Raw genomic sequence first — 56625 nt, forward strand, 5'->3', positions numbered from 1 at the left:
ATGCAATACTATTGACCACGAGCGTGACCGACACCAAACAAACATTCATCCAATCTGACAAGTGAGAACGCATGCTTGTGGCCATACCCGATATTGAAAATACGGTTAAGCCCCAAATGACCAGTAGTAGGCCGTTAAATACAATTAAAAAATCACGGTCAGAAAAAGGGCTTTTACCTTGTAACAGTGTCGCTAAAAGATAGCCACTGATGGTGATGAAAAATAGCGGGGAAAATACATTCGACAAAATACTCGCTAACTTACTTTCGCGGTTTAATACATAGTCATAAAGATAGGTACCTACCACGGGGGATGCGACCATTCCAAACACCACAACATATTCCAAGTACCAAGACTCGATTGAAAGTTCGATCAGTTGAAAGAGGGCAAATGTGACTGCTGTCAGGATCATGCCACCTATCAATATCAATACTGTATATATGGCAAGTTCGCCAAGATAGCGGATGAATAGTAGCCGTGCCGGTGAGGAGCGCCAAGCGCGGTTCATAAATGCCAGAGCGAGTAATGAAATCAATAACAGTGGCATATGAATTAAGGACATAGTGATAGAAGCCGAATGGGAATTATCTGGCAATAGCCAGAGGAATAGCGTGCAACAGCCAAACCCTATTAATACATTCCTCGTTATTGCGGAGAGTTCATTACGTTGTTTGGCTAACGTAAAAAAATACCCCGCGATAGCAGCAAATGTGATTAACGCTGTGAAGCGGCTATAGAACCACTCTTCATTGATAGAGGTGAAATTGGGAAGCTTCATTAATCCGCCAGCGAGTAGCGAAATAGCAATAACAAAGTACAAAAGGCGATTAGTGTAGTTGACCCGATTCAGTAGACACCAAAGTCAAACAAGACGGAGGTGTTTATGCCAGCCTATAAGAACGCAAAGAAGACGAAGCAATACACGACAGAATTTAAGGCGACAGCAGTCAAACTGACTCACTACAAAGGCGCTACAGTGAAAGGAGTCGCTGAGTCATTAGGTATCCATCCTTTCATGCTGTCTCGCTGGAGAAAGGAGTACCGAGAAGGGAAAATCATGTCCGATCGTCGTAAAAAACTATTCAAGAAACCCGCTTCAGTCAGTGAAAACGAAAAGATAGCTGCGCTTGAGAAAGAGAACGCGCAGCTGAAGCTGGAGAACGATCTGCTAAAAAAGTGGCAACGGTTCGAAGCGGAAGAAAACCGACGAGGTTCAGATTCATAGAGGCCTACCGTCATCGGTTTCCTATTGCACTGATGTGCCGTTTTCTCAATGTTTCACGAGCAGGCTACTATGCCTGGAAGCAACGCGAAGTCAGTCATCATTACTTGGTTGACCGCGTGTTGGAGCATCGCATTAAACAGCTCTTTGAGGCCAATCGTGGCGTTTACGGAAGCCCTCGAATACATGCCGCGCTTAAGCGTGAAGGCATTGCTACCAGTCGTAAGCGAGTGGCTCGCTTAATGAGGGAGAATGGACTGAGAGCACGTTGTGTCAGGGTTTATCGGCGTATCGCAGGTTTGCATCGCTTCTTTCTTCGACACCCGAACAGACGCAGAGAGTTGCCAAAGCCGATGAAGAGCAATGAACACTGGGCGGCGGATCTGACTTATGTCAGGCAGGGGCAACGATGGCTTTACCTTGCTGTGGTTATCGACCTTTACTCCAGGCGAGTGGTCGGTTGGTCACTTGGGGCCGAGAAATCTGCCGCGTTGACGCTGTCATCATTGCGTATGGCGATACGTAACCGACGGCCAGAAGCGGGGTTAATATTCCACACAGACCGAGGCTCTGAATACGGTGCGGCTGAAATTCAACACGAGTTGAAAAAGCATGGCATGAAGCCAAGCATGAACAGGCCAAGACACTGCACCGACAATGCTGAAATGGAATCATTCTTCCATTCACTCAAAGGTGAGTTGATTCAAGGCGTACAGTTTAAAAGTGAATGCGATTTACGTGACAAAGTCGCTGGCTATATCCAGCATTTTTATAACAGAATAAGATTGCACTCGAGCTTAAATTACATGAGTCCAATCGAATACGAAGCTGTGGCGCGGTAGATGAGAAGGGTGTCTATTTTATCGGGTGAACATCATTAGTGGAGGTTGGCTTGGGTGCGTTTTGGTAGCTCAAACGTGCTTGCCACACCTGCAAGGTTTCGGAAGCTGGCTGAACAACTAATGCAGCAGCGAGTTGTTGGGCAAACTGTTTTGGAGATGAATGATACAGCGCTTCAAGTGCTTCTGGCGTTTTCAGTTTATTGATGACTTCGTTGTTATCCATAACAACCTCTTCGTGGAAATATGGCTGCAGTGATGCTAACAAATAGGGCTGATAATATCTTGATATGGTTTTTAATTATCAACGATTAAAGCAGAATGCTGTAAAAGCAAAGCGAATGACAAGAAGTTCATTGTCATAGGTAATCGGCACCAACAACAGATTGTTGGTGCCGACAAGCATCACTACTCTAGCTAAATGACTACACAGAACAGGCCGGACAGATCGGATCGCCGCCAGCACCTGTCATATAGCCGCCTGCACAGCTGACGGATTGACAGGCGATACAGTGAGCAGCGCCAATTTTACTGAGGTCTAAACCTAGCAGTTGCGCTTCTGCCAGTTCCGGCGTGGCGTCTCCAGATAACGTAGGATCAGCGGCGAGTTCTGCCAGCGTTTGATAGTGATCACCTAGGCCAAACAGGGCTGCCAGTATTTGTACAAAGCGATATTCCGGGATCGCCTGATAGTTATCTATGCCAACCACATCACCACTTGACGTAACAAAATCTAGTTTGCCGAGCGAGCTATAATCCCAGTTTTGGGTGGAGTGCAGGGCTGCGCATATTTTGGGGAAGTAATGACAAAACGCTTTTCCTAGTTTCGTATCGCCAATCCCCTTGAACAGGTCGACAAATTCTTGTGTCGGCGGCAAAAACGGTACTAGGTCTAAGTAGTTTTCAAGCCGAGTGACAGGCAGAGCCATGGGATAGTGGGTAACAAAATTGGTATCTCCGGGATGGGGAGATGCGAAGGTGACGACTTGGGTGGCGATGATATTCTCACCTAACATTAATCGTGCCGCACCTAGTGAAGCCAACGGCCCGCCTTTGCTGTGTCCGGTAACGTAAATGGGTGCTGAAGGGTATTTTTGTTGCAGTAATTCCACTGCGGTAACGACATCCTCCCATAGGGTATTTAGCGCGGCCCAAAAACCTGAGTGCACTTTACCGGGCAATGGTGGGGCGGAGACTGGGGCAGAATCCACAATGTCTTGCCACCAATCCTCTAGGCTGGCGACTGTCCATGCCGGCGGTAAGGTGCCCCGGAAGGCGATGATAATCCCATCCTGATTAATTCCAACCAAGCAGGCGTTGATCTTTGGCCCTGATCCCCCGCCGGATTTTGTTGCTGAAATTGCGGTGGGTGGTGCGGTCCAATTTACTGCTGGATCGTAAATGGCTGGCGCGATATAGCTGCCAGTTTTACTACTGATACCGTAAGCACAATTACAGGCGCAAGCGAGTCGAGAGAAAAGCGTTGGGGCAGTGTTAGCCGTAGGTGATGACATCCGTTTGTCCTTATTAATCCTTGTGTGTGAACTATAGGCTTAAGACAAGGTAGGACATTTTACAAATAGCCATTGGCTATAAGCGCCGTGTTTCCTATTAGCTAAGGAAACTAAAACCGACAGCATTGGCTGTCGGTTGGGAGGGTGTTACTGCGCTGAAATGATATTTAACGTGATCAACAATCCGAAAATAACCAAAAACCAAAGCAAGGCACCGAGGAACAACCAAAGACAATTAAAAACAGTGAGGGTGCGATTTGAATTTGCGGCGGGGTCATTGCAAGCGATATTTGCCTTGAGCTGGCCTTGTAGCAGTGCCCAGCAGATAATAGGGATAAATGCCAAGCTTGAATATGCCAATAGTGGCGCAACAATCTCATTGCTTGCCAATTTGTCTAAAAGCCGACCAAGTATGGTCAATACCACAAAAACGGTAGCCGCAAAGCTTAGCGACTTACGGGCTGGATGGTTACCTTGTTGGTACTTATCGTCAATAACGCCAAACAGGGCATGGGTGAAGAAGATGGCGAATATAGCCCGAGGGATTGGCCAGATGTTGTCGTTATTGTGTTTTTTAAACAGACTCCAATGCTTATAAAACCAGTAGATAGAGTAAAAACCTAGGGTACCAATAAAAAGGATGACAAACTTTAACGGTGATACGACGTAGAACTCTTGGGACACTTCCGTGTTTGTATTGGAGATCTCTGGTGCTGCATTGAGAACCTCTTCCATCTCAATTTCCTCATTTTGATTTTTGTCTGTGTATCTGCCGAAAGTTGGTGACGTTAAAAACCGACAGCATTGGCTGTCGGTTTGACGTGTGTGGCAAACAGGTTATTTGATCAAACGGATCGCAAAGGGGACACGGAATGGCTTGCCACTCGATGCCGCGATAGCTCCCATGATACAAAATACTAAATGACAAATACCCACGACTGGCATCAGTAAAGCGCCGATCACGACAATCACCAAAATGGCTGATAACAGGTAACCGATTGCAGCAGTAATTGACCAGTTCAACGCTTCTTTTGCCTGATCCTGCAGGTACGGATCATCTTTCTTGATGAGGTAAAAAATAAGGCCCGGAATAAAGCCAAAAAAGATCGTACCGATCCATGTCAGTAGCGCCATGTTTTTAGTGTCTTGAGAGATCTCTGCCTCTACTTCTGTTATTTCGTCACTCATTTGATTTCCTTTCTTGTATTCCCGATGGTGGCTTGCATTGTATTTCGCAATCAGCACCACTGATTTGTCATTGCTACCTGCTTTACTCTAAAGCCTGTTTGAAATCATATCTATAACCTTATTAGTTGTGAGTTCAAACATTTGCACGCCAATGTCAGAAAAAACAGCTTTCTGGCTACAGATTAAACGTGGCAATAAAAGGTGCGTGATCTGATTCGGGATACTTGCTGTCATAAGAGAATGGCAAACTCTCGTCATGCAGGTTTTCGTTGTGTATCTCTGCGCTGATAAAGCAGGTTAACAACGACTGTGAAATGAGCATATGGTCGAGTAGATTTTTCTGGCCGTGGTGTAGATGGCTAAACTTTGTTGAATCGGCGATATTTCTGCTGCAAGAGATCAACACGCGATCCCGAAGATTTAGGTTGTTGGTATTTTCCACTGCGCCGGTCATCGCCTCGATCGGCACTTCGCCAGGCGCGGCGTTAAAATCACCGCATACTACTATTTTTGCGTCAGGATCGGCATCGAATATCTGGTCTACCAAAATACGCGTTTCAAGCGCTTGTCCCACGCGTTTTATTGATGACAGGAAATAGCCCTCAGCCCATCCTGCCGCGCTATGCCAGCTAAAGCCGTTCTTTTGACCTGCAACTTTGGATGCCAGTCTAGACTTTAAATGCAGGTTAATCATGTGAAGTTTAGAGCCATCGGGCAATAGCAATTTGGCATGAAGAATAGGGCGTTCCCAGCTCAGATCTTTCGCTTCCATTTCTGGTGGGTTAGCGGTGACTTTCCGATACGACAGCTTGGCAATGTGGTCATTGCGATATTGATACTCGGCCTCAATTTCAAATTTAGAAAGGATCACTAAATTGCGTTTGTCGTAGGGCGTGTTTTGGGTTTTGGTAAATGCTCGATGATAGTGTTCGTATTGGGTGCCTGCCAACACGGTATCAAGCGCAGATAAAACTCGGCTTGGATTATGACTGGTATGAGCGGAGGTTTCCTGACCATGAACTTCCTGTAGACAAATAATATCTGCGTTGATGCGCTCGAAAGCAGCTTTAAGAATTGGCACGCGTTGATTCAGACTGGGATTGGTTTCGTCTGCTGGCGTATCTAAATTTTCAACATTAAAGGTTGCGATCCGCATGACGGCATCCTTGTGTATTAGTGCCGATGATTACTCAAACTATAGATCCCTCGTCTGCCTTTTGGTTGACTTGTATGCTTTGCATAGTCAAATTAAGGCGGAAGAGGTGCACCTGCAAGCCAGTTTTGACGCTGATTACCTGCAGTACAAAGCGCGTGTGCGTAGATCGATTTAGCTCCTGTTTAAGAAAGTGGTTATTTAACGTTGAAGGACTAACGCATGGAAGTCATTGTTCCGGAACTCCCTGAAAGCACTACGTCCGCAAAGGTTAGTGCGTTGAATGTCCGTTGCGGAGATTCGGTTGGCTCCGATCAAATACTCGCAGAGATAGAAACCGACAAAGTTATATTGGAAATCGTCGCTCCAGCAGCTGCAGTGGTAGCAGGGATAAATGTGTCCGCGGGTGACTTTGTCGAATCTAAGCAGCTTTTATTGGTGCTTTCTGATGTGGTTGAACATGGATCCGTTGATCTGCTAGAGGCAGATTCAGTGGATGTGCGTCAGGGCATCTCAGTAAAGCTCGAGCAAGAATACCAGCAAAAGAGCGATTCAAAAGGTAACCGGCAAGGCCACGGTTTGGGTATGATGCTGTTGGGTACCATGGTTATTGGTGCCATGTTAATTATTATTGGGCTGCAATAATCTTGTGGCTAATTCTAAGTGGAAAATGAATCAATTGAGTGACGGATGTTAAGTAGAAAGTTAGTCACCGCAGGTGTCATCATTGGGGGCCTGGCCGCAGCCTTGGTCATGTTTATCGCATGGCAATACAGCCCTCAGTGTGAGTTTGATTGTGAGGGCAACGTCGATTGGCGCAACCTGTTGATGCTGGGCGGCGTGAGCTTTTTGCAGGTATTTGTGTTTGTTGTCTGTTTGGTACTTTTTATTCGGGCGATTAAACGCTTGTAACGTGCTTGTCCTCTCTTTGAGTCAATCATCAGTTTCGCTAAGCCCTTAGATTAGGTGGGATTACACGGGGTTTAGTCGATGAACTAGAGTGTCGGTTTTGCTAGATAGCGACGTGTAGTGGGGATGGGTGGTAGCGAGAACGAGCTGAACGCCATCGCCTCGATTGGCAGCGGTGCTTTGTTCCCGTATGGCGTTCAAGTTGTCAGCCATGGCATGTTGAATAGCTATTGATAGAGCGTTCTGTCCACCAAGCGGCGTCAAAAACGAGTGAAGGCCGCTATAGCGACCCTCACTCAGGGTTTAGTTGGCAACTAAACCAATTCACTTTCCAACTGTGCTAACCAGGTGGCCACACGATCAGCGGTCAGATCGCTTTGATTGTCATTATCGAGTACGAGACCGACAAAACGACCATCTTCATCAACCGCTTGTGATTCATTAAAGGTGTAGCCATCTGTCGGCCAACTACCGATGACTTCTGCACCACATTCATCGACGGCGTCGTAAAGCTCACCCAGGGCATCAACGAATTCGTCTGGGTAATTCACTTGATCGCCTAATCCATAAAGGGCGACTTTTTTTCCTTCCAGATCCAGCTCGTCGAAGTTGGGCATAAACTCTTCCCAGCTTTCTGTCTGACACTCTGACGACAATCCGGGCAGTTGCCCTTCACCTAGGGTGGGAGTGCCGAGGATCAAAACATCGTAGCTGAGCAGGGTATCTGCATCGATACGGTTAATATTGAGTGGTTTATCGGCCACCTCTGCGCCCAAACTGTTGAATATCTGCTTGGCGACTTTGCGTGTATTGCCGGTGTCGGTTCCGAAGAAAATGCCTACTTTTGCCATGGTCTGAGCTCCTTAAATACCTGCCAAAAGGCAGCAAAAACATATCTAACTATGACATTGCAATAAGGTTGCCATGCTCGTTGTGACTATAACTTATTGAATTTATTGGTAGAGTGGCTGATGTTGGTACGGCTGATGTGGCATTGTCATACGACATTGTCGGAAACAAGACAGTGGTAGTGTGGGAACAAACATTTTGCCAAGGCACGCTTTGGCAAAGTTGCTGCGCGATCTGAGATGACGACGGCAAAAAAAGGGGCGCTTTGACGCGCCCCGACGGCTCAAACTATGACGGTGTAGATTGGATTATTCGTCATCATCATCGTCTTCCGGTGGAAGCCAAGTGGTGGGGCGATATATCTCCACTCTGTCACCTTCCACCAGTCGTGTCTCTAGCGTGGCTAGCTTGCCGAAAATACCGACTTTCTGTTGGTCTAGCTGGATCTCGGGAAACAGCTCCTGCAGGCCAGAGCGGTTAATCGCGCTGATCACGGTCGCATATTCAGGCAGATCTAGATCCATCCACACCTGTTGTTCAGGCAGAGCGTAAGCGATACTGATACGCATCATTAACCTCCTTCTACGGCAGTGACGAGTTTATTCTTGGCTGCTTTTCTCGCCGCGATATGTTGTTCGAGTAAACGTTTCGCGGACAACATGCCACCTAAGATCAAGAAGCCGCCGGGGGGCAGGATCAGCAGCAGGATGCCACGATAATCGGGGATAATTACCATCTCTAGAAACGCAAAATGTTTTCCAAGCAGCAAACTGGCGTTGGCAAACAAGGTGCCGGCGCCAAATAGCTCTCGAATGCCACCCATCAATACCAGTACCCAGGTAAACCCCAGTCCCATCGCCAGCCCGTCAGCTGCCGCGGGTAGTATGGCATTACGACTGGCAAACGACTCGACGCGGCCAAGAATGGCGCAGTTGGTAACGATTAATGGAATAAACAGCCCTAACACTTTATGTAATGGGTGAAGCCAGGCATTGAGCAGTAGATCTGTAATGGTAACCAGCGTTGCGATCATCAGAATATTGACCGGAATACGCACCGCACGGCTGATCAAGGGGTTAAACAGTGAGGCCAGTACGTTGGCTGCAACCATCACCACCAGTGAGGCCAAGCCTAGCCCCAAACCATTGGTTGCACTGGTTGTCACCGCCAGCAAAGGACACAAAGCCAAACTTTGTCCCAAAACCACATTATTGTTCCAGAAGCCGTCGGCAAAGATTTTACGGTAATCACTCATGGCGTTTCCTCCGTTGGGGAGAGATCTTGCTTGAGGGGGAGATCTTTAAGTGCGCGATGAACGCCGTTAACGATCGCTCTTGGGGTTATGGTGGCTCCACTGAATTGGTCGAATTCGCCGCCGTCTTTGCGAACGGCCCATTGCTCGTCACCTGTATTGCCAAGTGAATGGCCGTCAAAAGCGAGTATCCAGTCACTTTTGGCCAGTTCGATTTTGTCCCCTAGGCCAGGCGTTTCAGCATGGGACAGCACTCTTACGCCAAGGATCTCGCCCTGAGGATCGGTACCGATCAGCAGTGAGATGGCACCGGCATACCCCATCGATTCTGTTTTTAGTACATAGCCTGTGACTTGGCCTTGTGCATTCATTGCGGTGAACATGGCGTAGTCGTGGCCTTCGGTACTGAAATGCTGTTCTGATTTAAGGATGTCGTTTTGATATCTTTCTAAAGGCATTACTTGCGCCAACCCTGCTAACTGATCTTCCTCTGCGCGCATGGCGATTGCCGGCGCGGTCAGCAGGTTTGTCAGCAGCAGGCATAGTGTGGCCGTGCCCGTAGCACCGGCGAGCAGTGCCGTTTGATAGCTGAGTGTGTCACGCATTTTTTCGATACAAGGCAACATAGGTCCTCCTAGACACTCAAGCGGCTGCGGGTACCAAAGATCTTCGGCCGCAGGTAGTGGTCGATGATTGGTGTGGTGGCATTCATGATAAGTACGGCAAAGGCGACGCCTTCCGGGTAACTACCAAAGCAGCGGATTAACCAGATCAACAGGCCGCAACCTATGCCAAATACCCATTGCCCTTTAGGACTAGCGGGAGAAGTGACCATGTCGGTGGCGATAAAGAAGGCCGCCAGCATGGCGCCTCCAGAGCAAATATGGGTGAGGGCAGACGCATATTCGCTGGGGTTAACCAGATGGGCGATAGCGGCGGGAACTGCCAGACCAAGTATTAACGCTGTAGGCAGAGGCCAACTGATGACACGGCGCCATAACAAAAATAGCCCACCGCAAGCCAATAATACTGCGCTGGTTTCTCCCAAACTACCGGCATGATTACCTAGCAGCAGTGCCTTCGCTGAAACCCCAATGTTGCTGTGTGCAGCCAAGGGGGTGGCGGCGCTGACACCATCAATACCGTTACCAAGCCAGCTGTCGGTGAACGCCAGTCCTTCAGGAGTCATCAGTGGAGCCGCTGTTTGATTCCATGACGTGAGTTCGACAGGGAAACAGATCAGTAGCATTACCCGCGCCAGCATTGCAGGGTTGAACAGGTTTTGCCCCAGTCCACCGTAGATCTGCTTGCCTACCATAATGGCGAACAGAGAGCCGCTGAGCGCGACCCACCAAGGTGTTGATGGCGGCAAGCTCATCGCTAGCAGCCATCCAGTGAGCATGGCTGAGCCGTCGACGGCACTGTGCCAAGGTTTGTTTTGTGGAAGCAGGCACACTGCTTCACAGATCACTGCGCTAACGCAGCAAACTAACCACACCTGAAATGCTGGCAAACCGAACAGATAGAATCCGTAAAGCGTAGCGGGCGTGAGCGCGAACAGCACCAGAAACATCAGCTTGGTGGTGCTTTGGTTGCTGTGACTATGGGGACCGGAAACCGCTGCAAATTGCACCATTATGATTCTCCTGTGGTTTTACTGGCTCTGGGGGCACGTTTGCGCCGTGGAGATTTGGCTGCTTTTGCTGCCTTCGCTGCTTTTTTCTCTGCCGCCTCTTTCGCTAGCCGCAGTTGGCGCGCCTCGGTTAATTGCCGTGCTTGGCCAGATTTGTTGGTCATGGCGCGTTGCGCATTGAGTGCACCGCGGGCGTGTTGGAAATACTGCACCAATGGGATATTCGATGGGCAAACATAGCTACACGCTCCGCAGAGCAGGCAGTGATCTAAGCCAAACTCCTTGGCCCCCTCAAAGTCTGATACGCGGCTATGGGCGGACATCTGAAATGGCATTAGCCCCATCGGGCAGGCATTGACGCAGCGGCCACAGCGCACACACTCGTGGCTTTGCTTAGGGCGGACTTCCTCTTCGGATAGCGCCAGTAAGCCGCCAATGCTTTTATCGATAGGAACAAATGGCGATGGCAGCGCTTGCCCCATCATTGGCCCCCCGGCAACCAGACGTGCGGCTTCCATTTTTAAGCCACCACAAGCAGCTAATACTTGTGATACCAATGCGCCAATTGGCACAACAATATTGGCTGGCTGTTCGACGGCTCCTCCTGAAACAGTGATCACCCGTTCAATGAGTGGTCGTTGATAGCGCACGGCGTGGAATACGGCTCGCGCGGTGGCGACGTTATGCACCAGCACACCGATGCTGGTACTGAGCTGTCCGGCGGGTACTGCTTTGCCTGTGACCGCTTTTATCAGATGGCGTTCTGAACCCATGGGGTAGAGGCTAGGTACTGACTTAATGCTGACCTGTTCTGCTTCGCTACAGGCGCTGGTGAGCGCCGCTAATGCCGCGGGTTTATTGTCCTCAATGGCGATGATGGCCTGCTTGCAGCCAATGGCTTTCACCATCAGCTCTACGCCGGTAACAATTTCAGGCGCGTATTCGCGCATTAGACGATCATCACAGGTTAGATAGGGCTCGCATTCACCGCCGTTAATGACTAGCGTGTGAACCCCATTCTGTGCTGCGAGGCGGAGCTTGATACCGGTCGGGAACCCTGCGCCACCGAGCCCAACCACACCGGCCGCTAGCACCCGTCGAATAATGGTTTCAGGTGATAGTTCAAATGGATTGCATGGCTCATGGGGGATCCCCCAGCGCGGATCGTCATTGGCATCAATCACCAAGGTTGCGCCTTTCAGCCCCGAGGGGTGGGCGGTGACATGGGGTTTAATTTCCCGTACTACGCCATTGACTGGGGAGTGCAGGGGAACACTCATATCACTGGCACCCTTGGCTACTAACTGGCCTTTGTAAACGGTTTCCCCTTCATTGACGATGGTATGCAGCATGGAGCCATTGCGCTGTTGTAGCCCGAGAAACACCTGCTTTGGGTGGGGCATCGTGGTAATCGATGAGTGCTGCGACAGCTCTTTATAGCCAGTGGGATGAATACCACCACTAAAGGGTTTGCGACTCAGGGAAAAACCTAGCTTATCGAATGAGAACATGGGCCACTCCTAGGCAACGTTGGGTTTCGGCCATTGCCATGTGTGGATGGCGGGGGTCACTGGTTGCATGGTTAAGCAATCCTGTGGACAGGCTTTTTCGCACAGGCGACAACCGGTGCAGACCTGGCTAATGACGGTGTGCATCTGTTTGCTAGCGCCGACGATGGCGTCAAAGGGACAGGCTTTGAAACAACGGGTACAGCCAGAGCACTGACTTTCATCTATGTAGGCTACCCACTGGGTGTCATCGCCTTTTGCGGTGAGGTCTACGCCTAGTAGTTTGGCAATACTGGCCGCCAGGCTATTGCCTCCGGGGGGGCAGCAGTCAGGTCCTAGCGCACCAGCGACCATGGCCTCTGCGGCCTGACGACATCCAGGCTCGCCGCACTGGCCGCATTGACCTCCAGGTAATAACGCTTCGAGGTCATCTACACGGGAATCACTTTCTACTTTAAATGCCCGTGATGCCCAACCCAACAGAGCACCCAGCAGGGCGCCAAGGGCAATGAAACAGCTAACAGATATGATCAATGTAAAAAGGCTCATGGTTAACTCCTTTAAGCTGTTGTTAGCTTGCCTTTACCATGCCGGCGAAGCCCATAAAGGCCATCGACAGCAGACCTGCAGTAATAAAAGCGATAGGTGCCCCTTCGAATACTGCGGGTACTTTCGCTAATTTCAGTCGCTGCCTGAGTCCAGCAAACAGCACAATCACCAGAGTGAAACCGAGGGCAGAGCCAAGCCCATAGACCAGAGTTTCGGTAAACGACATCTGCTCCTGAACGACTAGTAGTGCCACGCCAAGTACGGCGCAGTTGGTGGTAATTAGGGGAAGGAAGATCCCTAGGGACTGGTAAAGCGCGGGACTCATCTTCTGTATATACAACTCGGTGAACTGCACCACTGCTGCGATCACCAGAATAAATGCCAGGATCCGCATCACGCCTAAATCGAGGGGCTGCAACAGGGTGCGTTCAATCACCCAGGCTGATATTGCAGCGAGGCAGAGAACAAACGTGGTGGCCAATCCCATCCCTAGCGCGCTGTCGATTTTGTTGGATACCCCCATAAAAGGGCAGAGGCCGAGAAACTTAGCTAGCACCACATTGTTGACCAGTGCTGTACCGACCAGCAGTAGGAAATAGTCGCTCATAGCAGGGCTCCTGTTTAGATGAAGAAAACACAGAGATACCCAAAACCGGATTAGGGGGAACGTTGGGTACCACCTACTGCGTTCGTTGAAACCAATCGCTTGGCCTACTGACAGCTCCTTATCCCCTCTGCATGGGCTGTGCCATTGCAGAGGCGTGCATCATCAAAGTGCGTTTTTCCCTTTGCTGGTGCGGTGTTAACTGGGGATATGAATAGAACGGCCCATCGATAGGCGTACTAAATGCGACAAACCTTAAGGTTAATTTGTGTGGGTTTGTCACAAATCAAACAAAGGCTTTTTTAGCTAAGCCCTTGCATACCTTGGCACCGAGATGGGAACGGTGATTGCAGTTAGGGATAACCATGAGCGATGTCGGTGACCTCGCACTTATGTGTGGTGGAGGAAAGGATGAGTAAACAGCAAGAAAGTGCGGTGATAGATATGACTCCGTTTTTTAATGGCGAAGTGGGCAGCGAAACAGCCGTAAGCCAATTCATTCAAACCGTAGAACAGGCGCCGATGGCGATTTCCATCACCGATACGGATGCCAATATTCTTTACGTAAATCCCTGGTTTTGTCAGACCACTGGCTATGGATTGCAGGAGGTCAAAGGGTTAAACCATTCCATTCTCAGTTACCGCACAACCCCAGCAGAGGTTTATCAAGGGTTGTGGAATCAATTAAAGAAAGGGCGCAGCTGGCAGGGACGGTTAATTAATCGGCGCAAAAATGGTGAACGCTATTTGGCCGATGTGATCGTAACGCCCTTGACCGATGGTGAAGGTGAAACTACCCACTTTCTGGGGATCCACCGGGATGTCACCGAAACCCACGAATTGACCACCAAGCTGATCAATCAAAAAACCTTGGTTGAGGCTGTGCTCAATGCCGCGCCAGTGGCCATTGCCCTACTTGATGAAAACCAACAGGTTGTGCTCGATAACTTAAGTTACAAAGCGTTGGCAGCCGATTTTCAACAAGAGCCGGCGAAACAGATCATCGCCAAATTGAAAGAGGAACTGGGTGAAAATGCCACCGAGCAGCTGCGTACAAGGCGCTTTGTTGAAGGACACAGCCTGAGCCTGGAGTTAAAGCAGTCACGGGGCGAGCGCTGGTTCTACTGCAAGTTGTCGGGGTTCTCTGCGGCAGACAGTGGCGTGGATGATTACTTTGCGCCCACCGCCAGCGATTATCTGGTGTTGACCATCAGCGAACACACCAAAGAGAAGCGGCATCAGGAGCAGCAACGGGTGTCAGAACTGCAGAGGATGACGGCTGAGTCGGAAATGATGCATGTAATGCAGGAGACGTTACACGCTGCTATCCACCAGATGCAGGGGCCGATCAATATGATTGAGGCGGCAGTCACCGTGCTTACTGGCCGTTCCGGTAAATGTCCGGGGTTAGAAGCGATGGAGATGGCGCTCAAATCTGGCGCGGATGCCGTTGACCAGCTGCGTGATGCATTGCCGGATAGACCACAAGAGGCGCAGCAGCCGGTAAATATTAATCAGCTGGTACATGATGTGGCGGCGTTGAGTACCCAGCGACTGTTAAAAACTTCGATTCCGATGCAGCTCAAGTTGACCGCTACGCTGCCTTCAATTAATGGCCAACCGAGCCGGTTACGTGTGGCGATTAAGCAGCTGCTGGACAATGCCATCGACGCTATCGAGTTTGGTAAGCCGCAAAGCCGGGAGATCGAAATCCAAACCTATATGGACGATGAGTCCGTGGTGGTGCTGATTGATGATAGTGGTCCGGGTGTGCCACAAGCCAACAAAATCAAAGCGTTTCAACCCTTTTATAGTACCAAACCTGTTGCTTCAAACGGCGCCCGTGGCGTGGGTTTGAGCATAGTACAACAGGTGATGAATGAGCATTGTGGCTCCACGTTACTGCAGCGCAGTCCTTTAGGGGGCTGCCGAGCCGTTATCAGTTTACCGCGACGTGAAAGAGACAGGAGTTAGCCATGGATACGCTATTAACTCGACCGGAAAAAATTGCGGAAAAGCATCTTTCTGCGCTGTACAAAGTTAGCAGCCTATTAGGCAATAGCCTCGACTATACGCAGACGGTAAGTCAGGTATTGCAGGTGCTTCACGATGACGCGCTGTTAAGCCATGGCATGTTGGCGTTACTGGACAGCGAAAGGGAAATGCTGGTGATCGACGCTTTGCATTCACCGGAACAAGACGCCAATCAACAGACTGGCACAGTGCGATATCGCGCTGGTGAAGGGATCATTGGTAGTGTCGTGAGTCAGGGGCAACCGATTGTGCTGGCCAGGGTATCTGATGATCTGCGATTTGCCGATAAGCTAGCACTGTATGCGCTTGATAAACCGTTTATTGCTGTGCCGTTGAAGCAGCGTGACGGCACGGTACATGGGGTATTAGCCGCGCAGCCAGAACTCGCCAGTACCGAATTGTTGGAGCATTTCACACGACTGGTAGAGATGATCGCCACGCTGATCGGTAAAAATGTGCTATTGGCAAAAAATGTCGCCGAGCAGAATGACAACCTGGTCGCTGAGCGTGATCGTTTGCGGCGCAAAGTGCGCGGCAATTACAGCTTCGACAATATGGTTGGCCATACCCGTTCAATGCGCAAGATATTTGAGCAGGTGCGCCTGGTATCGAAATGGGACAGTACCGTATTGGTGCGGGGTGAGTCAGGCACAGGTAAGGAGTTGATCGCTAATGCCATTCATTATAACTCGCCACGAGCAAACGGGCCTTTCGTTAAGTTGAACTGCGCTGCACTGCCAGACAACCTGTTGGAATCGGAACTGTTTGGTCATGAGAAGGGGGCGTTTACCGGGGCGGTAAAGCAGCGTAAAGGTCGATTTGAGATGGCCGATGGCGGCACCCTGTTTCTTGATGAAGTGGGGGAGATATCAGCAGCGTTTCAGGCCAAGCTTTTGCGGATCCTGCAGGAGGGAGAGTTTGAACGGGTTGGCGGTACGCAAACGTTAAAGGTTGATGTGCGTATTGTTGCGGCAACTAACCGTAATCTTGAAGATGAGGTGCGTGCCGAACGATTCCGGGAAGATCTTTATTATCGACTCAACGTGATGCCTATCTACCCGCCACCGCTACGGGAGCGTATTGAAGATCTGCCGGAGTTGACCAAGTTTCTTATTGAAAAACTGTCCAAGGTACAAAACCGTGAGCTGTCGGTGACCGATGGCGCGATCCGTACCATGATGGGATATCACTGGCCAGGTAATGTCCGTGAGCTGGAAAATATGCTGGAACGGGCGTCCATCATGAGTGAAGAGGGCAGTATCGATCAGGATTTGATCATGCTTGGCGGCGTTGATGCGCCGATGAAACTCTCTTCTTCTGCGCCTAACTTGACTGCCACTTTAGCTAAAACGGACCTGGAAGATCCTGAAATAGATGAACGTGAGCGGGTGGTTGCTGCATTGGAGCAGGCGGGTTGGGTGCAAGCGAAAGCCGCGCGCTTGCTGGATATGACTCCAAGACAGATCGCTTACCGAATACAAACGATGAATATCAGAATGCGACAACTCTAATGTCAGGTACCTCACAAATGTGATGTTTGTGAGGTACATCACTCTCGAGTCATTTCTTAACTTATTGAAAAATAACTATTAACGTGTTGGCGGGTCCTTTGCATTAGCTTATGTAAGTGAATTGACTGAAACGGATGGGTGACCTAGTCACCAGGATGTATGTGGAGGACTCAGATGGGCGAGCTGCTAGCAACTCAACAAGCGAAGATTGAAACGCACCCTTGTTATTCAAAACAGGCACACCAGTACGCGCGTATTCACCTCCCGGTAGCGCCCGCCTGTAACATTCAATGTAATTACTGTAATCGTAAGTTTGATTGCAGTAATGAGTCTCGTCCGGGCGTTGTCTCAAAACTGATGTCACCAGCGGAAGCGGTGGCTCGCTATCAAAAAGTGAAGATGCGGATCCCAGAAACCCGTGTCGTTGGGATCGCTGGGCCTGGTGATCCGTTGGCTAATCCAAAGTCGACCATAGCTACCTTGAAAGCGGTGGCAGCGCTAAAACATGAGCTGCACCTGTGTGTCTCAACCAATGGCTTAAATCTGCTTGATCACGTTGATGACCTAAAGGCGGTGGGTGTAGACCACCTAACCATCACTATTAACTGTATCGACGCTGATATAGGCAGCAAGATCTATCCCTGGGTCTATTTTAACCATAAACGTTTACGTGGTCGTGTTGCGGCACAAACGCTGATTGACCGTCAGCTGGCTGGTTTAAAGGCGGCGGCGGACCTCGGCATGTTGGTGAAGATCAACACCGTACTGATCCCGGGGATCAATGATCATCACGTTGCGGCAGTCGCGCAAGAGGTGAAACGACTAGGCGCTATGTTGCATAACGTTATGCCGCTGATCGCAGAAGCGGAACACGGTACTTACTTTGGTTTAATGGGGCAGCGAAGCCCGACTGAATCTGAGATTGCCGCGGCTCGTGAAGCGGCGGGGCAGTCGATGGAGCAGATGAGCCATTGTCAGCAGTGCCGCGCTGATGCCGTAGGTAAGCTGGGGCAAGATTGTCATGCGGACCTTGATGATGACGGGTCTAGCGCGTGTGGCACTAGCGCTTTGCCGGCGGCAGAGCGATATATTGCCGTGGCCAGCCAGAGCGGCGTGCTGATTGATCAGCATTTCGGCCATGCTACGCATTTTCAAGTCTATCAACTGACTCAGGCGGGCATCGTCAGGCAGCCAGATCGCGATGTCGATCAATACTGTTTGGGTAGCACCGAGTGTGATGATGAATCCCTTAACCAACAGCAGCGTATGTCCACTTTGATCAGTAGCCTTGAGGGGTGTGATCAGGTGTTGTGCTCCCGTATTGGAATGGGGCCTTGGCAATCTTTAGAGCAGCATGGTGTCACCCCATCTACCGATTATGCAATGCAGGCTATTGATGAGGTGTTGGCAATTGAATGGCAACGGTTCTGTGAAAATTCAACACAGGGGACGGTGAGCAGTGAGATTGGGGAGGTGTGCTAATGGCTTTCGAAATCACTGCAAGTTGTATCGGCTGCAATGCGTGTAAGCTGGTTTGCCCACAAAAAGCGATAACGGTAGGGCCTAAGCAGTACTCAATTTTACCGCATCGTTGTAATGAATGTGTCGGGCACCACGCTGATCCGCAATGCGCCAGTATCTGTCCGGTTGAAACGGCCATCGTTAATGCTGAGGGACGAGCGCTGAATCCGCCCGGTAGCCTAACTGGGTTGCCTGATGAACGTAAAGTCGTCGCCTTGTCAAAAAGGAGAGCGCGCTTATGACCGCCAATACGATAGCTTTCTCATTCTCTTGGGGTAGCCTGCTTTCCCAACACCACCAAGCGCAGGTAAAAGACGATAAGAATTGGGCGTGGGCACAAGCTAATGCCTGGTCGCAAGCGAACCGCGATTTTATCAATCAAATTATTAAGGCGCAGCTAACGGGAAAGAGTGGCCTACCGTATGGCTTAGGTATGGCGATGGCTGCTTATCGGGACGTATTAAGAACCCAAGTCGATAAGCGCCTATTGGCGTTAGACCAAAGGTGGCGAGAAAACGAATGGCCTATGCTGCGGGCGCGGTCTGAGCTGCTTAATTCGTTGCACAATTCGCGCCTAGAAGAGCGGAATCAGTTGGCTCAATTACTGCTGGCACATGCCGATGAAGCGATCCCTGGTGCGGAGGTGATCGCCTTGGTTGTGGCTAGCGCTTGTCTTGATAAGGCGCATCTATGGCGAGCATTAGGAATGACTAGCCGAGAACAGCTACGTTATCTGCTAGAGCATAACTTCCCGCAATTGGCAGCAAATAACACCGAAGATATGCGTTGGAAGAAGTACTTCTACCGTTGTCTATGCCAGGGGGAAGGAGATTATGTGTGTCGCGCGCCTAGCTGTGGCGAATGTCAAAGTTATAACGAGTGCTTCGGACCCGAATTGTAATGGCGTAATTTTTCTCTGTGTTGGTTATTTCAGGGGGCGTAGATGCGCATATTGTTGATATTTTTGTGGTTAATTAATGGCTCCGTTGTTGCTGAAACCATCGTTATTCGGGTAGCCGTGGCTGCCAACTTTAATGCCACCTTGCAGCAAGTTGTGGCTAATTATGAAACTGAAACCGGAACTAAGATAGAGATCAGTGTTGCCTCCAGTGGTGTGCTCTATCAACAGATCGTCCACGGTGCACCTTTCGACCTCTTTTTGTCTGCCGATACTGTACGACCTGCCGCTTTATATGAGCAGCAACTTGCCTTGGGCAAGCCATTCACCTACGTACGTGGCGCTTTGGCGTTCTGGTGCCCAACGTGCGAAAAACTGAGCTTGGATACCGTTGCCAGTTGGCGCGCGCGGGTGGCAATGGCAAACCCCAATACAGCCCCTTATGGTGCTGCAGCTGCAGAAGTTGTGCGACATCTGCACTGGTCGTCAACGATACCTCCCGCCGTTGGCAATAGTGTCTCTCAAGCCTATCAATTTATCGCAACAGGTAATGTCGCCGGCGGTTTCGTTGCTTATTCACAGGTGATTGATCAGCCGAGTCAGGCGATAAAGCTACCGGTTGAGTGGTACACGCCAATTGTGCAACAAGGGGTGGTATTAAAGCGCAGTCAATATCCTGAGCAGACCAATGCATTTGTTAATTATCTACTAAGTCAGGGGCAGCGAGAGGTGCTAAAAATGGGCTATTTGGCTACGGACGTTGTGCTATGAGCGCGGCGGACTGGCAAGCGGTCATATTAACCCTGAAGCTGGCATTACTGACGACGGTGACCTTGATGCTAATCGGCCCTATGTTGGCCTGGTGGCTGGCGCGCAAACGTTCATTTATCGCCAGTTGTGTTGAGGCGGTAGTGGCCCTGCCACTGGTGTTGCCGCCGACCGTATTAGGTTTCTATCTGTTATGGGCGTTTTCGCCGGTTAACGGTTTCGGTGCGCTGTGGTTGCAGTGGTTTGGCAGCCCGTTGGTGTTCAGCTTTACCGGATTGTGGTTCGCTTCCATCATCTATTCATTGCCGTTTGTTGTGCAGCCGCTGCAGGCGGCTTTTAGCAATTTAGGTAAGGACTATTTAGAAGCGGCGGCCACCATGGGGATGGGTGGGACAGAGCGATTTTTTCGTATTGTTGTACCCTTGACTCTGCCCAGTTTTGTGATTGCGGCCGTGCTGGGTTTTGCCCATACCGTGGGTGAGTTTGGTGTGGTGTTGATGATTGGCGGCAATATTGCGGGTGAAACCCGCGTGTTATCGATCGCGCTGTTCGATCATGTCGAGATGTTGGATTTTAATGCCGCTCATCGTTTGGCTGGGCTATTGCTGATATTTAGTATCGCCGTATTGGTACTGGTTTATGGCTTGATGAAACGGCGTCAGCAGAGGTTATTACCATGCAGTTGAATATGGCGGTAAGTCTGCAACGTGGTGACTGGCATAGTGCTTATCACCTTAATACTGAACTGTCGGGTATTACTGGGCTGGTGGGCGCGTCAGGGGCAGGGAAAACGACCTTACTGCGGCTGCTTGCTGGATTAGAGTCAACAGCGAAAGGCTGCATCTCCCTCGCTGATAGGGTGTTGCTTAGTGCCGAAGAGCAGTTAGCGAGTGAACAGCGTCACATCGGCTTTGTGTTTCAGGACAGTCGTCTGTTTCCTCATCTAACGGTCGGCGGTAATCTGCAGCTGGCAGCTAAACGGGGTTGCCTAACCCCAGAGCAAGAGTTTGATCTGCTTGGTGAGTTGGGAATACTGAATTGGACAGACAAATACCCACGACAACTTTCAGGAGGGCAGCAGCAGCGGGTTGCTCTTGCCCGTGGCCTGTTGCAAACACCTAAGTTACTGTTACTCGATGAACCTATGTCTGCGCTCGATGTGGCAACCCGTCGTCAGCTATTACCTTTACTTCGCCGCATCGCCTGTGAGTGGTCTTTGCCGATGCTGTATGTCAGCCATTCCACTGAAGAGATCTGCGCCGCTTGTGATCAAGTGGTGATGATCGACCACGGCAAGGTGGTAGCGAAAGGGGATCCACTCGTTCTGTTTTCTACGCCAGAATATAGTCGTTACCTTGATAAGCAGCATCAAGGGGCAGTGCTATTTGCCACGGCAAAATCCTACGATCCTCACGATCAACTGATGCGATTGCGTTTACATGATGATGGACCTGCCGCGTATTGGCTGACGGCTCCGCTGCCTGAGGAGGTATTGGGTGAGACGGTCACTCTCCGTATTCCCGCCAATGAAGTTGTGTTGGCATTGCGGCCACTAGCGCAATCGAGTATTCAGAACTGTGTGCCGGTGACCGTGCTGGAGATCTCGGAGCAGGGGGGAGCAGAAGCACTCGTGAAGGTTTGCCTTGGGGCGACACCGTCGGCGCAGTCATTGCTTATCTCGTTGTCCAGACGCGCATTGCGCCAACTAAAGCTGGTGGCGGGGCTCTCTCTATACGCCCATATCAAAGCGGTTAACCTGATTAAGATTGATTAACGCGGTTTTACCATTCCATTTCGATAGCCGCACTGATTAGACCTCTGCTGGAAATATGAGCAGAGCCTGTTAAGCTTGGCCAAAAAAACAATAATAAAAAGGCGAGCTATCATGTCTAAATCTTTGAAGCAGTGGCTAAATGAATACGGCGTGAGCCATAAAAACCCAACCAATAAGGCGATTCACTGGGTCGCTGTGCCTACCATCTATTTTACTGTGTTAGCAATGTTATGGTCGATCCCTGTACCTTGGGATGGCGCTCTGTTGCCTTGGTTGAACTGGGGCTCATTAGCGATGTTGCCAGTGTTTGTGTTCTATTGGCGATTATCCCTATCCCTCGCGATCGGCATGCTAGTGATGACGTTATTGATGTGCGCAGCGTTGTTGGGTTATCAGACGTGGGTGGAGTTTCCCCTGTTTTATAGTGCCGCGATCGTTTTTGTGATCGCTTGGATCTTTCAATTTATTGGTCACGAAATTGAAGGTAAGAAACCCTCGTTTTTTAAGGATCTACAGTTTTTGTTGATAGGTCCGCTTTGGGTGATGCATTTCCTTTACCGTCGCTGGCATTGGCCAGTGTAGATGGCAGGCAGGTAGGTAGCACTCGCCCTTGGTGATGATAGTTGTAGAAGGGCGAGTGAATCAGTTAACTAGTTAATGTTGTTTTGCCGCTTCTGCCAGCAGATCGACACCAAACTCTTTCAATATCGATGTCAGTGAAATCAGCGGCAGGCCAACCAAAGTATTGGGATCTTTGCCACTGAGAGAGTCAAACAGGGTGATCCCCAGCGCTTCACTTTTAAAGCTGCCAGCACAGTTGTAGGGCTTTTCTACCCGAAGGTAGTTCTCTATCTCAGCGATGCTGAGGTGGCGAAATCTAACCACAAAGGGCTCTACTATCGAGATACAGACGCCGGTGGCTGATTCGTAGACCGCTAACCCGGTGTAAAAAGTCACCTCTTTACCGCTGGCTTGTTGCAGTTGTTTCACTGCATTCTCATGAGTGCCAGGTTTGCCAAGGATCTGATTATCGATCACAGCCACTTGGTCTGAGCCGATAATTAATGCATCGTCAAACAGTGACGATACCGCCGCTGCTTTCTCTTCAGCGAGGCGTTCGACCAGTGCTGTCGGGGCTTCCCCATCCTGAGCTGATTCGTCAATATCTGGCGATGCGCAGGTGAAAGGGACGGATAATTTCTCTAATATCGCTTTTCTAAAAGGGGAAGTTGAGCCGAGTACTAAGGTTTTCATAGTTTCTTTTTTACGCTGATCACTGTTACCGCCTAGTATACGCCCGATTATTCTTCTACTTAAAACCTCATTTTCCTTTGACTCTGGGGTATTAGGTCATTATCATTCGCGCCCTATGCGAAAGGTGAAGTTACCCGTACGTCTAGATCCCATACGAAATTCGCAAAAGCGAACCTCGTATGATGGAGAAATAGACGCAGTACGTTTTAGTCGGCTCAGTGAAATGGCTCCGTTGTTGGCGCCGGTTTCTGTGGCGCTTAAATGCGGGATAGACGCGCAAGGCCTGGCAGTAGTGGATGCGTCCATTAAAGCTAGCCTGACACTCACATGTCAGCGTTGTAACGAAACCTTTGAACAGGAGTTTGAAGTTCATTCGCAGTTTTGCCCGATAACGGCGAAAGTGAATGTGGATGAACTGCCTGATGCTTATGAGCCAGTTGAACTTGATGAAAATGGTGAAGTTGAACTGCACACTCTGGTTGAAGATGAACTGATGTTAGCTGTACCGATTGTGCCTATGCATGACGATGCGGATTGTCCTCAGTCTTCGAAAACCATGGTGTTTGGTGAAATAGAGCCTGCTGATGAGCGTCCAAACCCCTTCGCTATACTGAATTCGTTAAAAAGTGATTAACTGAGGAGTAGGGCAGATGGCCGTACAAAAAGTTCGTAAATCTCGTTCCAAGCGTAACATGCGTCGTGCCCACGACAGCCTGACTGGACCAACTTTGTCTGTAGATGCGACTTCAGGTGAAACTCACCGTCGTCATCACGTGACAGCTGACGGTTTCTACCGTGGTCAAAAGGTTGTCGGTTAATACCGAAGGCCTATTTTGTCACATCTAACCCTAGCGTTAGATGCCATGGGGGGCGACCATGGCCCCTCTATTACAGTGCCTGCAGCTTTGCAGGCATTGCATTCTCACCCCCATCTTAAGATCCAGTTGTTCGGCCTCGAACAAGAACTCACGCCCTTATTAGATAAGTCATTACCCGCAACTCTCACTGATCGTATCTCTATTCATCATGCTGATGACGTTGTTAGCATGGGTGATAAACCGTCATTCGCGCTGCGTAATCGGCGGCAGTCTTCTATGCGTCTGGCGCTAAACGCGGTGGCTGATGGTCACGCTGATGCTTGCGTTAGCGCGGGAAATACCGGCGCGTTGATGTCGATGGCCAAATTTGTCTTAAAGACTCTGCCTGGTATTGAGCGTCCCGCATTGATTGCTGCTTTGCCAACCGAAGTTGGCAAGCGGGTACATATGCTCGATTTGGGCGCGAACATTAATTGCGATAGTGAAACACTGTTTCAATTTGCTTTGATGGGGCATGTATTAGCGCAACAAGTTGAACAAATTGAACGCCCTAAAATCGCTTTGCTGAATATCGGTGAAGAGGAAACCAAGGGTAATGATCAGATTAAACAGACAGCACAATTACTGTTAGACAGTGACGATATCCATTTTGTTGGCTATATAGAAGGCCGGGACATTTTTACTGGTAACGTCGATGTTGTGGTTTGTGACGGTTTTGTCGGTAATGTTTGTTTAAAAACCTGTGAAGGGTTAAGCCAGTTCATCATCAAAGAGTTTAAGCGTCGCTTCAAACCTAAAGGTTGGCTAAAATTTCTGCTACCTTTTGTTTTACCGACGCTTTCTCGGATGTTAAAAGGGATGAACCCCGACCAGTACAATGGCGCAAGTCTGTTAGGATTGCGCGGCATCGTGGTCAAGAGCCACGGTAACGCCGATCTTAAGGCGTTTCAGCACGCGATAGATGAAGCAATCGTGGAAATGGAACGTCAGGTGCCTAAGCGCATCAAAGATCAACTCGAAGCCGCTCTGCTGGATAAACATTGTTAATATGATGTACAGCAAAATTTCTGGAACAGGCAGTCACCTGCCTGAGCTTGTTCGTACCAATGCCGATCTTGAAGAGATGGTAGATACCACTCATCAATGGATCGTTGAACGAACAGGTATTATCGAACGTCGTATCGCCGGCCCTGATGAAACTGTCGCAACCATGGGTGCAGAAGCAGCCAAAAATGCGCTTGAAGCTGCAGGGTTAACGGCTGATCAACTCGATATGATTATCTGCGCAACGACAAGTGCAGAACACGCCTTCCCGTCGGCCGCATGTGAAATACAGCGGATCCTAAACGCGCCACCTATGCCTGCATTTGATGTGGCGGCGGCCTGTGCTGGATTTAGCTATGTATTGAGCGTGGCAGATCAATTTATCCGCACAGGCCAAGCAAAGAATATCTTGGTGATTGGTGCTGATGTCCTTAGCCGCATGACCGACCCGGAAGATCGCGGAACCATCATCTTATTCGGTGACGGTGCGGGGGCTGCGGTTCTGACTGCTAGTGAAGAGCCGGGTATCTTGTCTACTCACATCAACGCCGATGGCCGTTATGGAGATTTGCTGAAAGTCCGCAATATGCGGCCTGGGCAAAAGGAGCATGATTGGCTATTCATGAAGGGCAATGAGGTGTTTAAAGTAGCCGTCACTAAGCTAAGTGAAGTGGTTGAACAAACACTCAAAGCCAATAACCTGGATAAGCAGGAGTTAGATTGGTTGGTTCCTCACCAAGCCAACCTGCGAATTATTCAGGCAACAGCCAAAAAATTGAAGATGTCGATGGATCAGGTGGTGGTTAATCTACACAACACCGGGAATACATCTGCGGCATCTGTACCTGTCGCGCTCGATGAAGCCATCAGAGATGGTCGGATTAAGCGCGGCGAACTTCTGCTATTGGAAGCCTTTGGCGGTGGTTTTGCCTGGGGCGCGGCACTGGTTCGTTATTAAACCCATTATTCATTGATGTGAATGGTAGTTAGGTGAAAAGATTATGAGCAATAAGTTTGCATTTGTATTTCCTGGTCAGGGTTCTCAAACCGTTGGCATGTTGGCTGATCTGGCGAACAATGAGGTCGTTCAGGCCACGTTCGCTGAAGCATCAGCTGTACTGGGATATGACTTGTGGAAGCTGGTATCTGAAGGCCCGGTAGAAGACTTGAACCAAACTGACCGCACGCAGCCAGCGTTGTTGGCTAGTTCTGTCGCGCTATTCCGCCTTTGGCAGAGCCAAGGTGGTGAAATGCCGAGTGTGATGGCCGGTCACAGCTTGGGCGAATACTCCGCTTTGGTTTGTGCGGGAGTGTTGTCTTTCGTCGATGCGATTAAGTTGGTTGAGCAACGGGGCAAGTTCATGCAGCAGGCGGTACCTGCGGGTGAAGGTGCTATGTCTGCCATCATCGGCCTGAGCGATGAAGAGATTATCTCTGCTTGTGAGAAAGCCGCTGAGAATGAAGTGGTGTCGGCAGTGAACTTTAACTCCCCTGGTCAGGTTGTAATTGCAGGCTCCGCTGCAGCTGTGGCACGTGCAAATGAACTTTGTAAAGAAGCTGGTGCCAAACGAGCGTTACCGCTTCCGGTTAGCGTTCCTTCGCACTGTGCATTGATGAAGCCCGCAGCGGAACAGCTGGCAACATCGTTGGATTCCGTAGAGCTTGCAACACCTGTTGTACCGGTTGTTAATAATGTTGATGTGGCTCAGGCCACTGACGCCGCTGAAATTCGTGATGCGTTGGTTAGGCAGTTACATAAGCCTGTGCGTTGGACTGAATCCGTGCAATCAATGGTCGCCGGTGGTGTGACTGAATTCGTTGAAGTAGGACCGGGTAAGGTACTTTCAGGCTTGATTAAGCGTATTGACCGTTCTGCAACTTGTGTTGCTGTCAATGACTTTGCCAGCCTTGAAAACGCGCTGACCAAATAATTTGAGGAATTAAAAAACATGTCATTGAACTTGAGCCTGGAAGGTAAAGTTGCTTTGGTCACCGGCGCTAGCCGTGGCATCGGTAAATCAATTGCCCTGAAACTGGTAGAGCAGGGGGCTTTTGTTATCGGTACAGCAACCAGTGAAAATGGCGCCAACGCCATTGCTGAATATCTTGGTGAACATGGTGCAGGCAAGGTACTAAATGTCACTGAGCAGGCGTCGGTTGACACATTGTTTGCCGATATCAAAGAATCTCATGGTGGTGTTGATCTGTTAATTAACAACGCTGGCATCACCAAAGATAATCTGTTCATGCGAATGAAAGAAGATGAGTGGGAGTCAGTGATCGATACTAACCTGACCTCACTGTTTCGCCTGAGTAAGGCAGTCATTCGTACCATGATGAAGAAACGTGGCGGTCGTATCGTCAATATCGGATCTGTGGTTGGTACTATGGGCAACGCTGGCCAGGTGAATTACTCGGCAGCAAAAGCGGGTTTGATCGGTTTTACTAAATCTTTGGCTCGGGAAGTTGCCAGTCGCGGAATCACCGTGAATGCGATCGCGCCCGGATTTATTGAAACTGATATGACACATGCTCTTGACGAAGGTCAGCGCGGCGCTATTTTGTCTCAGGTACCAATGGAACGTCTTGGAAGCCCAGAAGAAATTGCCTCAGCGGTGGTCTTTTTGGCATCTGATATGGCTGGCTATATTACGGGCGAAACGCTGCACGTAAATGGCGGCATGTATATGGTTTAACCAAAGAACACATTTTGTTCTGCAATTTTCATAAATAACGCTAAAATCGTGGTTTGACCACTTTGAGTTCTTTAGCCAATAGCTTGAATCTTTTGGCCTATCGAATACACTAGGCAAAAATTCGCGAAAGCGTTATTTGTTCATAAAGGAAAATATAGAAAATGAGCACTCTTGAAGAACGCGTAAAAAAAATCATCATCGAGCAACTGGGTGTTAAAGAAGAAGAAGTGAAAAACGAAGCTTCTTTTGTTGATGACCTCGGTGCAGACTCGCTGGATACAGTTGAGTTGGTGATGGCTCTTGAAGAGGAATTTGATACTGAGATTCCTGACGAAGAAGCTGAAAAGATCACAACTGTTCAATCAGCTATCGATTACGTCCAGTCTCACCAGGACTAATCAAAAAGATTTCAGGAAGGCGGCGCTTAAGCCGCCTTTGTTTTTTGTAGGGTTAACTCCTTATGGAGGCAGAACGTGTCTAAACGTCGTGTAGTAATCACTGGCATGGGGATGCTTTCCCCTGTTGGTAACAGCGTTGAAGAGTCCTGGCAGGCTCTGGTAGCGGGTAAAAGCGGTATCGGTCCTGTTGAGGGGTTTGATGTTGAAGCTTTTTCCACGCGCTTTGCTGGGCAGGTAAAAGACTTCAATGTTGAAGACTATATGTCGAAGAAAGATGCTCGCAAGATGGATCTGTTCATTCAATATGGTATTGCCGCTGGTATTCAGGCAATTGAAGATGCCAAATTGGAGATTACAGACGAAAACGCAGCGCGTGTAGGCGCAGCGATTGGTTCGGGTATTGGTGGGCTAGGTCTCATCGAAAAGAGCCATGAAGCTCTGCTGGCTGGCGGTCCTCGCAAGATTTCACCTTTCTTTGTACCTTCGACCATTATCAACATGGTAGCTGGACACCTTTCAATCAAATACGGTTTGAAAGGCCCGAATATTTCTATTGTCACCGCCTGTACCTCAGGTGTGCACAATATCGGCCATGCTGCACGTATGATCTGCTACGGTGATGCTGACGCCATGCTGGCTGGTGGTGCTGAGGCCGCTTGTACGCCACTTGGCTTGGGTGGTTTTGCCGCTGCGAAGGCGCTTTCAACTAGAAATGATGAACCACAGCAAGCAAGCCGCCCGTGGGACAAAGATCGTGATGGTTTTGTGCTCGGAGATGGTGCTGGCATGATCGTACTTGAAGAGTATGAATCAGCGAAGGCTCGCGGAGCGAAGATGTACGCAGAAGTGGTTGGTTTTGGTATGAGCGGCGATGCTTATCACATGACTTCACCACCAGCAGACGGCAGCGGTGCCGCAGCGGCAATGGTAAATGCGCTGAATGATTCTGGTATTGATTACGACAAAGTCGGTTATATCAATGCTCATGGTACATCAACACCAGCAGGTGATATTGCTGAAACAGCTGCGGTTAAGTCAGTCTTTGGTGAACATGCCTATGACCTGAAGGTCAGTTCAACTAAGTCGATGACAGGCCACTTGCTAGGCGCTGCGGGTGCGATTGAAACCATCATCACAGCACTGGTATTGGAGAAGGGGATTATTCCTCCCACCATTAACCTTGATAACCCCGCCGAAGGTTGTGATCTGAATTATTGTGCGCATACCGCCCAAGAAACGGACGCAGAATATGCACTAAGCAATTCATTCGGTTTTGGTGGTACCAACGGATCCGTGCTTTTGAAGAAAATCTAAGTTACGGAAACTGTTGCTGAATAAAAAAGCCTGATACCTTATGGCATCAGGCTTTTTTATTATCTGTGATAACACTTTTGCACCTCATTAATGGCGTAGCCTCATCTCAAATTGATGTTAACGATCGCGGCCTTCAGTATGGCGATGGTTTCTTTACCACTATGTTGGTTACCGACGGCCATGCTCAATGGTGGGATCACCACTTGGCGCGATTGCAAACCAGTGCGCAGCGTTTATATATTTCCGGTATTGATTGGCATCGCTTAGAACGTGACGTTTTTGCGACCGCATCAGCACAGCCATCATCGGTGATTAAGGTGGTTATTACGCGAGGCAGCGGTGGCCGTGGTTATAGCCCGCAAGGATGTAACCTGCCCTCTGTGATTGTCAGCCAGTTCGCTGTCCCTGCACATGTAGATGCATGGCAGCAGAATGGAATAAGTTTAGGTGTCGCAAAATTTAAGCTGGGTGTTAGTCCAGCGCTGGCTGGTTTGAAAACACTTAACCGCCTTGAGCAAGTATTAGGTAGGCAAGAGGTGTTGGCGTTAGGCGTTGATGATGCCGTATTTTGCAATGTTAACGGCGATGTAATAGAGACAAATGCTGCCAATATATTTTGGCGTAAAGATGAGCTTGTATATACATGCGATCTTTGCGGTTCCGGGGTTGCAGGGGTGATGAGCCAAGTTGTGTTGGACACGCTTAGCGCAGAAAATATCCCGTTCAATGTCGTCAAAGGTACGTTAGATGCATTGCGTTCTGCAGATGAAATTTGGATAACGAACAGCGTACAACAAGTTGTTCCTGTCAGACTATTTGATGGCCGAGTGATGCAAGATTTTGCCTTTAGCCGAAGGCTGCAAGCGATCATCATGGAAGGAAATAGATGAGTTTTTGGAAACGTTTTAGTGTGTTTGTCATTGGCTTAGCCATGCTGGGTATTGTCGCCGTGGCAATAGTCTTTGCTCGTGTTGATAGCTATTTAAATCAACCGCTTTTTGTCAATGAACCGGTCATTTATGCTGTTGCTAGCGGCAGTCATTACCGTAAAGTATTGGATGAGTGGCAGCAGCAAGGTTGGATCCGCGGAGCCTGGCAAAGCCGGCTGGTTGGTCGTGTCTATCCTGAACTTGTAGCGATCAAGGTCGGTACCTTTCAAATTCAGCCCAATGCTACGCTCAGGGAAAGTTTGGCTTTACTCAGTGGCGGTGCTGAATTTCAGTATCAATTGACCTTTGTAGAAGGTGAACGTTTTCGTGATTGGCGACTGAAGCTACTGGAAGCCCCAGGCTTAAAACGCACACTGGGTGAGTTAAGTGATGCGCAAGTGAAAGAGGCGTTAGCCATTGAGTCGCCATCTGTCGAAGGATGGCTCTATCCTGATACCTATTTTTATACTCAGGGCAGCACTGATCTGGAACTGTTGCAGCGCGCCCACGATGCAATGAAAGCCCAACTTGAGTTCGCTTGGCAGCAGCGAGATCCTGATATCCCGCTAAAAAGTGAGTATGAGGTGTTAATTATGGCCTCGATCATTGAAAAGGAGACCGGCGTTGATGACGAACGCCCTCGGATATCCTCCGTATTCGAAAATCGCCTTAGGTTAGGCATGCGCTTACAAACGGATCCGACCGTTATATACGGCTTAGGGGACAGCTATCAAGGGGATATTAAACGGGTTCATTTGCGTCAAAAGACCGCATATAACACCTATGTGATCCCTGCTTTACCGCCTACGCCTATTGCGATGCCGGGAGTTAACTCGCTGATGGCAGCCGTGAAACCGGAAAAATCGGATTACCTCTATTTTGTCGCCAGCGGTGGCGGGCGTCACTATTTCTCCCGTACCTTGAAAGAGCATAATCAAGCGGTCAGAAAATATATTCTTGGAAAATGATAATGAGTGAAGTAACAGTCCCGGGTAAATTTATTGTTATCGAAGGGCTCGAAGGTGCCGGCAAGAGCACAGCTGTCACTGCGGTGACGGAGTTTCTGGCTTCCCACGGCGTGCGCGATATCTTAACAACGAGAGAGCCAGGTGGTACGCCGTTGGCGGAGCAACTACGTAATATCGTGAAATCTCCGACCCTGGATGAACCGGTCGCTCCGGAAACTGAGTTGCTCTTGATGTATGCCAGTCGCGCACAGTTGGTCAAAACGGTTATTGAACCCGCGTTAGCCGCTGGGAAATGGGTATTGGGCGATCGCCATGACTTGTCGAGTCGCGCGTATCAAGGCGGTGGTCGCGGGATTGACGATGGTCAGATCCAGGCAATAAAACATGCAGTGCTTGGTGACTTTAAACCGGACTTAACGCTCTACATGGATATAGATCCTGAAGTAGGCTTAGCTAGGGCTCGAGGGCGGGGCGAATTAGATCGTATTGAGCTGGAAGCGCTCGACTTTTTCGTGAGAACACGAGAGCGCTACTTGACCCTGGCCAAGCAAGACCCAAGTATTAGAACCGTTGACGCTGGGGTTGCCATACCGCAAGTGACGCAACAAATAAATGATCTGCTCGCCGAAGAGGTTTTACCGTGGCTCAGCAAGTGCTAAGTGCATTGCAGATGCCTTGGCTGCGGTCAGCCTACGGTACGTTAGCTCAAAGTGTTGCAGCCAATCGTTTACCTGCGGCGGTGCTGTTGACTGGCGTTGCCGGTATTGGCAAGCGAACCTTAGCCGATGATCTCGCTTCTCTGCTTATCTGTGTTCAACCCCAACCAACAGAGTTGGGGCATCTTCGCGCCTGTGGCCAGTGTAAAAGCTGCCAATTGAAAGACGCAGGAAACCATCCTGATTACCTTTTTCTTACCGCCAATGACAAGGGCACGATCACTGTTGATGCGATTCGGGAACTGACGCGAGTGACCGCTCAAGCCACTCACCAGTCGGGTCGGCGAGTCATTGTGATTGTTGGCGCAGAAGCAATGAACAGTAACGCCGCGAATGCGTTGTTGAAGACCCTTGAAGAGCCGCCCGCCGGTACGTTTATCATAATGACTACGGCAGTTTCGAGCCGGTTATTGCCGACCATTATTAGTCGTTGCCAACATTACCCGCTATCGGCATCACCCGAGCAGGCAACCGATTGGCTACAACAACACCAGCTCAATGTTGATTTCAATGTATTGACGTTATTGCAAAATGCGCCGTTGGCGTTGCAAAACTTCATTCAATCGGAGGAATACTCTCAGTTGCAGGCTTTTTCTGCTTTGTACGCTAGGTGGCAGCAGGGCGAGAAAGGCGCCTTAAATGAGTTGAAAGAACTGATCGCTCAGGCGCCTGTCGAACGTATTAACTGGTTAATCAACTGGGTTAGCGCCGAAGCGAAACAAGCACCTTCGCCACTGGCATCGCAGTTGTCCCAGTTTTACCGCAATTTGCTGAACAGTCGTGTCGTGTTGTCACAATCTGGTATCAATCAAGTGTTACAGGTGGAAAAAGTGATCAGCTATGGAGTATTAGTCAATCGTGAATAATCTATCTCGGCCGCGATGGCGTTGGATAACACGCACGTTTTTCATGCTGCTTGTTATCGGAACGCTGACAGCCTGTAGCACTAAAATGGTTTATAACTATTTGGACTGGATAGTGCCTTGGACGATTGACGACTATATAACGCTGGATAGCGAGCAAGAGGCATTCGTTGACCGCTCTCTCGCTCAGGTATTGAGTTGGCACCGGCAAGAGCAGCTGCCTCTGTATGCGGCAGATCTTGAGTCGCTCCGTTCTGCACTAAAATCTGAACTCACCATCGATGAGGTCGTTGGCTTCACTAAGAAGGCGCGGGCGCACTGGTATCAACTGATAGAAGTGATGTTTCCCCCCTTGGTTGAGTTTGGCCAGAGCTTAAGTGACGAACAGGCCAGACAGTTAGTTGCAACTGTGCGCGAAGAGCTAGACGAAATAAAGGCCGAACATGATGAGCAGACCCTCGAGGAACGTCAGCAAGAGTGGCGTGAGGGGATGGAAGAGGGACTGGAAGATTGGCTAGGGTCATTAACTGACGGCCAAATCCTGCGAATTAAAGAGTGGAGTGAGACCCGAACGAGCAGTTTTGATCTCTGGATCGCATATCGCTACCGTTGGGTGGATGAGCTTGAACAAACGTTAGCGAAGCGCAATCAGCCAGCGCAGTTTCAGCAGAGTGCTGAACATCTTTTGTTACAGCTCGATGAGATCCGAGGGGGCGAGTATCTTGCCGCTATCGAAAAGAACCGGCGTTTTTACGCGCAGATGATCGTTGATATCTCCACATCAATGACAAAACAACAACAGACACACTTAGATGACAAACTTAGTGAGCTAATTAATGATTTAACTGAGTTGCATCGGGAGGAATAGTAATGTCGCAAGGTTTGCCTATGGGGCCTGTGATGATTGACTTGGAAGGAACAGTGTTGAGCGCGGAAGAGAAAGCGCTCTTACTTCATCCCGCCGTTGGTGGATTGATTTTCTTTAGTCGTAACTTCCAAAGCCGAGAACAGATCACCAGGTTAGTGGCCGAGATCCGTAGCGTTCGACCAGAACTGCTGATCGCCGTTGATCATGAAGGAGGCCGAGTACAGCGCTTTCGCGACGGATTTACCCATATTCCAGCAATGGCAAAAATCTTTGCAGCGTGTGATGGTGATATGGCAACGGCGTCATCCTGGGCTACGCATTTTGGCTGGTTGATGGCCTCAGAGTTATTGGCGGTTGATATCGATATTAGTTTTGCACCTGTGCTTGATTTGAATGGCATCAGTGAAGTGATTGGTGATCGCGCTTTCCATAGTCAACCTGCACAAGTGGCTTCGCTGGCATCGGCGTTTATTGACGGTATGCATCAAGCGGGTATGAAAAGCACCGGTAAGCACTTTCCTGGTCATGGTTCGGTGGCTGCAGATAGCCATGTGGCAGTGCCGGTTGATGAGCGCCCAAGTGCGATGATCCGCGACTATGATATGACCGTGTTTAGTCGCTTATCTGCGGATCACAAGCTAGATGCGATTATGCCAGCCCATGTGATATATCCGGATCTTGATGCACTGCCAGCAGGCTTTTCACCTTATTGGTTGCAAACAGTGCTGCGCGGCGAACTCGATTTTGACGGTGTTATTTTCTCTGACGACCTGACGATGGAAGGCGCCAGTGTTATGGGCGACTATCATGAGCGTACCGCAGCGGCTTTAGCTGCTGGTTGTGATATGTTGTTGGTTTGCAATGATCGAAAAGCTGCAGTTGAGGTGTTAGATTCGGTGCAGAAATTGGCACCATCTTACTCCCCACGTCTGCAGAAGATGCGTAAGTCTGCGGCGCCAAGCTGGGCAAATTTGACCGCGTCACCGCGATGGCAGCAGGTACAGGCGATCATTTCGGAAAATTTTGCTTAACTTATCTTTTGACTCAGCGCATTCGTAGATTCGATTTATTCGCCTATATTCAGAAAGCTGGCGCAAAATTGGGAGCAGAAAATGATTATTTACCTACATGGATTTGATTCGACAAGTCCTGGCAATCACGAGAAAGTGCTACAGCTTAAATTTATTGACCCTGATGTACGCGCCGTGACGTATAGCACCATGCATCCAAAGCACGATATGAGCCATCTACTGAAAGAGGTGATGCGGGATGTCCGAGAAGCGGGGGATCCTAATCCGCTGATTTGTGGTGTGGGATTAGGCGGTTACTGGTCTGAGCGGATCGGTTTTCTGGCGGGAATAAAATCGGTGATCATTAATCCCAACCTTCAACCCGAGGTAACGATGGAAGGGAAGATCGATCGGCCGGAAGAATACAAAGATATAGCCGGTAAATGTGTGTCTGAGTTTCGCAATAAGAATAAGGGACGTACGTTAGTCGTATTGTCTCGAAATGATGAGGTGCATGACAACACGGTTAGCCATGATGCCTTGGCGCCATATTACGATGTGATTTGGGACGAAGAGCAGAGTCATAAGTTCAAAAAGCTCTCGCCCCATCTGCAACAGATTAAAGCATTTAAGGAATCGAGCGAATAGCTTAAACTATGTGACAGCTAGCATGTTTTGCGGGCCATTTGGCCCGCTTTTGTTTTTTTAGGAGCGCCGAATGAGCGAAATTAAGATTGTTGTCGTTGGTGGTGGTGCCGGTGGTTTGGAGTTGGCAACTAAGCTGGGACGTCGTCTTGGTAAAAAGGGCAGAGCGGAGATCACCCTGGTTGACAGAAAACGTACCCATATCTGGAAGCCGTTATTGCACGAAGTGGCTGCAGGTTCGTTAGATGATGGTGTTGATGCGCTTAGTTACCGTGCTCATGCCCGCAATCATCATTTTCAATTTCAGCTGGGTGCTTTATCGAGAATAGAACGGGACAGTAAGCAAATTGTTCTTGCGCCGATGAATGACGAGAAGGGCGAAGAGCTCATGGCTGAACGCACGCTCGATTACGATTACTTGGTGATCTCTCTAGGTAGTGTGTCCAATGACTTTAATACCCAAGGTGTTAGAGACAATTGTATCTTCCTTGACTCGCCTGAACAGGCTAGGCGTTTTCACCGTGAGCTACTCAATGCGTTTTTGAAAGTGGGTGGCGGCAAGAATGAAACCCTCGATATCGCCATTGTAGGCGCAGGCGCTACAGGCGTAGAACTGTCTGCAGAGTTACATAAAGCGGCGGAAGAAGCCGCGCTGTACGGTGTTAAAGATGCCGGACGCGATAAGTTGAATGTCACTTTGGTTGAAGCTGGGCCTCGCATCTTGCCTGCACTACCTGAGCGAATTAGTGGTGCTGCACACAAAGAATTATTAGATCTGGGTGTTGCAGTAAAAACCGCCACCATGGTGACGGAAGCTACCAGTTCGGGTTTGAAAACCAAAGATGGTGATGAGATCCCTGCACAGTTGATGGTATGGGCTGCAGGTATTAAAGCGCCAGACTTTCTCGCAGAAATTGGCGGCTTAGAAACCAATCGTATTAATCAGCTGGTGGTTAAGTCGACGTTGCAAACAACTAACGATGATTCAATTTATGCATTGGGTGATTGCGCGAGTTGTATTCAGGAAGACGGAAAGCCTGTCCCTCCACGTGCTCAGGCCGCGCATCAGATGGCCTCTCACGTGTATAAGAATTTGCTCGCGCAGTTAGAGGGGAAGCCGCTGACAGCGTATGAGTATAAAGATCATGGTTCGCTTGTTTCATTAAGCAAGTACACCACGGTGGGAAGTCTGATGGGCAACCTGACGAGAGGATCAATGCGAGTTGAAGGGCGCGTAGCGCGGTTCGTTTATATCTCTTTGTATCGTATGCACCAGTTTGCACTGCATGGCTGGTTTAAGACGTTATTGCTACTACTGGTTGGTCAAATCAACCGTGCGTTACGTCCAACGTTGAAATTACATTAATGAGTAAATACGCGTCTTCAGTATTGATCAACGTACTCTATCTCGGGCTCGGCCTGTTGTTCTCGTTCAGCGCTCAGGCATTTAAACCTGAGCCCCCTGAACGAGTACCAGGCCTTGGTGTTGCCGTGCCTGATTCGGATATCGACAATAAGCTGAAGCATTATTGTCGTCCTATCGCGGCGTGGAGCAGGCCTGCATACATGTTGTGCCTAGAAGCGGGGGTGTCAGTCAATCTCGCGATCCGTGAGTATCATGCAGCGGAGTGTTCGGCACAGGATACTCGTGGGATATGTGAACAGGCGCGTGGGCTTTATCAGCGCAATTTTCGGCTTTGGGATGGCTCAGTAGACAATGTTGGTCGTGCGCAGGCACAGCTGGGCGCGGCAGGGCGGAAAAAGGTCGCAGCTTCTGCTGGTGTTGCCCAGTGTAAAAATCGTTATCAGCAAGCGATCGATAGTCACCGAACAAAACTTGATCAAATACTGCTTTGGCTGGAACAAAGGAAGCAGGTTACGAGTGGACTTTCGGCGGAAAGCTTACTGCTGTTGGAGCGCAATGCCAGCGAGAAGTTAAGCCTTAGTGGTTTTAAGCCGCCGGTCTCTTCTCCTACCTGCCAGCAAGCGATGAAAGGCTCCCATGCCAAGCTCGTGCAAGAACAAAGTGAAATACGTAAACAGTTAAGTGCTAAACAAGTCTCATGGCGAACTGAAGCAGAGCGCTTATTGGCCGTTCGTGCTTGCGAACAGCCGACGAAAAGGCGAATTCTGGCTTTACAGCAGCAATACCTGCAATCGCATCAGTCTGAATCAACAGCGATAGGGCTGGCACTGTTGCAGCCATCGGGGTTCGTGTTTGCTAAAGGCAACAGATTCCGCTTTGACCGCCATATTGCTGATCTCGCCAAGTTGGCAGTTGCTGATCCGAACACCTTAGTTGGTGACGACGAGGTGCTGCTGGTTCAGCAAAACTGTTCCGTGAGCAGTGAGTTGCAGTTGCAGCGTATGGCGCAAACCCAGCGCCAGCAGTGGTTCCTGTTGCAGCGTGACCTCTGGGTTGTAGATTACCTAGCGGCTGGTAAGCGCTTGCCCAAATTGACACCTTCTAACACAAAGGTTTGGTTGTTTAGCGGGCTTGGGTTGCTGTTTATTACGATCGTAGGTGTCTGCATCTATCCGCTTACTATTGCGCGCATCAAGGCCATCATGAGGAAGCGTAAGTCCGAGTGATCGCAACAAGCCATGCTATGACGTTTTTGGCGTTATGGGATGCTCTGTGACTTCATAAAGCTCTATGGGGAGCCCGTCAGGATCAGCGAAAAAGGTATAGCGCTTGCCGGTATATTCGTCGATTCGGATCGGCTCACTCTTTATGTCGTGATCACTTAGGTATGCCACCATCTCATTCATTGAGCTGACTGCAAATGCAAGGTGGCGTAAACCTTGTGCTTCGGGATAGCTTGGTCTCTCTGGTGCATCAGGAAAAGAGAATAGCTCGATCTGCGTACCATCTGGCAGGCCCAAGTCCAATTTGTATGAACGGCGCTCTGCACGATAGTTTTCTGCGATGATCTTTAAACCAAGTACTTCACAATAGAAATGTTTCGAGCGTGGGTAATCGGAGCAGATGATCGCTATATGATGAACGCCTTTAAGCATTTGCATTTCTCACTACTCTGATTGGCGAAAAAAAAGCGCCAGATTGTCTCCTGGCGCTTTTAAAACAGAACTAACTGAACCTCTAGTTAACTCGCCGGTTGCGTGTCACTTGCTGGGGCTGCTACTTCTGTAGATGTTGTTGCGTCTACCGCTGCACTTGTATCTACTTCTGTTGGCGTTGGCGGTTCACGATAGTCGTGGGGGCGTATCTGTACCAAAATCCCCACCAAAGGATGGTCAAAATAGTGCAATTCGCCACTACGTAATCGACGACTTTGGCTTAGGCGATACCTATAAAGGTAGCCCTCTGTGGGCTTTGTTGTTACCAGCGTGCCGCCAGCTTCAGGATCTTCCTGTTGGGTTAAAGGTAGAGTTTCTGCTGCCAAACTTTGCTCAAGGTTGTCGATGGCGAGTATCGGCTCAGGTGTCGCTAGCGGATCTGTCATTTCGAGGTTGTCAGCACTGCCATAGGTTGATGATGGATCCTCAATCAGCAACGGTAGTTCACGTTCACCGGCAATGCGGTAGTCGAAATCGGCATCGATATAGAGGTAGTGTTCCAGATAGACGCGGAACAGCCCGTCTAGTTGCCACAATGGCATGATTGGTGTGTCAGCAGATTCGACTTCCACTTGCGCAGCCATCGCTGCCGCTAGTTCCGTTTCTTGGGCAGCCAGCATCTCTGTAATGTTGGCTTGTACTTCTTCAGTGGTTAATGGCTGTGGCGCTGCAGGGGCATCGGCGTTAGCACCCGGTGCTGGGTTTTCCGATGCTGCGTTGTCACTGATAATGCACTCACCATCGATAGTCACTGTCCCCACGGGACAGGGTGCTTGATTGCTTGTTGCTAGTTCAGGCTTATGGCGCAATGTACCATCAGCTAGAAATTGGTCAGTAAAGTCCTTACCAGCAAATAGATGCCATTTTGCGCTCTGCTTGCGTGGCACCATGGCTTGACGCCAACCGGTATGTAACATCATTTTGAATTCTGGTCGCCGTTCAATAACTTTACGCTGGGCGACTAATTGCAGCGATTGGTCATCAATCAGGTAGGGGCTGACATCAAAGTCTGGTAGCGCTGGGGCAACGACAATCTCGGGAACGTCTGTTTTAGCGTATGTAGCCGGTGCGGCATCCTCTAGCTCACTCGGTGGACAGGGCTGCGGGATCTGTTCGCTGTCGCTTAAAGGCGCCTTTGTTTCGCCTGCTACTTCTGGCGTACCTGCTTCAAGGCTGTCTGGTGTTGCTGCAGCGCCGTCCATAACGGGATCTGTTGTCAGCTGATCCGCTGGGATGCAGTAGCTGTCGTCGACAGGTGCGACTTCCTCTGCGGGGAAAAGCAGTGCAGACAGCAGATCTGGTGCATTCTGAGTGTCGAGTTTATTGGCTTCTGAAGGCCAATGTTCATTAACGCTGTCGGCAGGCACGTTGCGGCTAAATAGGATCACTTCCACCTCGAACCAACGGGGTTCTTCCTCTTCGGCAACGACGCTGGCGGAGAAAAGTGGCCCTGCCATTAATACGGCTGGTGCTAATGCCAGCGTCAGGATCCGGTTTCGCTTCATCGAGCTCTGTCCTTTTTATGTTTTAAATCGCTGTGATTGCTGAATTCTGCCAGCATTTGCTCTACCAATACCAGTCGTTGTTCGCTGGTTTGTGAAGGTATGATAAATCTAAACTTGTCGGCACCTTCCAGCCTATATTGCGCAGGCTGTGTTTGGATGAGACGAATGATAAACGTTGGGTCGACACATGTCTTGCTAGCAAACTCAACAACACCGCCTTTTGCATGGGCGTCGATACGTTTAATGCCGAGTTTTTCCGCCAGCAAGCGCAGTTCACTAATCTTGAATAGATTCTTGGCTGGCGTTGGCAGTAGGCCAAAACGATCGATCAGTTCGACCTGCAATTCATCTAGGGATTGTTGATCTCTGCAACCGGCGATGCGCTTGTAAAATGACAGGCGCAGATTTACCTCAAAAATGTAATCATCTGGCAGCAGAGCTGGGATCTTCAGTTCAATTTCAGTTTGTTTACCAAGATCATCTTCGAGGTTGATCGGTTCGCCGTTCTGCAGTGCATCAACGGCGTGCTCCAACATCTCCATATATAAACTGAAACCTATGGCCGTTATTTGCCCACTCTGATCTTCACCGAGCAGTTCGCCAGCGCCGCGGATCTCGAGGTCGTGGGTCGCTAACGCAAAACCAGCACCGAGATCTTCAAGCTCCGCAATTGCTTCTAAGCGTTTCTGCGCATCTTTTGTCAATCGTTTCGGCGGTGGTGTGAGTAAATAGGCATAGGCTTGGTGATGAGAACGCCCGACACGACCTCTAAGCTGGTGCAGCTGAGCTAAGCCCAGCTTATCAGCCCGATCCATGATGATGGTATTCGCACTTGCTACGTCAATCCCCGTTTCTATGATGGTGGTACAAAGCAAGATGTTATAGCGCTGATGGTAGAAATCAGTCATTACCTGTTCGAGTTCACGCTCCCGCATCTGGCCATGGGCAACGGAGATGCGCGCTTCTGGCAACAGTTCGGTTAGCTCTTCCATAGTGCGTTCGATGGTGTCGACGCTGTTGTGAAGGAAGTAGACTTGGCCGCCGCGGAGTAGTTCGCGCATGACGGCTTCTCGGATCAGGTGGTTGTCCCGTTGCCGAACAAAGGTTTTCACTGCTAGTCGCCTGGCTGGCGGGGTGGCGATGATAGACAGATCTCGCATGCCACCTAGTGCCATATTTAATGTCCGCGGGATCGGTGTGGCTGTTAATGTGAGGATATCAACGTCTGCACGCAGGGCCTTGATCTTCTCCTTTTGGCGAACGCCAAACCGGTGTTCTTCATCGACAATTAGCAAGCCTAAATCGTTAAATGGGATCTGTTGCTGCAGCAGCTTATGCGTCCCGATCACTATATCAACTTTACCTTCGCCCAGTTGGTCTAGCACTTGTTGGGTTTGCTTCGCTGTGCGGAAGCGGGAAAGTACTTCGATGCTAACAGCATGGCCAGCAAATCGATCGCGGAAGTTGTCGTAATGCTGTTGGGCGAGCAGCGTGGTTGGTACCAGAACGGCGACCTGTTTGCCATTGCTAACAGCGACATAAGCGGCGCGCATCGCTACCTCTGTCTTGCCGAAACCAACGTCGCCACAAACCAAGCGATCCATCGATTTTGCTGCTGACATATCGTTGATTACCGCGGCGATAGCGCTCTTCTGATCCACGGTTTCCTCAAATGGAAAACTCTCGGAGAACGCTTTGTAATCATTATCGAGATTGAAAGCGACCCCTGAGCGCGCGGCGCGATTGGCGTAAATTTGCAGTAACTCGGCGGCGACGTCACGGATCTTTTCTGCGGCCTTACGCTTAATTCTGCCCCAGCTTTCGTTGCCCAATTTATGCAAGGGCGCGTTTTCTGGCTCCGCACCGCTGTATCGACCAATCATATTGAGTGAGGTGACTGGCACATAGAGCTTGGCGTTGCCGGCATACTCTAAGGTGACAAATTCACTGGTCATCCCGCCAGCTTCCAAGGTCTGTAGACCGGCGTAGCGACCAACGCCGTGATCCATGTGGACAACCGGCTGGCCAATTTGTAGCTCAGCCAGGTTTCTTATCAGCTGATCTGGTGACAATGCGCGGCTGGATTTCTGGCGCCGGCGCTGACGAACGCGATTCCCGAATAGTTCGGTTTCGGTGATGATGGTGAGTGGCACCGATGCCAGTGTGACGCTGTGCTCAAACGGCGCGACCAAGATGCCATAAGCATCTTTACTGGCAACAAACGCCATTATTGATTGGATTTTGTTTGGCCGTATGCCCGCTTTATGTAAAAGGTCTAACAGTGCTTCTTGGCGGCCTTCCGACTCAACGACAAACAGTACCTGTGCTGAATGCTCTTTCAGATAGTGCTTTAGGTGAGTGAGGGGCTCGGCATATTTGTGATTAACGGCGATGTCAGTTACCGCATTGGCCGCCAGATTAAAGCGGCCGACTTTACTCGGCTGAGAAGCGGTGGTCAGTTGTGCGCGAGGCCAACGTTTACACTCAGCAAACAGTTTTTCCACTGGCAGGAACAGTTGGTCCGGTTTAAGCAATGGCCTGAGTGGATCGATGCTGCGGTCGTCATAACGCAGCTGCACATCACGGGCAAAATGTTCGGCAGCAGCAACAAGATCCCCGACCTGCAACAGTTGCGCGCTTTCCGGCAGGTAGTCAAACAGGTTTCCTGTTTGTTCGAAAAACAGTGGCAAATAGTACTCAATGCCGGCCGGCATCAACTTCTTACTTACCTGCTGATACAGTGATTCTTTGGCGTTACTGACGGCAAACTGTTCGCGAAACTGAGTGCGGAAACGTTCAATGGCAAACTCGTCCGTGGGGAACTCATGCCCCGGCAAAAGGTTTATCGCGTCGATCGGGGCTTCCGAACGCTGGCTTTCTGGGTCAAACGGCCGGATCGAATCGACTTCATCGTCAAAGAAATCGATACGGTAGGGCACAGTGCTGCCCATGGGATAGAGATCCAAAATGGATCCTCGGACGCTGAATTCACCATGCTCCAACACCTGTTGTACGTGGTGGTAGCCGGAATAGGCGAGCTGCTCTTTAAGCTTGTCGAGGGGCAGGCTCTGTCCCTTATTCACAAACAAGGTGTGACCGCTTAAATAGCTAGGCGGTGCGGTTACCAAGCTCAAAGTGGCAACGGGTACGATTAAGGCCATTTGTGCATCAATCTGCTTGGCCTGCTGCAGCTTATACAGGGTTGATAAGCGTTGTGAGATGATATCCTGATGTGGCGAAAAATTATCGTAAGGTAAGGTTTCCCAATCGGGAAACAGTAATACCTCAACCTCTTGCGCCAGCAATAGGTGAGCCAGCTCAGATTCCAAACGCAGGGCGGTAGGCGTATCCGCAGTGATGATCAAACTGATCCCTGGATGACGGGACACTGTTTCCGCCAATGCGAGCGATTCTGCGGTCGAAAGCGCTTCGCCCCAAAGTTGGATATCCCCAGCTTTGCCGAGTGTTGGTGGATTAAGCAGGTTGAATTGGCTCAATGTACTCATGCGTCCCTAAAACGTTTAGTAAGATCTTGATAATCATCGATACGGCGATCGCGAAGGTAGGGCCAGATGCGGCGCACGGATTCACAGCGTTCCATGTCGATAGTCGCGGTTAACAGCGTCTCCGTTTCCTTGGCATGAGCCAGAAACTCGCCCTGAGGGCCAGTGATAAAACTGTTGCCCCAGAACTGAATGCCTGGGTTGCTGTCAGCAGGATCCGGCTCATGGCCGATGCGGTTACAACTCAACACCGGCAAGCCATTGGCGATGGCGTGACCGCGTTGCACTGTGATCCAAGCATCTAACTGGCGCGCTTTTTCTGCGTCGTCGTCACGGGGATCCCAACCTATGGCGGTTGGATAGATAAGCAGTTCGGCACCGGCCATAGCCATCAGCCTAGCGCCTTCCGGAAACCACTGATCCCAGCACACCAATACGCCAAGGCGACCCACTGAGGTGTCGATGGGCTCAAAGCCAAGATCGCCAGGGGTGAAGTAAAATTTTTCATAGAACCCAGGGTCATCGGGGATATGCATTTTGCGATACTTACCGGCGATCGAGCCATCATTCTCTAGTACCACTGCGGTATTGTGGTAAAGGCCCGCGGCACGTTTTTCAAACAGCGACGCGACAATGACGATGTCTAGCTCTTTAGCTAGAACACCTAGGGCGTCAGTACTTGGGCCGGGTATGGTTTCTGCCAAATCAAAGTAATCAACATCTTCCTGCTGGCAAAAATAGCGACTGCGATGCAGTTCTTGCAGCACCACCAATTCGGCGCCGCCGGATTTAGCCTGACGGATCAGGTCGCAGGTGTGCTGCAGGTTGTCATTTAGATTGTCGCTACAGGCATGCTGAAGCAGGGCGACATTGAGAGTGCGTGACATAATCTTTGCTCCTTTGCTAGCGCCGTTAGGCGAGCGTGCCTTTTGGGATTTGCATAGTGAGACAGTGCAGGCTACCAAATTGCGCTATCACTGCTTGGCAATCGATGCCTATGATTTCACGCCCTGGGTACGCTTGCGCAATGACCGCAAGTGCCTGTTCATCGGCTGGATCGTCGTAAATAGGCACCAGCACCGCGCCATCTATAATCAGATAGTTTGCATAGGTGGCGGGCAAACGCTCGCCCTCACTACTGTATTTGGCTTGTGGCCATGGCAAGGGGAGTAAACGATAGTTAGCGCCGTGGCGGTTTCGTAGCGCGTTTAGTTCTAATTCCATTGCATGTAGTTCTGGGTAGTGTTCATCGTCTACCTTGTCACAGGCGACATACACCAGGGTGTCGTTGGGTGCAAAGCGTACCAGTGTATCGATATGACTATCGGTGTCATCACCTTCGAGCGCGCCGTGACTGAGCCAAAGGAAATGGTCGGCGTAGAGTAGTTCATTTAATCGCTGTTCTATCGCGGTTTGATCGAGCCCAGGGTTACGATTTGGATTGAGCAAGCACTGCTTTGTGAGCAACAGTGTACCGTGGCCGTCCGTTTCGATACCGCCCCCTTCAAGCACCAAATCAATGTTGACTATGGCTGCCTTGAACAGCGCCTGATCGGCCAGTTGTTGATTGATCTGGTTGTCTAGCTCGCTGGGATATTTTCCGCCCCAACCGTTGAAAGTAAAGGAGAGTGGTTGCATTTGGTGGCCATCAAAAACAGTGATTGGACCATGATCTCGCGCCCAACTGTCATTGCTTGTAGCGATCAGGATGCGTACACGGCTCATAACGACACCGGCATGGCTCAACAGTTTAGCGATATGCGCGCGCAGAGGCAGATCTCTGGCGACGATAATCAGGCGCTCAAAGCGGGTGATCGCTTTCGCCATATCAATATAGACGGGCTCGATATGCTCAAGCTGCGTAGCCCAATCTGTCTGGTCGTGGGGCCAGGTCAGCAATACCGCATCTTGAGGCGCCCACTCTGCGGGCAGATAAGCAGCGCGTTGGATCACCCATTGTCTCCTTTACGTTGTTCGGCGCGTTGTTTTAACAGCTTTGACTGAACATGCAAAGTTGCTCTGATCAGCATCTCGTGATCTTCTTCTCTGAGGGTGACAAATTTTGCACCAATTAGATGACTGTCAGCGTCCTGGTCACAACTGATCACTTCGGCATAGGCGAAGACGGCAGCGGCTTCATCGTGAAGAAATATTTTTACTTGGATTAATCGGCCAGCCACCAATGGCTGTGCTGATGTATAGCAGAACTCACTGGCACCAAAACTTACGGTGTGGTGGCGCAAATCAGGATCGTCTTGCATCGACAGCAGGTAGCCCATGATTACGTTGATTTTGCGTGCTTGTAGTTCAAGAAAATTAGATATCTCATCGGCGACGTCGCCCATGTTTCGTAACGCGCGCACGGTACCCTGATCCAAAGTGGAGACTTCAGAAGCCAAGCGGAATGGCTCTGGGATCTCATCAATGAGCTGCTGCTGATCGGGGATCGGTGTCGCCTCCGGCATCACGATCACGTTGATAGGTAGTCGATAAGGTACAGAAAAATATTGATCAGTCATGGGCTATCGGTGCCACTTGCTTGTTATCTCTAGTGAATAGATCTTATTATCCCCCCTGTTTATGCATACATACAACTAAAGCGTCTACCGCAAAGGAACAGATGTTTCATCCTGCCAGCTTATTTATAGGTCTAAGATACAGCCGAGCCCGCAAAGGGCATGGGTTTATCTCCTTTATTAACTTTTTTTCTATCACCGGTGTGATGCTTGGTGTAGCCGCCTTAATTATCGTCACCTCAGTGATGAATGGGTTTGAGTCGGAACTGAAACGCCGTATTTTGGGCATAGTGCCTCAGGTGACCATCCAAGCTGAAGATGGCTCGCCAATCAAAGCGTGGCCAGATCTCATAGAACAGTCTTCGACGATTGCACATGTGAAAGGGGCGACGCCGTTTATTGCTAGCGAGGGGATGGCACAAAGCCGCAAAACCCTACGCGGGGCGATGATTTATGGTGTATGGCCAGAGCAAGAAACGGCACTTTCGACCATCGGCAACCACATGATTTCAGGAGAACTTGGCTGGTTGAAAAGTGGTGAGTTTGGTGTGGTGATTGGACGTGGTATGGGCGCCAAACTGGGCGTTAATGTTGGTGATTCTATTCGTTTAATGGTTGCTGAGGGCAGTGTATTTACCCCGATGGGAAGAATGCCAAGTCAAAGGCGTTTCCGTGTGGTGGGTATGTATGAGGTCGGCGCCGATATCGATACTTTTGTCGTGTTGATCCATGGTGATGACGCTGCCCGTTTGACCCGCAAACCAATCGGTAGCGCCGAGGGGATCAGGTTATATCTGGATGATGCTTTTCTGGCTGACCAAACGGCGACCAAGTTAACTAGCCTATTACCAGCGAAATGGCAGGTGGATACCTGGAGCCGAAGTCAGGGGAAGTTATTTTCGGCGGTGAAAATGGAAAAGAATATGATGTGGTTGCTGCTGTCACTGATCATTGCCGTCGCGGCGTTTAATATCGTTTCTGCGTTGGTGATGCTGGTTGGTGAAAAACGCGCCGAGATCGCGATCCTTAAAACCTTGGGCTTAACCCCCGCTGGCGTGCAGACGGTTTTTCTTTTTCAGGGCATCTACAACGGTGTCGTTGGTACTTTGTTGGGGTTGATTATCGGCTCGGCGATTGTGTTGAACCTTGATGTGTTGACGCCGATATTAAATCTACCCCTGGTACCTGCGCCGGGCCTTGGCAATCGCTCAATGCCTGTGGAGTATCAAATTGAGCAAGTGGCCATGTTGGCTAGCGTCGCGGTGGCGCTTTGTATCGCGGCCGCTTTCTATCCCGCATGGCGGGCATCTAAGATCCAACCTGCGGAAGCATTAAGATATGAGTAAGCCGTTACTGGTCTGTGATTCGGTATCTAAGACCTATCAAGAAGGTAAGTTAACAACAGAGGTATTAAAAGGCGTTAGCTTGTCGGTCAATGAGGGTGAGATGTTGGCGATTGTCGGCTCTTCGGGCTCAGGCAAAAGCACCTTGTTACATCTGTTAGGGGCTTTGGATACACCGTCGGAGGGGAAGGTGATCCTTGATGGCGATGATATCTATCAGATGAGCGCCACACAGCAGTGCCAACTTCGTAATAAAAAGCTCGGGTTTGTTTATCAATTTCATCACCTATTACCAGAGTTCAATGCGTTGGAAAATGTGGCGATGCCACTGTTGATCGGCGGTGTTTCAGGCAGCGACGCACGTAAAAGGGCGGCAAAAATGTTGGAGCGCGTCGGCTTATCGCACCGTGAGAAACATCGGCCGTCGGAACTTTCCGGTGGTGAACGTCAGCGCGTCGCTATTGCCCGAGCATTGGTGACTGAGCCACGCATTGTGTTAGCTGATGAACCGACGGGTAATCTCGATTCCAATACTGGTGAAGCAGTGTATCAGTTGATGTTGAGCCTAAATGAAACACTCGGTACCAGTTTTATCGTCGTGACCCATGATTTGGCACTGGCAGGGCGGTTGCACCGTAAGATATCGCTGGTCAACGGTTTGCTTGAGGAGCCAGCACACTGATGCAGCATTTGGCACTTTGGATCGCATTCCGTTTTAGTCGCGCTCGGCAACGTAATCGGTTTATCTCTTTTATCTCAGCTTCCTCGACCTTTGGTATTGCGCTTGGGGTGATGGTGTTGATCACCTTACTTAGCGCTATGAATGGTTTTGAACAGGCACTTAAAGATCGTTTACTTTCGGTGGTTCCCCACGGTGAAGTAACTGCTGTGAGGGAGCCGATTGTCGATTGGAAATCACTATCGGCATCCGCGATAGCCGATCCCGCCGTGGTTGCCGCTGCGCCCTTCGTGAAGTTCAATGCGATGCTTGAACGAGGTGGCAAAATGAAGGCGATTGAATCTCGTGGCGTTGATCTCGATTATGAATTAGATGTGTCGGATATCGGCGCGTATTTGTTGCCTGAGCCTGCAGACACCTTGGTTGATAATGAATTGTGGCTCGGTAAAACCATTGCGGATGAGCTGTCGCTTGCCGTCGGCGACAAGGTGATGATGCTGATCCCGACGCTTGACCCGCAGATGAGAATGAAGCCGCCAAAGCGTAAGATGTTTGTAGTGAAGCGCTTGATTCAGATGGGTGGTGAACTGGACGCGAGTGCCGCGTTAATCTCTATTGATACCGCTGCAGAATTGAGCGGGTGGCAAGGTGGTGTGCAGGGGATCCGCTTTAAATTTGGCGATGTGATGGCTGCGCCCCGCTTGGTAAGGAACGCAGCCTATGAGATGGCGCATTACCTCTATATCAGTGACTGGACACGTACCCAAGGGCATCTATATAGCGATATCCAATTGGTCCGCGGGATCGTCTATATGGTGTTAACCTTGGTTATCGCTGTGGCCAGTTTTAATATCGTGTCGACGCTGGTACTGGCGGTACAGGATAAGCAGTCAGAGATAGCGATCTTGAAAACCATGGGGACGACAGATGCTATGGTGATGAAGATCTTTATCTTACAGGGGCTATTTAACGGCGTACTGGGAAGTCTGATTGGAGCGGGACTCGGTGTCTTGATAGCCAGTTCGTTAGGGCAAATTGCGCAGGGTGTAGAGCGGCTGTTAGGGCATAAACTACTGGACGCCGAGATCTACTTTATCGACTTTCTGCCGTCTTTGCTTAGTATCAGCGACGTCGTGTTTACCGTGATTGTTGCGATTGCTTTGTCTCTGCTGGCAACACTCTATCCGGCATGGAAAGCGAGTAAAATATTGCCAGCCAATGTGCTTGGACAATCAGTCTAACTGCGTCGCTGCCTGCGTTGGCGCAGGTGGCGAACTACCGAATAACGCCACAGTAATCTTATAGCAAAATAGCCTATTGCCCCTGACACCACACCACAGATCAAGCAGCCTAGAATAAATGGGTAACCTAGGTGAGCAAAACTGTCAGCTAAACCTTGCCAAGAGAGTTCAAAGCTAAACGCCTTTTCACTGCCTCCAGTGATCCATACGCCCACCAGATAGGCGCTATAAAATAGCGGGGGCATAGTGATTGGATTGCTGATCCAAACCAATGCCACTGATAACGGCAGATTAACCCGGATAAAGATTGCGATAGCGGCGGCGGTCACCATCTGAAATGGGATCGGTAGAAATGCCACAAACAGACCTATGGCAAAAGCGCCAGCCGCAGAGCGTCGATTGAGATGAAACAGGTTCGGATCGTGCAGTAGGGTGCCGAACATCTGTAAGTACTTATGGCTTTTGATAGTTTCATGGCTGGGCATGAACCGCTTTAACGTCTTTTTTGGCATATAGTGTGTAAACCCAGTCTCAAATTTCTTATTAACAAAAGCTACTGTGCAATCAATTTTTATCGGATTTCTTATTGGCGCCATCACGGCTGCGCAATCACCTTGGGTGGTTGACCCCGTTTGGTTCAGTTGCAGTATTTTATTGCTGCCCTGGTGTCGTCAAAAGTGGTGTCGAACCTGCCTAGCTTTGCTCGCCGGAGTCACTTGGCTCTGTCTATTTAACGCCAATTACGCAGCTAATATTCTACCCGATGAATTAGCGGGGCAAGACATTACCACAACTAGTGAGATCATTTCATTACCACGGCGCATTGACGATGGTTGGCGTTTTATGGTTCGGCTAAAAGCGTACGAGTCGTCTGACAGTATAGGATATCCATTTGCACCGCCAATTTGGCAAGGAAAGGTCAAGCTAAATTGGTATCACACCGAGCTCACGCCAAAGCTTGGCGATGTTTGGCAGTGGCGGGTGCGCCTAAAGCCGCCTGTGGGCTTCGCCAATGACGGGGGGATGGACTATGAAAAATACCTGGTGAGTCAAGAGGTACACGCCGCAGGATATATTCGCGGCGAAATTCGACAGTTAACAACGGCTACGAACTATCGAGAGCAGCTACGTGCAAAAATTAGTGCTCTCGTTCAATCGTTAAGCCATAAAGATCTGATATTAGCTTTGACGTTAGGTGATCGTAGTTTGATCTCTAGTGACCGCTGGCAGCTGCTTAGTGTAACTGGCACAAGCCATCTGATCGCGATATCAGGTTTACATATCGGACTGATTTTTCTCCTCGCTCATAAGTTGCTGACCGCTGTCATGGGCTGGGTGCCCTACCTATCTAATCGGATCACTGTAAAAGTACCACTGGTTATCTGCTTAGCTTTGTCGGTGAGCGGTGTATACGCGCTGTTGTCAGGTTTTGCATTGCCAGCACAACGAGCATGGTTTGGGATAGCTATTTGGTGTGCTCTTTCTTGCTTACATGTGCGGATCAGTCGCATGACTGGGCTACTGGCATTGATGGCGCTATTCGTTATTGTTTCACCCGCGGTGTTATATGGCGCTAGTTTTTGGTTGTCGTTCGGGGCTGTGGCCAACATCGCTTTGCTGCACTGGTGGTGGTGTCGCAGGGAAGGGCAGGCTATTTCACGCAAAATAGCTGAGCTACTGGTGATGCAATTGGGGCTCTCTGTGATGATGATGCCACTGACTTTGTTGCAGCTTGGCTTTGTTGCGCCGCTAACGCCAATAAGTAACCTGTTGGTTGTGCCATTAATTACGTTTGTAGTTGTGCCTTTGTTGCTTGTTAGTGTGGTTATATTGCTGTTTTCCCCAGTGCTTGCGGGATCCATGTTTGTGTTTGTCGACCAGATTTTGGCTCTGTTTACATGGTGGTTGAATTGGCTCAGCTCTGGTGGCTTAGGTACCTATATACTGCCCATCATCGTTGCTTGCTTACTGTTTTTTGCCGTAATACTTGTTGCTGTTAATCGCCGTTTTTGGCCATTAGCGCTTTGCCTGGCGAGCTCACCGCTATTGCTGTCATTAAGAACAGTAGATCCAAGCCGTTGGCAGATCGAGGTGTTTGATGTGGGGCAGGGACTGGCGGTGGTCATCCAGCAAGGGGATGACGTACTGCTTTATGATACGGGAAACCGATATAAGAGTGGCTTTGTTGTTGCGGAACATACAGTGGTGCCTTGGCTGATTCAGCACAACATTAGCCGATTAACCTACCTAGTATTAAGCCATGATGATACCGACCACGTTGGTGGGGCTGAAGCTGTTTTAAGTAAGATGGATGTTGGTACTTTGATATCGCCAACGGTCGGGTCTCATCGTGATCTGTCTAGCGAGCAACTAGAGCGTGTCCGTTGCCAGGCCGGGCAAACACTATTTTTTAACGAGCTTGAGATAAACATGCTCAGCCCGTCTCTTCCTTTAACTCGTAACAAGAACGATCGAAGCTGCGTGTTACATATCTCTGATGGCCGCCATAGTTTAATGTTGACCGGTGACATTGAACGTTCAGCTGAGCTGGAAATGTTGCGTAATGGCGTGACTCTTCCCAGTAATGTCTTGCTGGCACCCCATCATGGTAGCGGCAGTTCCTCCTCTTTGGCTTGGTTGACTGCTGTTGCTCCCGATTATGCGGTGTTTAGTCGTGGCGCCTATAATCGCTATCGGTTTCCCGCGGAAGAAGTGAAAGAGCGTTATCATTCGTTATCAGTGGAAACACTCGATACAGCTTGTAGCGGTCAAATCAGTATTGAAGTGACAACTGAAGGGCTTAGTGTGGCGCATTATCGCCAAAGAACAGGCGTATTTAGCCATGCTAAGTGGTATCAACGTTTGTCCGGGTGCCGTAAGGCACGGTAGAATAACCTGTTTTTTCTAAGTGATGAGAACGCCATAGTGAGCGAAACTACGCAACAATCGAATTTTAAGCGCCTTATTTCCTATATGAAGCCCTATAAGCTGGGTTTCATCGCGGCCATTGTTGCGATGGTTGGTTACGCCGGTATCGATTCATTATTTATCTATTCCATTAAGCCATTAATTGATGAGGGCCTGACAAATAAAAACCCCGGGGTGCTGACTTACGCGCCGATATTTGTGGTGGGTGCGTTTTGTCTTCGTGGATTATTTAATTTTGTCTCTACCTATTGCTTGTCGTGGGTAGGTAGCAACGTAGTGATGACGATGCGGCAATCACTGTTCGATCATATGATGCGAATGCCTGTGCCCTATTTTGATTCGCAAACCACCGGTCAATTGATATCCAAGATCACCTATGACACCGAGCAGGTCGCAAATGCTGCGAGCAAGACCTTGGTAATCATCGTTAAAGAAGGTGCGTTTGTCGTCGGTATGCTGGCTTTGATGTTTTATCAGAGCTGGCAGTTGTCACTCATATTTTTACTTATCGGTCCGATCATCGCTGTGGTCGTGCGTTTCGTCAGTAAGCGGTTTCGGAAAATTAGTCGTCAGATCCAAAATGCGATGGGTAATATCACCACCTCCGCCGAGCAGATGCTAAATGGCCATAAAGTGGTGTTAACGTTTGGCGGACAAGCGATCGAGTCTGAGCGGTTTAGAAAGATCAGTAATAAAACCCGCCGCCAAAATATGAAAATGGTTGCTGCCAGTGCCATTAGCGTACCGGTGATTCAAATTATTGCCTCTTTCGCCTTAGCCACAGTGCTGTTTGTTGCAAGTTTTGACAGCATGATGGAAACGCTCACTCCTGGCACCTTTACCGTCATCATCACCTCCATGATCATGTTACTGCGGCCCTTGAAGCAGCTCACTTCGGTCAATAGTCAATTTCAAAAAGGGATGGCTGCTAGTGCCAGTATTTTTGCTGTTTTAGACGAAGAAGAGGAAACTGATAACGGCACGAAAGAGTTAGTAAGAGCGAAAGGTGACTTACGGATTAACAACGTCACATTCACCTATCAAGGCAAAGAAACACCCGCGTTAGAGAACATCAACCTCAGCATTGAACCCGGGCAGACGGTGGCATTGGTCGGGCGTTCCGGGAGCGGCAAGTCAACCATTACTAGTTTGCTGACTCGTTTCTATCCCTATCAGGATGGCACTATTACCCTTGATGGCATTGAGGTAAATGATTTTAAATTGGCCAATCTAAGAAGCCAGTTTGCTACCGTATCTCAGCACGTTACGCTGTTTGACGATACTATCGCTAACAATATCGCTTATGCCTGTGATGACAGTGTTACCCGGGAGCAAATAGAGGCAGCGGCTAAAAGTGCACACGTTTTAGAGTTCGCGCAATCTATGCCCGACGGCTTGGATACCCAAGTCGGTGAAAACGGCGTGATGTTATCTGGCGGTCAGCGCCAACGCATAGCGATAGCTCGCGCATTGCTGCGGGATGCGCCTATTTTGATCCTCGATGAAGCGACTTCCGCCCTCGATACTGAGAGTGAGCGTCATATTCAGGGGGCTTTGGAGGCGCTACAGGCTAACCGCACCAGTCTGGTCATTGCCCATCGGCTTTCAACCATTCAGAACGCCGATAAGATCGTCGTACTTGATGGTGGTCGGATCATCGAACAGGGCACTCATGAGGTGTTGCTGGCGAAAGATGGTTCCTATGCTCAACTCCATAAGATGCAATTTGGTGATTAATGCTGTCACCACTTCCTAAAGCCTGGTACGACGGCAGCCTATGGCCCAAACTATTGGTTCCTTTTTCTGCGCTGTTTCACATGATAAGCCGGTTACGCCGTTGGTATATTTGCCGTTATCGCCAAGTTGAGCCGCAGGTTCCGGTGATAGTCGTTGGCAATATCAGTGTCGGAGGCACAGGCAAGACTCCACTGGTTATTTGGCTTTGTGAGCATCTTACGGAAAAGGGCTATCGTGTCGGTGTTGTGTCGAGAGGATATGGTGGCAATGCGCCGACCTACCCATACCATTTGCAAGCTGATAGCCGAGCAGAGCAGGTTGGTGATGAGCCACTGCTGATTGCTCGCCGGACGGGCGTGCCAGTGGTCGTTGGTGCAGATCGGTTGGCAGCGATAGAATTGCTACTGCATAGTGCGGATGTCGACCTGATTATCAGTGATGATGGGCTTCAGCATTACCGTATGGGCCGGCACATTGAGATCGCTGTGATAGATGGTGACAGGCAATTGGGTAATGGTTTGTTGTTGCCTGCTGGCCCTTTACGGGAAACGAGTCGGCGTCTATCGGAAGTGGATTTTATTATTCAAAATGGTGGTGAGCTGGGTACCGAAGCAAAGGGGCGCTACCAGATGTTACTTGAACCTGATCCCCCTACACCTGTTGATGGTGAAGCAGAGCAAGTACCAATCGAGCAGCTGGGCTCTCTCGCTTTAGCGGCAGGCATAGGAAATCCACAAAGGTTTTTCTCATTGGTTACTCAGCTCGGCGGCAATGTAGTCAAAGAGACACCACTAGCAGATCACTGTGGATTCAATCCGCAATTGCTGCTTCAACTTCAGGGGGAGGCGGCTTGTTTGCTGGTCACTGAAAAGGACGCAGTTAAGTGTCAAAGCAACGGTCACGTAAATTTGTGGTATTTACCCATCTCTGCGCAGCTACCAGATCATTTTTTGTCGCAGTTGTGCGATAGGATTAACCAGGAAGACAGAGTTAACCATGTTAAAAGATAAGAAATTATTAGAAATAATCGCTTGCCCTTGTTGTAAGGGAAAGCTGCTATTTACTCCAAACAAAGACGCGCTACTTTGCCGGTTTGATAAGCTGGTGTTTGCTATTGATGATGGCATACCCGTGTTGTTAGAAAGTGAGGCGCGCACCGCGACTGAAGCTGAGATGGCGGGATAACATCAAACGTTGCCACAAGCTGCATAATACATTCAGTTAGTCTTTAGCTATCTATTCAGTTGTTTTATAACTTCACAGCTTGCTTACCCTAACTATTCAGTCAATATCCGGTAAGTCAGCTGCCGCTATTGCACGGCGACTATCTGTTTATGAGTCATTTTTTAACCAATAGTAGACCGATGAGCCAAATCAAGGCATAGTGACGTAGATCACCTTTTTTGGTGTTCCTGAATAGGGCGTCGCAGGTTGCGGCTTTGCTATATCGATAGCAGAACAGCAAAGCTAGCTGTCAGATATTTATATTGTTTTAGGAATAAAATATGGTTGAAGCGATTACCGGAATGTTGTTAACGGTTGTGGGCGTAGTGGTATTGGCCAAACAAGTTGCATTAAGAAATCATTCCGGCAGGCGCTATTTTGACTCTCTGACGCGAGGGAAAATGCTGTGTTGGAAGAGTGAAGAGTTGATGCGTGTTCGCAGAAGCCTGCAGTATGGAAAGATTTTTATTGGTTTTCTAGCTTTCATACTGCTTTCGGTACTGTTGGGGGCAATTTCGGCCCATGTTATACCTTCTACGGCCTATGTTGTTTTAACTATTACTATTTGTATTCTCTGGGCGTCTCTGCAATTTCCGGGTGAATTTAAGAAAGAATTTTTTTCCGGTAAGCCACTGTTGATGGTTTGCATTCTGTTGCCTTGGCCACTGCTATTGTTGGATTGGATGGTCGACCTTCACCCTGGAATGTTGTTCGGTTTTGTCAAGGACCTGCAGTTGTTTGGGGTGAGTGATCCAAATCGTTTTCAGCTTGCCTTCTATCTTTCTTGTTTGCTGACCTGCATTGTGTTTTGTTTGCGGATTATTATTTTGCTGGCGATGTCGTTGCCTGCTTTGGTGTTAGCCAACTGCTATCGCGTGCAGCAAAGAGTTCTGCATTGCTCTCATTGGTGTTGGCGTCGTAGCTCTGTGGCTGTTGTTGCTATTTTGGCTGGGGTCTACCTCAGTTGGATAGGTTAACAGTCACTAGTTTTTTTTAGACAAAAAAGGCAGCCGAAGCTGCCTTTTTTAATCTTTGAGCAAGACCAATCAACGTTCTTCTGTTGATTTGAATCCTTTATCTATTTCACCGATATATAGCTGGCGTGGACGGCCGATCTTCTGGCCTGCGTCACTCATCATTTCATTCCAATGAGCTATCCAACCAACCGTGCGTGACAGCGCAAAAATCACTGTGAACATATTGGTCGGAATGCCAATCGCTTTCAAGATAATACCAGAGTAGAAATCTACGTTAGGGTAGAGTTTCTTCGAAACGAAGTATTCATCTTCCAGCGCGATCCGCTCAAGCTCCATCGCTACATCAAGCAGAGGATCTTTGATCTTTAACTTATCGAGAACTTCGTGACAGGTTTCGCGCATCACAGTTGCTCGTGGATCATGGTTCTTGTAAACACGGTGACCAAAGCCCATCAAGCGGAAAGAATCATCTTTATCCTTCGCGCGTTCGATAAACTCAGGAATGCGGTCAACATTACCGATCTCTTCAAGCATGTTGAGGCAAGCTTCATTGGCGCCACCATGAGCTGGGCCCCATAGAGAAGCAATACCTGCCGCGATACAAGCGAACGGATTAGCACCAGAGGAGCCGGCCAAGCGAAC

General features: G+C 49.5%; 60 protein-coding genes (2 of these 60 only partly in view). 37 read left to right on the plus strand and 23 right to left on the minus strand.

Translation table 11 applies throughout. From position 1 onward, the window contains the following. Positions 1-778, minus strand: the 5' portion of a protein-coding gene (locus DU002_RS00765; RefSeq protein ID WP_114336442.1) for a hypothetical protein. It extends 242 nt beyond the left edge of the window; 778 of the gene's 1020 nt are visible here — the first part of the coding sequence; it begins with the start codon at positions 776-778; the stop codon falls past the left edge of the window. Between the two features lie 105 nt (positions 779-883). Between DU002_RS00765 and DU002_RS00770 the strand changes: the two genes are divergently transcribed. Next, positions 884-2064 (plus strand): IS3 family transposase gene (locus DU002_RS00770; protein WP_114336443.1). Its coding sequence is split into 2 segments (ribosomal slippage): positions 884-1169 and positions 1169-2064, totalling 1182 coding nucleotides; the frame shifts between segments, so codons are not numbered across the junction. 13 nt (positions 2065-2077) lie between these two features. Here the strand turns inward: DU002_RS00770 and DU002_RS00775 are convergent. The 5 genes from DU002_RS00775 to DU002_RS00795 all read right to left on the minus strand — a co-directional run bounded on the left by DU002_RS00775 (position 2078) and on the right by DU002_RS00795 (position 5919). Next, a complete protein-coding gene (locus DU002_RS00775) occupies positions 2078-2287 on the minus strand; it encodes a hypothetical protein (RefSeq protein WP_114336444.1) in 210 nt (69 codons plus the stop codon). Positions 2288-2486: 199 nt separating this feature from the next. Next, complete coding sequence (locus tag DU002_RS00780) at positions 2487-3575, minus strand: lipase family protein (protein WP_114336445.1); 1089 nt, start codon at positions 3573-3575, stop codon at positions 2487-2489. Positions 3576-3722: 147 nt separating this feature from the next. Continuing rightward, entirely contained in the window at positions 3723-4310 is a 588-nt protein-coding gene (locus DU002_RS00785; RefSeq protein ID WP_114336446.1) for a DUF4234 domain-containing protein, read from the minus strand. Between the two features lie 102 nt (positions 4311-4412). After that, positions 4413-4763 carry a DUF4870 domain-containing protein gene (locus tag DU002_RS00790; protein WP_114336447.1) on the minus strand — a complete coding sequence of 117 codons (351 nt, stop codon included), beginning with the start codon at positions 4761-4763 and terminating at the stop codon, positions 4413-4415. A gap of 175 nt (positions 4764-4938) precedes the next feature. Beyond that, positions 4939-5919, minus strand: coding sequence for an endonuclease/exonuclease/phosphatase family protein (locus DU002_RS00795; RefSeq protein WP_114336448.1), 981 nt, complete (start codon positions 5917-5919; stop codon positions 4939-4941). A gap of 219 nt (positions 5920-6138) precedes the next feature. Here DU002_RS00795 and DU002_RS00800 point away from each other — a divergent pair, with 219 nt between their 5' ends. Both DU002_RS00800 and DU002_RS00805 read left to right on the plus strand, forming a co-directional pair. Continuing rightward, positions 6139-6561, plus strand: coding sequence for a biotin/lipoyl-containing protein (locus tag DU002_RS00800; RefSeq protein ID WP_114336449.1), 423 nt, complete (start codon positions 6139-6141; stop codon positions 6559-6561). Between the two features lie 45 nt (positions 6562-6606). After that, positions 6607-6828 carry a hypothetical protein gene (locus DU002_RS00805; RefSeq protein WP_114336450.1) on the plus strand — a complete coding sequence of 74 codons (222 nt, stop codon included), beginning with the start codon at positions 6607-6609 and terminating at the stop codon, positions 6826-6828. Between the two features lie 311 nt (positions 6829-7139). Here the strand turns inward: DU002_RS00805 and DU002_RS00810 are convergent, their stop codons facing one another. The 8 genes from DU002_RS00810 to rsxA form a co-directional block, all read right to left on the minus strand. Next, complete coding sequence (locus DU002_RS00810; RefSeq protein WP_114336451.1) at positions 7140-7676, minus strand: flavodoxin; 537 nt, start codon at positions 7674-7676, stop codon at positions 7140-7142. A gap of 306 nt (positions 7677-7982) precedes the next feature. Continuing rightward, the gene (locus DU002_RS00815; protein ID WP_199405132.1) at positions 7983-8246 is read right to left on the minus strand and encodes an RnfH family protein; all 264 of its coding nucleotides are present in this window, start codon (positions 8244-8246) and stop codon (positions 7983-7985) included. Continuing rightward, on the minus strand, positions 8246-8929 hold the full coding sequence (locus DU002_RS00820) for an electron transport complex subunit E (RefSeq protein WP_114336453.1): 684 nt from the start codon (positions 8927-8929) through the stop codon (positions 8246-8248). The genes DU002_RS00815 and DU002_RS00820 overlap by 1 nt, the downstream gene beginning before the upstream one ends. After that, positions 8926-9552, minus strand: coding sequence for an electron transport complex subunit RsxG (rsxG, locus tag DU002_RS00825; protein WP_114336454.1), 627 nt, complete (start codon positions 9550-9552; stop codon positions 8926-8928). Before rsxG ends, DU002_RS00820 begins: the two co-directional genes overlap by 4 nt. An 8-nt stretch (positions 9553-9560) precedes the next feature. Continuing rightward, complete coding sequence (locus DU002_RS00830) at positions 9561-10562, minus strand: RnfABCDGE type electron transport complex subunit D (protein WP_114336455.1); 1002 nt, start codon at positions 10560-10562, stop codon at positions 9561-9563. After that, the gene (gene rsxC / locus DU002_RS00835) at positions 10562-12070 is read right to left on the minus strand and encodes an electron transport complex subunit RsxC (RefSeq protein ID WP_114336456.1); all 1509 of its coding nucleotides are present in this window, start codon (positions 12068-12070) and stop codon (positions 10562-10564) included. Before rsxC ends, DU002_RS00830 begins: the two co-directional genes overlap by 1 nt. A gap of 9 nt (positions 12071-12079) precedes the next feature. After that, positions 12080-12616, minus strand: a complete 537-nt coding sequence (locus DU002_RS00840; protein WP_114336457.1) for an RnfABCDGE type electron transport complex subunit B — start codon at positions 12614-12616, stop codon at positions 12080-12082. 22 nt (positions 12617-12638) lie between these two features. Next, complete coding sequence (rsxA, locus tag DU002_RS00845; RefSeq protein WP_114336458.1) at positions 12639-13223, minus strand: electron transport complex subunit RsxA; 585 nt, start codon at positions 13221-13223, stop codon at positions 12639-12641. Between the two features lie 408 nt (positions 13224-13631). Here rsxA and nifL point away from each other — a divergent pair, with 408 nt between their 5' ends. The 9 genes from nifL (at position 13632) to DU002_RS00890 (ending at position 22308) form a co-directional block, all read left to right on the plus strand. After that, positions 13632-15194, plus strand: a complete 1563-nt coding sequence (gene nifL / locus DU002_RS00850) for a nitrogen fixation negative regulator NifL (protein ID WP_158537920.1) — start codon at positions 13632-13634, stop codon at positions 15192-15194. Positions 15195-15196: 2 nt separating this feature from the next. Then, the gene (nifA, locus tag DU002_RS00855) at positions 15197-16765 is read left to right on the plus strand and encodes a nif-specific transcriptional activator NifA (RefSeq protein ID WP_114336460.1); all 1569 of its coding nucleotides are present in this window, start codon (positions 15197-15199) and stop codon (positions 16763-16765) included. 174 nt (positions 16766-16939) lie between these two features. After that, positions 16940-18247: a nitrogenase cofactor biosynthesis protein NifB gene (gene nifB / locus DU002_RS00860; protein WP_158537921.1), complete on the plus strand. Its 1308-nt coding sequence runs from the start codon at positions 16940-16942 to the stop codon at positions 18245-18247. Next, on the plus strand, positions 18247-18528 hold the full coding sequence (locus DU002_RS00865) for a 4Fe-4S dicluster domain-containing protein (protein WP_114336462.1): 282 nt from the start codon (positions 18247-18249) through the stop codon (positions 18526-18528). Before nifB ends, DU002_RS00865 begins: the two co-directional genes overlap by 1 nt. After that, complete coding sequence (locus DU002_RS00870) at positions 18525-19187, plus strand: nitrogen fixation protein NifQ (protein ID WP_114336463.1); 663 nt, start codon at positions 18525-18527, stop codon at positions 19185-19187. Before DU002_RS00865 ends, DU002_RS00870 begins: the two co-directional genes overlap by 4 nt. Before the next feature lie 42 nt (positions 19188-19229). Beyond that, on the plus strand, positions 19230-19955 hold the full coding sequence (gene modA / locus DU002_RS00875; protein WP_114336464.1) for a molybdate ABC transporter substrate-binding protein: 726 nt from the start codon (positions 19230-19232) through the stop codon (positions 19953-19955). After that, positions 19952-20638, plus strand: a complete 687-nt coding sequence (gene modB / locus DU002_RS00880; protein ID WP_114336465.1) for a molybdate ABC transporter permease subunit — start codon at positions 19952-19954, stop codon at positions 20636-20638. The genes modA and modB overlap by 4 nt, the downstream gene beginning before the upstream one ends. Beyond that, complete coding sequence (gene modC / locus DU002_RS00885; RefSeq protein ID WP_114336466.1) at positions 20629-21726, plus strand: molybdenum ABC transporter ATP-binding protein; 1098 nt, start codon at positions 20629-20631, stop codon at positions 21724-21726. Before modB ends, modC begins: the two co-directional genes overlap by 10 nt. 111 nt (positions 21727-21837) lie before the next feature. After that, positions 21838-22308: an Mpo1 family 2-hydroxy fatty acid dioxygenase gene (locus DU002_RS00890; protein WP_114336467.1), complete on the plus strand. Its 471-nt coding sequence runs from the start codon at positions 21838-21840 to the stop codon at positions 22306-22308. A 72-nt stretch (positions 22309-22380) separates the two neighbouring features. Here DU002_RS00890 and DU002_RS00895 read toward each other — a convergent pair whose 3' ends face one another. Next, a complete protein-coding gene (locus DU002_RS00895) occupies positions 22381-22980 on the minus strand; it encodes a Maf family protein (RefSeq protein ID WP_114336468.1) in 600 nt (199 codons plus the stop codon). A 124-nt stretch (positions 22981-23104) separates the two neighbouring features. On the opposite strand from DU002_RS00895, the gene yceD reads away from it, so the two are divergent. The 17 genes from yceD to DU002_RS00980 all read left to right on the plus strand — a co-directional run bounded on the left by yceD (position 23105) and on the right by DU002_RS00980 (position 37841). Beyond that, positions 23105-23614, plus strand: a complete 510-nt coding sequence (yceD, locus tag DU002_RS00900) for a 23S rRNA accumulation protein YceD (RefSeq protein ID WP_199405133.1) — start codon at positions 23105-23107, stop codon at positions 23612-23614. 16 nt (positions 23615-23630) lie between these two features. Beyond that, complete coding sequence (rpmF, locus tag DU002_RS00905) at positions 23631-23798, plus strand: 50S ribosomal protein L32 (protein ID WP_114336470.1); 168 nt, start codon at positions 23631-23633, stop codon at positions 23796-23798. Positions 23799-23813: 15 nt separating this feature from the next. Next, entirely contained in the window at positions 23814-24845 is a 1032-nt protein-coding gene (gene plsX / locus DU002_RS00910) for a phosphate acyltransferase PlsX (protein WP_114336471.1), read from the plus strand. 4 nt (positions 24846-24849) lie between these two features. Next, positions 24850-25800 (plus strand): beta-ketoacyl-ACP synthase III, encoded by a 951-nt coding sequence (locus DU002_RS00915; protein ID WP_114336846.1) that lies wholly within the window; start codon positions 24850-24852, stop codon positions 25798-25800. A gap of 43 nt (positions 25801-25843) precedes the next feature. Next, positions 25844-26773 (plus strand): ACP S-malonyltransferase, encoded by a 930-nt coding sequence (gene fabD, locus DU002_RS00920; RefSeq protein ID WP_114336472.1) that lies wholly within the window; start codon positions 25844-25846, stop codon positions 26771-26773. An 18-nt stretch (positions 26774-26791) separates the two neighbouring features. Continuing rightward, positions 26792-27538 carry a 3-oxoacyl-ACP reductase FabG gene (fabG, locus tag DU002_RS00925; RefSeq protein ID WP_114336473.1) on the plus strand — a complete coding sequence of 249 codons (747 nt, stop codon included), beginning with the start codon at positions 26792-26794 and terminating at the stop codon, positions 27536-27538. A gap of 161 nt (positions 27539-27699) precedes the next feature. Next, the gene (gene acpP / locus DU002_RS00930) at positions 27700-27936 is read left to right on the plus strand and encodes an acyl carrier protein (RefSeq protein WP_114336474.1); all 237 of its coding nucleotides are present in this window, start codon (positions 27700-27702) and stop codon (positions 27934-27936) included. Between the two features lie 75 nt (positions 27937-28011). Continuing rightward, the gene (gene fabF / locus DU002_RS00935; protein ID WP_114336475.1) at positions 28012-29250 is read left to right on the plus strand and encodes a beta-ketoacyl-ACP synthase II; all 1239 of its coding nucleotides are present in this window, start codon (positions 28012-28014) and stop codon (positions 29248-29250) included. A 65-nt stretch (positions 29251-29315) separates the two neighbouring features. Continuing rightward, on the plus strand, positions 29316-30140 hold the full coding sequence (gene pabC, locus DU002_RS00940) for an aminodeoxychorismate lyase (RefSeq protein WP_158537922.1): 825 nt from the start codon (positions 29316-29318) through the stop codon (positions 30138-30140). Next, complete coding sequence (gene mltG, locus DU002_RS00945; protein WP_114336477.1) at positions 30137-31147, plus strand: endolytic transglycosylase MltG; 1011 nt, start codon at positions 30137-30139, stop codon at positions 31145-31147. The genes pabC and mltG overlap by 4 nt, the downstream gene beginning before the upstream one ends. Before the next feature lie 2 nt (positions 31148-31149). Continuing rightward, positions 31150-31806: a dTMP kinase gene (gene tmk / locus DU002_RS00950; protein WP_114336478.1), complete on the plus strand. Its 657-nt coding sequence runs from the start codon at positions 31150-31152 to the stop codon at positions 31804-31806. Beyond that, a complete protein-coding gene (locus tag DU002_RS00955) occupies positions 31788-32729 on the plus strand; it encodes a DNA polymerase III subunit delta' (protein ID WP_114336479.1) in 942 nt (313 codons plus the stop codon). The genes tmk and DU002_RS00955 overlap by 19 nt, the downstream gene beginning before the upstream one ends. A gap of 43 nt (positions 32730-32772) precedes the next feature. After that, entirely contained in the window at positions 32773-33594 is an 822-nt protein-coding gene (locus tag DU002_RS00960) for a DUF6279 family lipoprotein (protein ID WP_114336480.1), read from the plus strand. A 20-nt stretch (positions 33595-33614) separates the two neighbouring features. Beyond that, positions 33615-34625: a beta-N-acetylhexosaminidase gene (gene nagZ / locus DU002_RS00965; RefSeq protein ID WP_114336847.1), complete on the plus strand. Its 1011-nt coding sequence runs from the start codon at positions 33615-33617 to the stop codon at positions 34623-34625. 81 nt (positions 34626-34706) lie between these two features. Further along, positions 34707-35252: an alpha/beta hydrolase YcfP gene (gene ycfP / locus DU002_RS00970; protein WP_114336481.1), complete on the plus strand. Its 546-nt coding sequence runs from the start codon at positions 34707-34709 to the stop codon at positions 35250-35252. A 70-nt stretch (positions 35253-35322) separates the two neighbouring features. Then, positions 35323-36615 (plus strand): NAD(P)/FAD-dependent oxidoreductase, encoded by a 1293-nt coding sequence (locus tag DU002_RS00975; protein WP_114336482.1) that lies wholly within the window; start codon positions 35323-35325, stop codon positions 36613-36615. After that, on the plus strand, positions 36615-37841 hold the full coding sequence (locus DU002_RS00980; protein WP_114336483.1) for a hypothetical protein: 1227 nt from the start codon (positions 36615-36617) through the stop codon (positions 37839-37841). The genes DU002_RS00975 and DU002_RS00980 overlap by 1 nt, the downstream gene beginning before the upstream one ends. Before the next feature lie 15 nt (positions 37842-37856). On the opposite strand, the gene gloA2 is transcribed toward DU002_RS00980, so the two are convergent. The 6 genes from gloA2 to DU002_RS01010 form a co-directional block, all read right to left on the minus strand. Next, a complete protein-coding gene (gloA2, locus tag DU002_RS00985; RefSeq protein WP_114336848.1) occupies positions 37857-38270 on the minus strand; it encodes an SMU1112c/YaeR family gloxylase I-like metalloprotein in 414 nt (137 codons plus the stop codon). A gap of 86 nt (positions 38271-38356) precedes the next feature. After that, positions 38357-39835 (minus strand): CsiV family protein, encoded by a 1479-nt coding sequence (locus DU002_RS00990; RefSeq protein ID WP_114336484.1) that lies wholly within the window; start codon positions 39833-39835, stop codon positions 38357-38359. Then, positions 39832-43341, minus strand: coding sequence for a transcription-repair coupling factor (gene mfd / locus DU002_RS00995; protein WP_114336485.1), 3510 nt, complete (start codon positions 43339-43341; stop codon positions 39832-39834). The genes DU002_RS00990 and mfd overlap by 4 nt, the downstream gene beginning before the upstream one ends. Then, the gene (locus tag DU002_RS01000) at positions 43338-44225 is read right to left on the minus strand and encodes a carbon-nitrogen hydrolase (protein ID WP_114336486.1); all 888 of its coding nucleotides are present in this window, start codon (positions 44223-44225) and stop codon (positions 43338-43340) included. Before DU002_RS01000 ends, mfd begins: the two co-directional genes overlap by 4 nt. Before the next feature lie 25 nt (positions 44226-44250). Next, entirely contained in the window at positions 44251-45291 is a 1041-nt protein-coding gene (locus DU002_RS01005) for an agmatine deiminase family protein (RefSeq protein WP_114336487.1), read from the minus strand. Next, positions 45288-45857: a PilZ domain-containing protein gene (locus DU002_RS01010; protein ID WP_114336488.1), complete on the minus strand. Its 570-nt coding sequence runs from the start codon at positions 45855-45857 to the stop codon at positions 45288-45290. Before DU002_RS01010 ends, DU002_RS01005 begins: the two co-directional genes overlap by 4 nt. A gap of 101 nt (positions 45858-45958) precedes the next feature. Between DU002_RS01010 and DU002_RS01015 the strand changes: the two genes are divergently transcribed. Genes DU002_RS01015 through lolE form a run of 3 tightly spaced genes read left to right on the plus strand, consistent with a single transcriptional unit; the run spans position 45959 to position 49117 of the window. Continuing rightward, complete coding sequence (locus DU002_RS01015; protein WP_114336489.1) at positions 45959-47200, plus strand: lipoprotein-releasing ABC transporter permease subunit; 1242 nt, start codon at positions 45959-45961, stop codon at positions 47198-47200. Next, on the plus strand, positions 47193-47879 hold the full coding sequence (lolD, locus tag DU002_RS01020; RefSeq protein WP_114336490.1) for a lipoprotein-releasing ABC transporter ATP-binding protein LolD: 687 nt from the start codon (positions 47193-47195) through the stop codon (positions 47877-47879). The genes DU002_RS01015 and lolD overlap by 8 nt, the downstream gene beginning before the upstream one ends. Continuing rightward, positions 47879-49117: a lipoprotein-releasing ABC transporter permease subunit LolE gene (gene lolE, locus DU002_RS01025; RefSeq protein WP_114336491.1), complete on the plus strand. Its 1239-nt coding sequence runs from the start codon at positions 47879-47881 to the stop codon at positions 49115-49117. The genes lolD and lolE overlap by 1 nt, the downstream gene beginning before the upstream one ends. Here the strand turns inward: lolE and DU002_RS01030 are convergent. Beyond that, entirely contained in the window at positions 49114-49629 is a 516-nt protein-coding gene (locus tag DU002_RS01030) for a DUF2062 domain-containing protein (RefSeq protein ID WP_114336492.1), read from the minus strand. The genes lolE and DU002_RS01030 overlap by 4 nt on opposite strands. 46 nt (positions 49630-49675) lie before the next feature. Between DU002_RS01030 and DU002_RS01035 the strand changes: the two genes are divergently transcribed. The 5 genes from DU002_RS01035 (at position 49676) to DU002_RS01055 (ending at position 55983) form a co-directional block, all read left to right on the plus strand. After that, positions 49676-52006: a DNA internalization-related competence protein ComEC/Rec2 gene (locus DU002_RS01035; protein WP_114336493.1), complete on the plus strand. Its 2331-nt coding sequence runs from the start codon at positions 49676-49678 to the stop codon at positions 52004-52006. A 33-nt stretch (positions 52007-52039) separates the two neighbouring features. After that, positions 52040-53782, plus strand: a complete 1743-nt coding sequence (msbA, locus tag DU002_RS01040) for a lipid A ABC transporter ATP-binding protein/permease MsbA (protein WP_114336494.1) — start codon at positions 52040-52042, stop codon at positions 53780-53782. Beyond that, complete coding sequence (gene lpxK / locus DU002_RS01045; protein WP_114336495.1) at positions 53782-54792, plus strand: tetraacyldisaccharide 4'-kinase; 1011 nt, start codon at positions 53782-53784, stop codon at positions 54790-54792. Before msbA ends, lpxK begins: the two co-directional genes overlap by 1 nt. Continuing rightward, positions 54779-54967: a Trm112 family protein gene (locus DU002_RS01050; RefSeq protein ID WP_114336496.1), complete on the plus strand. Its 189-nt coding sequence runs from the start codon at positions 54779-54781 to the stop codon at positions 54965-54967. Before lpxK ends, DU002_RS01050 begins: the two co-directional genes overlap by 14 nt. 320 nt (positions 54968-55287) lie before the next feature. After that, a complete protein-coding gene (locus DU002_RS01055) occupies positions 55288-55983 on the plus strand; it encodes a hypothetical protein (protein WP_114336497.1) in 696 nt (231 codons plus the stop codon). Positions 55984-56052: 69 nt separating this feature from the next. Here the strand turns inward: DU002_RS01055 and DU002_RS01060 are convergent, their stop codons facing one another. Further along, positions 56053-56625 carry the final stretch of a citrate synthase gene (locus tag DU002_RS01060; RefSeq protein WP_114336498.1) on the minus strand. The gene runs 711 nt beyond the window's last position, so the window shows 573 of its 1284 coding nt (coding positions 712-1284); its start codon lies off the right edge, out of view — the gene reads right to left on this strand; it ends in the stop codon at positions 56053-56055.

Source organism: Corallincola holothuriorum (genome assembly GCF_003336225.1).
Classification (GTDB): domain Bacteria; phylum Pseudomonadota; class Gammaproteobacteria; order Enterobacterales; family Neiellaceae; genus Corallincola; species Corallincola holothuriorum.

What these genes read in the sequence shown, in the direction of transcription:
- DU002_RS00775 (WP_114336444.1), bottom strand. Translation starts at nt 2,287, where the DNA reads ATGGATAACAACGAAGTCATCAATAAACTGAAAACGCCAGAAGCACTT.
- DU002_RS00780 (WP_114336445.1), bottom strand. Translation starts at nt 3,575, where the DNA reads ATGTCATCACCTACGGCTAACACTGCCCCAACGCTTTTCTCTCGACTC.
- DU002_RS00785 (WP_114336446.1), bottom strand. Translation starts at nt 4,310, where the DNA reads ATGGAAGAGGTTCTCAATGCAGCACCAGAGATCTCCAATACAAACACG.
- DU002_RS00790 (WP_114336447.1), bottom strand. Translation starts at nt 4,763, where the DNA reads ATGAGTGACGAAATAACAGAAGTAGAGGCAGAGATCTCTCAAGACACT.
- DU002_RS00795 (WP_114336448.1), bottom strand. Translation starts at nt 5,919, where the DNA reads ATGCGGATCGCAACCTTTAATGTTGAAAATTTAGATACGCCAGCAGAC.
- DU002_RS00800 (WP_114336449.1), top strand. Translation starts at nt 6,139, where the DNA reads ATGGAAGTCATTGTTCCGGAACTCCCTGAAAGCACTACGTCCGCAAAG.
- DU002_RS00805 (WP_114336450.1), top strand. Translation starts at nt 6,607, where the DNA reads ATGTTAAGTAGAAAGTTAGTCACCGCAGGTGTCATCATTGGGGGCCTG.
- DU002_RS00810 (WP_114336451.1), bottom strand. Translation starts at nt 7,676, where the DNA reads ATGGCAAAAGTAGGCATTTTCTTCGGAACCGACACCGGCAATACACGC.
- DU002_RS00815 (WP_199405132.1), bottom strand. Translation starts at nt 8,246, where the DNA reads ATGATGCGTATCAGTATCGCTTACGCTCTGCCTGAACAACAGGTGTGG.
- DU002_RS00820 (WP_114336453.1), bottom strand. Translation starts at nt 8,929, where the DNA reads ATGAGTGATTACCGTAAAATCTTTGCCGACGGCTTCTGGAACAATAAT.
- rsxG (WP_114336454.1), bottom strand. Translation starts at nt 9,552, where the DNA reads ATGTTGCCTTGTATCGAAAAAATGCGTGACACACTCAGCTATCAAACG.
- DU002_RS00830 (WP_114336455.1), bottom strand. Translation starts at nt 10,562, where the DNA reads ATGGTGCAATTTGCAGCGGTTTCCGGTCCCCATAGTCACAGCAACCAA.
- rsxC (WP_114336456.1), bottom strand. Translation starts at nt 12,070, where the DNA reads ATGTTCTCATTCGATAAGCTAGGTTTTTCCCTGAGTCGCAAACCCTTT.
- DU002_RS00840 (WP_114336457.1), bottom strand. Translation starts at nt 12,616, where the DNA reads ATGAGCCTTTTTACATTGATCATATCTGTTAGCTGTTTCATTGCCCTT.
- rsxA (WP_114336458.1), bottom strand. Translation starts at nt 13,223, where the DNA reads ATGAGCGACTATTTCCTACTGCTGGTCGGTACAGCACTGGTCAACAAT.
- nifL (WP_158537920.1), top strand. Translation starts at nt 13,632, where the DNA reads ATGAGTAAACAGCAAGAAAGTGCGGTGATAGATATGACTCCGTTTTTT.
- nifA (WP_114336460.1), top strand. Translation starts at nt 15,197, where the DNA reads ATGGATACGCTATTAACTCGACCGGAAAAAATTGCGGAAAAGCATCTT.
- nifB (WP_158537921.1), top strand. Translation starts at nt 16,940, where the DNA reads ATGGGCGAGCTGCTAGCAACTCAACAAGCGAAGATTGAAACGCACCCT.
- DU002_RS00865 (WP_114336462.1), top strand. Translation starts at nt 18,247, where the DNA reads ATGGCTTTCGAAATCACTGCAAGTTGTATCGGCTGCAATGCGTGTAAG.
- DU002_RS00870 (WP_114336463.1), top strand. Translation starts at nt 18,525, where the DNA reads ATGACCGCCAATACGATAGCTTTCTCATTCTCTTGGGGTAGCCTGCTT.
- modA (WP_114336464.1), top strand. Translation starts at nt 19,230, where the DNA reads ATGCGCATATTGTTGATATTTTTGTGGTTAATTAATGGCTCCGTTGTT.
- modB (WP_114336465.1), top strand. Translation starts at nt 19,952, where the DNA reads ATGAGCGCGGCGGACTGGCAAGCGGTCATATTAACCCTGAAGCTGGCA.
- modC (WP_114336466.1), top strand. Translation starts at nt 20,629, where the DNA reads ATGCAGTTGAATATGGCGGTAAGTCTGCAACGTGGTGACTGGCATAGT.
- DU002_RS00890 (WP_114336467.1), top strand. Translation starts at nt 21,838, where the DNA reads ATGTCTAAATCTTTGAAGCAGTGGCTAAATGAATACGGCGTGAGCCAT.
- DU002_RS00895 (WP_114336468.1), bottom strand. Translation starts at nt 22,980, where the DNA reads ATGAAAACCTTAGTACTCGGCTCAACTTCCCCTTTTAGAAAAGCGATA.
- rpmF (WP_114336470.1), top strand. Translation starts at nt 23,631, where the DNA reads ATGGCCGTACAAAAAGTTCGTAAATCTCGTTCCAAGCGTAACATGCGT.
- DU002_RS00915 (WP_114336846.1), top strand. Translation starts at nt 24,850, where the DNA reads ATGTACAGCAAAATTTCTGGAACAGGCAGTCACCTGCCTGAGCTTGTT.
- fabD (WP_114336472.1), top strand. Translation starts at nt 25,844, where the DNA reads ATGAGCAATAAGTTTGCATTTGTATTTCCTGGTCAGGGTTCTCAAACC.
- fabG (WP_114336473.1), top strand. Translation starts at nt 26,792, where the DNA reads ATGTCATTGAACTTGAGCCTGGAAGGTAAAGTTGCTTTGGTCACCGGC.
- acpP (WP_114336474.1), top strand. Translation starts at nt 27,700, where the DNA reads ATGAGCACTCTTGAAGAACGCGTAAAAAAAATCATCATCGAGCAACTG.
- mltG (WP_114336477.1), top strand. Translation starts at nt 30,137, where the DNA reads ATGAGTTTTTGGAAACGTTTTAGTGTGTTTGTCATTGGCTTAGCCATG.
- tmk (WP_114336478.1), top strand. Translation starts at nt 31,150, where the DNA reads ATGAGTGAAGTAACAGTCCCGGGTAAATTTATTGTTATCGAAGGGCTC.
- DU002_RS00960 (WP_114336480.1), top strand. Translation starts at nt 32,773, where the DNA reads ATGCTGCTTGTTATCGGAACGCTGACAGCCTGTAGCACTAAAATGGTT.
- nagZ (WP_114336847.1), top strand. Translation starts at nt 33,615, where the DNA reads ATGGGGCCTGTGATGATTGACTTGGAAGGAACAGTGTTGAGCGCGGAA.
- ycfP (WP_114336481.1), top strand. Translation starts at nt 34,707, where the DNA reads ATGATTATTTACCTACATGGATTTGATTCGACAAGTCCTGGCAATCAC.
- DU002_RS00975 (WP_114336482.1), top strand. Translation starts at nt 35,323, where the DNA reads ATGAGCGAAATTAAGATTGTTGTCGTTGGTGGTGGTGCCGGTGGTTTG.
- DU002_RS00980 (WP_114336483.1), top strand. Translation starts at nt 36,615, where the DNA reads ATGAGTAAATACGCGTCTTCAGTATTGATCAACGTACTCTATCTCGGG.
- gloA2 (WP_114336848.1), bottom strand. Translation starts at nt 38,270, where the DNA reads ATGCTTAAAGGCGTTCATCATATAGCGATCATCTGCTCCGATTACCCA.
- DU002_RS00990 (WP_114336484.1), bottom strand. Translation starts at nt 39,835, where the DNA reads ATGAAGCGAAACCGGATCCTGACGCTGGCATTAGCACCAGCCGTATTA.
- mfd (WP_114336485.1), bottom strand. Translation starts at nt 43,341, where the DNA reads ATGAGTACATTGAGCCAATTCAACCTGCTTAATCCACCAACACTCGGC.
- DU002_RS01000 (WP_114336486.1), bottom strand. Translation starts at nt 44,225, where the DNA reads ATGTCACGCACTCTCAATGTCGCCCTGCTTCAGCATGCCTGTAGCGAC.
- DU002_RS01010 (WP_114336488.1), bottom strand. Translation starts at nt 45,857, where the DNA reads ATGACTGATCAATATTTTTCTGTACCTTATCGACTACCTATCAACGTG.
- DU002_RS01015 (WP_114336489.1), top strand. Translation starts at nt 45,959, where the DNA reads ATGTTTCATCCTGCCAGCTTATTTATAGGTCTAAGATACAGCCGAGCC.
- lolD (WP_114336490.1), top strand. Translation starts at nt 47,193, where the DNA reads ATGAGTAAGCCGTTACTGGTCTGTGATTCGGTATCTAAGACCTATCAA.
- lolE (WP_114336491.1), top strand. Translation starts at nt 47,879, where the DNA reads ATGCAGCATTTGGCACTTTGGATCGCATTCCGTTTTAGTCGCGCTCGG.
- DU002_RS01030 (WP_114336492.1), bottom strand. Translation starts at nt 49,629, where the DNA reads ATGCCAAAAAAGACGTTAAAGCGGTTCATGCCCAGCCATGAAACTATC.
- lpxK (WP_114336495.1), top strand. Translation starts at nt 53,782, where the DNA reads ATGCTGTCACCACTTCCTAAAGCCTGGTACGACGGCAGCCTATGGCCC.
- DU002_RS01050 (WP_114336496.1), top strand. Translation starts at nt 54,779, where the DNA reads ATGTTAAAAGATAAGAAATTATTAGAAATAATCGCTTGCCCTTGTTGT.
- DU002_RS01055 (WP_114336497.1), top strand. Translation starts at nt 55,288, where the DNA reads ATGGTTGAAGCGATTACCGGAATGTTGTTAACGGTTGTGGGCGTAGTG.